This is a genomic window from Streptomyces sp. S465, from assembly GCF_026898115.1.
Taxonomy (GTDB): Bacteria; Actinomycetota; Actinomycetes; order Streptomycetales; family Streptomycetaceae; genus Streptomyces; species Streptomyces luomodiensis.
Genome location: NZ_CP114036.1, coordinates 3,833,317 through 3,890,987 on the forward strand (window position 1 = coordinate 3,833,317; position 57,671 = coordinate 3,890,987).

The 57,671-nt window shown below is 71.5% G+C and carries 37 protein-coding genes (1 of these 37 running past the window's edge); 18 read left to right on the forward strand and 19 right to left on the reverse strand.

What is annotated here, in order from left to right; genetic code table 11:
- Positions 1-141 precede the first annotated feature (141 nt).
- The 4 genes from N6H00_RS40525 to N6H00_RS16235 all read left to right on the forward strand — a co-directional run bounded on the left by N6H00_RS40525 (position 142) and on the right by N6H00_RS16235 (position 9,130).
- Positions 142-5,328 (forward strand): FHA domain-containing protein, encoded by a 5,187-nt coding sequence (locus tag N6H00_RS40525; protein ID WP_268972418.1) that lies wholly within the window; start codon positions 142-144, stop codon positions 5,326-5,328.
- Positions 5,329-5,495: 167 nt separating this feature from the next.
- Complete coding sequence (locus N6H00_RS16225; RefSeq protein ID WP_268972419.1) at positions 5,496-6,854, forward strand: ABC transporter substrate-binding protein; 1,359 nt, start codon at positions 5,496-5,498, stop codon at positions 6,852-6,854.
- A 24-nt stretch (positions 6,855-6,878) separates the two neighbouring features.
- Positions 6,879-8,252, forward strand: a complete 1,374-nt coding sequence (locus tag N6H00_RS16230; protein WP_268972421.1) for a carbohydrate ABC transporter permease — start codon at positions 6,879-6,881, stop codon at positions 8,250-8,252.
- The gene (locus N6H00_RS16235; protein WP_268972422.1) at positions 8,249-9,130 is read left to right on the forward strand and encodes a carbohydrate ABC transporter permease; all 882 of its coding nucleotides are present in this window, start codon (positions 8,249-8,251) and stop codon (positions 9,128-9,130) included. The genes N6H00_RS16230 and N6H00_RS16235 overlap by 4 nt, the downstream gene beginning before the upstream one ends.
- Positions 9,131-9,209: 79 nt before the next feature.
- Here N6H00_RS16235 and N6H00_RS16240 read toward each other — a convergent pair whose 3' ends face one another.
- Entirely contained in the window at positions 9,210-9,668 is a 459-nt protein-coding gene (locus N6H00_RS16240; protein ID WP_268972423.1) for an ATP-binding protein, read from the reverse strand.
- A 168-nt stretch (positions 9,669-9,836) separates the two neighbouring features.
- Here N6H00_RS16240 and N6H00_RS16245 point away from each other — a divergent pair, with 168 nt between their 5' ends.
- The 8 genes from N6H00_RS16245 (at position 9,837) to N6H00_RS16280 (ending at position 18,502) form a co-directional block, all read left to right on the forward strand.
- Positions 9,837-10,751: a helix-turn-helix domain-containing protein gene (locus N6H00_RS16245; RefSeq protein ID WP_268972424.1), complete on the forward strand. Its 915-nt coding sequence runs from the start codon at positions 9,837-9,839 to the stop codon at positions 10,749-10,751.
- Positions 10,714-10,842: a DUF397 domain-containing protein gene (locus tag N6H00_RS16250; RefSeq protein ID WP_268976991.1), complete on the forward strand. Its 129-nt coding sequence runs from the start codon at positions 10,714-10,716 to the stop codon at positions 10,840-10,842. Before N6H00_RS16245 ends, N6H00_RS16250 begins: the two co-directional genes overlap by 38 nt.
- Positions 10,843-10,848: 6 nt before the next feature.
- Positions 10,849-11,115, forward strand: coding sequence for a DUF397 domain-containing protein (locus N6H00_RS16255; protein WP_268972425.1), 267 nt, complete (start codon positions 10,849-10,851; stop codon positions 11,113-11,115).
- A 215-nt stretch (positions 11,116-11,330) separates the two neighbouring features.
- On the forward strand, positions 11,331-11,870 hold the full coding sequence (locus N6H00_RS16260) for a DUF4232 domain-containing protein (protein WP_268972426.1): 540 nt from the start codon (positions 11,331-11,333) through the stop codon (positions 11,868-11,870).
- Between the two features lie 185 nt (positions 11,871-12,055).
- Positions 12,056-12,478: a hypothetical protein gene (locus tag N6H00_RS16265; RefSeq protein ID WP_268972428.1), complete on the forward strand. Its 423-nt coding sequence runs from the start codon at positions 12,056-12,058 to the stop codon at positions 12,476-12,478.
- A 20-nt stretch (positions 12,479-12,498) separates the two neighbouring features.
- Positions 12,499-15,249: a KGGVGR-motif variant AAA ATPase gene (locus N6H00_RS16270; protein ID WP_268972430.1), complete on the forward strand. Its 2,751-nt coding sequence runs from the start codon at positions 12,499-12,501 to the stop codon at positions 15,247-15,249.
- A 355-nt stretch (positions 15,250-15,604) separates the two neighbouring features.
- Positions 15,605-16,459 (forward strand): hypothetical protein, encoded by an 855-nt coding sequence (locus N6H00_RS16275; protein ID WP_268972432.1) that lies wholly within the window; start codon positions 15,605-15,607, stop codon positions 16,457-16,459.
- A gap of 132 nt (positions 16,460-16,591) precedes the next feature.
- Positions 16,592-18,502, forward strand: coding sequence for a stealth family protein (locus N6H00_RS16280; RefSeq protein WP_443072964.1), 1,911 nt, complete (start codon positions 16,592-16,594; stop codon positions 18,500-18,502).
- Positions 18,503-18,533: 31 nt separating this feature from the next.
- Here N6H00_RS16280 and N6H00_RS16285 read toward each other — a convergent pair whose 3' ends face one another.
- The gene (locus tag N6H00_RS16285; protein ID WP_268976993.1) at positions 18,534-20,375 is read right to left on the reverse strand and encodes a glycosyltransferase family 39 protein; all 1,842 of its coding nucleotides are present in this window, start codon (positions 20,373-20,375) and stop codon (positions 18,534-18,536) included.
- 189 nt (positions 20,376-20,564) lie between these two features.
- Between N6H00_RS16285 and N6H00_RS16290 the strand changes: the two genes are divergently transcribed.
- Positions 20,565-22,658, forward strand: a complete 2,094-nt coding sequence (locus N6H00_RS16290) for a hypothetical protein (protein WP_268972434.1) — start codon at positions 20,565-20,567, stop codon at positions 22,656-22,658.
- Between the two features lie 277 nt (positions 22,659-22,935).
- Positions 22,936-24,966, forward strand: a complete 2,031-nt coding sequence (locus tag N6H00_RS16295) for a glycosyltransferase (protein WP_268972435.1) — start codon at positions 22,936-22,938, stop codon at positions 24,964-24,966.
- Positions 24,967-25,015: 49 nt separating this feature from the next.
- Here N6H00_RS16295 and N6H00_RS16300 read toward each other — a convergent pair whose 3' ends face one another.
- The 3 genes from N6H00_RS16300 to N6H00_RS16310 all read right to left on the reverse strand — a co-directional run bounded on the left by N6H00_RS16300 (position 25,016) and on the right by N6H00_RS16310 (position 34,758).
- Positions 25,016-27,025, reverse strand: coding sequence for a glycosyltransferase family 2 protein (locus N6H00_RS16300; protein ID WP_268972436.1), 2,010 nt, complete (start codon positions 27,023-27,025; stop codon positions 25,016-25,018).
- 149 nt (positions 27,026-27,174) lie between these two features.
- Positions 27,175-29,502, reverse strand: a complete 2,328-nt coding sequence (locus N6H00_RS16305) for a bifunctional glycosyltransferase/CDP-glycerol:glycerophosphate glycerophosphotransferase (protein WP_268972437.1) — start codon at positions 29,500-29,502, stop codon at positions 27,175-27,177.
- A gap of 288 nt (positions 29,503-29,790) precedes the next feature.
- Positions 29,791-34,758 (reverse strand): NAD-glutamate dehydrogenase, encoded by a 4,968-nt coding sequence (locus N6H00_RS16310; protein WP_268972438.1) that lies wholly within the window; start codon positions 34,756-34,758, stop codon positions 29,791-29,793.
- Between the two features lie 436 nt (positions 34,759-35,194).
- Here N6H00_RS16310 and N6H00_RS16315 point away from each other — a divergent pair, with 436 nt between their 5' ends.
- Entirely contained in the window at positions 35,195-35,761 is a 567-nt protein-coding gene (locus N6H00_RS16315; RefSeq protein ID WP_268972439.1) for a DJ-1/PfpI family protein, read from the forward strand.
- 340 nt (positions 35,762-36,101) lie between these two features.
- On the opposite strand, the gene N6H00_RS16320 is transcribed toward N6H00_RS16315, so the two are convergent.
- Both N6H00_RS16320 and N6H00_RS16325 read right to left on the reverse strand, forming a co-directional pair.
- Positions 36,102-36,770 (reverse strand): HAD family hydrolase, encoded by a 669-nt coding sequence (locus N6H00_RS16320; protein WP_268972440.1) that lies wholly within the window; start codon positions 36,768-36,770, stop codon positions 36,102-36,104.
- A 36-nt stretch (positions 36,771-36,806) separates the two neighbouring features.
- The gene (locus N6H00_RS16325) at positions 36,807-37,313 is read right to left on the reverse strand and encodes a DUF6912 family protein (RefSeq protein WP_268976995.1); all 507 of its coding nucleotides are present in this window, start codon (positions 37,311-37,313) and stop codon (positions 36,807-36,809) included.
- Positions 37,314-38,060: 747 nt separating this feature from the next.
- On the opposite strand from N6H00_RS16325, the gene N6H00_RS16330 reads away from it, so the two are divergent.
- Positions 38,061-38,432, forward strand: coding sequence for an Rv3235 family protein (locus tag N6H00_RS16330; protein ID WP_268972441.1), 372 nt, complete (start codon positions 38,061-38,063; stop codon positions 38,430-38,432).
- Positions 38,433-38,662: 230 nt separating this feature from the next.
- Here the strand turns inward: N6H00_RS16330 and secA are convergent, their stop codons facing one another.
- Positions 38,663-41,527, reverse strand: coding sequence for a preprotein translocase subunit SecA (gene secA, locus N6H00_RS16335; RefSeq protein ID WP_268972442.1), 2,865 nt, complete (start codon positions 41,525-41,527; stop codon positions 38,663-38,665).
- Positions 41,528-41,769: 242 nt separating this feature from the next.
- Here secA and N6H00_RS16340 point away from each other — a divergent pair, with 242 nt between their 5' ends.
- Both N6H00_RS16340 and N6H00_RS16345 read left to right on the forward strand, forming a co-directional pair.
- A complete protein-coding gene (locus N6H00_RS16340) occupies positions 41,770-42,417 on the forward strand; it encodes a GNAT family N-acetyltransferase (protein WP_268972444.1) in 648 nt (215 codons plus the stop codon).
- Between the two features lie 60 nt (positions 42,418-42,477).
- Positions 42,478-43,665 (forward strand): winged helix-turn-helix domain-containing protein, encoded by a 1,188-nt coding sequence (locus tag N6H00_RS16345; RefSeq protein WP_268972445.1) that lies wholly within the window; start codon positions 42,478-42,480, stop codon positions 43,663-43,665.
- Positions 43,666-43,829: 164 nt separating this feature from the next.
- Here N6H00_RS16345 and N6H00_RS16350 read toward each other — a convergent pair whose 3' ends face one another.
- The 11 genes from N6H00_RS16350 to mtrA all read right to left on the reverse strand — a co-directional run.
- Positions 43,830-44,576 (reverse strand): response regulator, encoded by a 747-nt coding sequence (locus tag N6H00_RS16350; RefSeq protein WP_268972446.1) that lies wholly within the window; start codon positions 44,574-44,576, stop codon positions 43,830-43,832.
- A gap of 234 nt (positions 44,577-44,810) precedes the next feature.
- On the reverse strand, positions 44,811-45,500 hold the full coding sequence (gene hpf, locus N6H00_RS16355) for a ribosome hibernation-promoting factor, HPF/YfiA family (protein WP_268972447.1): 690 nt from the start codon (positions 45,498-45,500) through the stop codon (positions 44,811-44,813).
- Between the two features lie 316 nt (positions 45,501-45,816).
- Positions 45,817-46,635 (reverse strand): ComF family protein, encoded by an 819-nt coding sequence (locus N6H00_RS16360; RefSeq protein WP_268972448.1) that lies wholly within the window; start codon positions 46,633-46,635, stop codon positions 45,817-45,819.
- 97 nt (positions 46,636-46,732) lie between these two features.
- Positions 46,733-47,887 carry an ABC transporter ATP-binding protein gene (locus tag N6H00_RS16365; protein WP_268972449.1) on the reverse strand — a complete coding sequence of 385 codons (1,155 nt, stop codon included), beginning with the start codon at positions 47,885-47,887 and terminating at the stop codon, positions 46,733-46,735.
- 6 nt (positions 47,888-47,893) lie between these two features.
- Positions 47,894-49,621 carry an ABC transporter permease gene (locus tag N6H00_RS16370; RefSeq protein WP_268972450.1) on the reverse strand — a complete coding sequence of 576 codons (1,728 nt, stop codon included), beginning with the start codon at positions 49,619-49,621 and terminating at the stop codon, positions 47,894-47,896.
- 88 nt (positions 49,622-49,709) lie between these two features.
- Positions 49,710-50,798: an ABC transporter substrate-binding protein gene (locus N6H00_RS16375; RefSeq protein ID WP_268972451.1), complete on the reverse strand. Its 1,089-nt coding sequence runs from the start codon at positions 50,796-50,798 to the stop codon at positions 49,710-49,712.
- 5 nt (positions 50,799-50,803) lie between these two features.
- The gene (locus N6H00_RS16380) at positions 50,804-51,688 is read right to left on the reverse strand and encodes an amidohydrolase family protein (protein WP_268972452.1); all 885 of its coding nucleotides are present in this window, start codon (positions 51,686-51,688) and stop codon (positions 50,804-50,806) included.
- 42 nt (positions 51,689-51,730) lie between these two features.
- Positions 51,731-52,636 carry a hypothetical protein gene (locus N6H00_RS16385; RefSeq protein ID WP_268972453.1) on the reverse strand — a complete coding sequence of 302 codons (906 nt, stop codon included), beginning with the start codon at positions 52,634-52,636 and terminating at the stop codon, positions 51,731-51,733.
- Between the two features lie 441 nt (positions 52,637-53,077).
- Positions 53,078-54,955: an LpqB family beta-propeller domain-containing protein gene (locus N6H00_RS16390; protein WP_268972454.1), complete on the reverse strand. Its 1,878-nt coding sequence runs from the start codon at positions 54,953-54,955 to the stop codon at positions 53,078-53,080.
- Positions 54,945-56,999: an MtrAB system histidine kinase MtrB gene (mtrB, locus tag N6H00_RS16395; protein WP_443072966.1), complete on the reverse strand. Its 2,055-nt coding sequence runs from the start codon at positions 56,997-56,999 to the stop codon at positions 54,945-54,947. Before mtrB ends, N6H00_RS16390 begins: the two co-directional genes overlap by 11 nt.
- A gap of 1 nt (position 57,000) precedes the next feature.
- Positions 57,001-57,671 carry the 3' portion of a two-component system response regulator MtrA gene (mtrA, locus tag N6H00_RS16400; protein WP_014061181.1) on the reverse strand. Its footprint extends 7 nt past the window's final position, so the window shows 671 of its 678 coding nt (coding positions 8-678); its start codon lies off the right edge, out of view; it ends in the stop codon at positions 57,001-57,003.

Here is a 57,671-nt window from a genome sequence, read left to right on the forward strand (position 1 = left end):
CGGAAGCGCCGAGCGCCGGGGGACTCACGCTCCGTGACCCGTACGACCCCGTACGGACCTGTACGTGCCGAAGGGCCTGGGGGCGGCGGTGGGGGTCGGCACCCTGCCCGGCCCCCCGGACAGAAGGGACCGTTGACGGCGATGCAGATTCGGCTGACCGTCCTCGGGCCGCGCAGCGCCCACCCGGGCCGTTCCGGCCACCATCCTGCGCCCGCGTCCGCCCCGCGCGCCCCCTTGGGCGCGGTGGACGTCCTGGTCACCGCTCCCGTCGGCACGGCCCTCGCCTCGGTGGCCGGCGGGCTCGCCGACGCGGTCGCCGCGGCCGGGTACGAGGCGGGGGGCGGCAGCGGTGGGGGCGGCGGCGCGGTGGTGCTGTACGCGGGGGGCGAGCGGCTGGACCCACAGCGCTGTGCGCTCGGCGAGCCGCCGCTGGTGGACGGCGCGGTGCTCTCCCTGCACGGCCCGGCCGACCCCGACACCGGCCACTACCCCGGCTATCCCGGCTATCCCGGCCTTCCCGAGGCCGCCGTCGCCGACGCCACGGTCCATCTGGACGTGGTCGCGGGGCCCGACGCGGGCGGCGTCCACCTGCTGCACGGCGGCCAGGTCCGCATCGGCCGCTCCGCCGACGCGGACGTCCCCCTGGACGACCCCGACGTCTCCCGGCTGCACTGCGCGGTGACGGTCGCCGAGGACGGCCGCGCGACCATCGCCGACCTCGGCTCGACCAACGGCACCGCCGCCGACGGCGTCTCCGTGGGCGCCCAGCCGGTGCCGCTGGAGCCGGGGGCGCTGCTGCGGATCGGCGAATCCGCCCTGCGGCTGCGCGTCCCCTCGGCGGCGTCCGCGTTCCCGTCGGCCCCCACCCGCCTCCCCGTCCACGCCGATGGGGAGGGCCACCTCCGGGTCGCCCCCACGGAGGGCCCGGCCACGGCCCGCCCCGGTCACGGTCCGGCCGGGACTCGCCCCACCCACCCGGATGACCCCGCCACGGGCCGCTCCACCCACGCGGAAGGCCCCTGGACAGGCGCCCCGCCGTCCTCCGCGCCCACCCACACCGCCCAGGGCACCTGGACGCCCCCCAACCGCAACCCCGGCACCGGGTGGACCCGGGTCCCCCAGGCGGGGGACCCGCCCGGCCCCGGAACGGGCCTCGCCTCGGGGGCGTCCGGCCCCGAAGGCGCGTACGACCGGCGGGACGACGGCGGCTGGGGGCCCAGCGGCGGCTCGTCCGCCGGGCCCGCCCACCCGACCGGCCACGGCGACCGGCCCACGGGCGACGGCCCGCGCCCCGCGCCGGGCACCCCGGGCGGTCACGGGCCGGGCCGCGCCCAGGACGTACGGGACGTACGGGACGTACGGGACGTACGGGACGACTGGAGGGCCAGCGCCCCGGCGGGCCCCGGCGGCGCGGGGGCCGACGGGCGGCGGAGCCACGGCACGCCCGAGGACCCGCGCCACGGCGGCCCCGCAGCGGACACCGGCCGCCGTGGTGCCCCGCCGCGCGGCGGGGACGGTCCGCGGTACTCGGCCACCGACGACCCGCGGTACGACGACCCATCCACCGCCCGCACCCGACGCAACACCGCCCCACAGGCCGGAGCGGCTGGGCGCGCCCCCGCGGGGCAGCCCGCGCGAGGCGGGGAGGAACCGTGGGCGCGCGGCGGACAGGGCGGCCGAGCGGCCGACGCCGCCCCGGACCACCGGCACACTCCCCGTGAAGCCACCGGAGCCCCGGCCGGCCCTGGCGGCTCGCCTTACGGCGGCCCGGCCGCAGGCCACAGCGGACAGAGCGAGAGCGACGCGGACTCCGGTCGGCAGCCCCGCCCCGGGACGGGCTACGGCAACGCCGCGCGTGGCGGGCAGCCGCGTGGCCAAGGGCACGGCGAACCGGCCGAGCGCGCCTATCCCGGCGGTCAGCCGGGCGCCACACCGCACGGCGGCCCGCAGGCCGGAGGCACGGTCTACGACAACGCCTCGCGCGGCGGGGCTCCCGCCGGCCCCTCGTACGACAGCACGGCCGCAGGCCACGCCCGACAGAGCGAGGGCGGCGCGGGCCACGGCCCCGCCCAGCGTGGCGGCCAGCCGCACGGCCAGGGCCCGCACGGACCCTCGGCCATCGGCAAGCCCGCCGACCCGGGCCCCGGGCGCCCGTCGTACGACGCCCCCTCCGCTGTCCCCGGACAGCGCACCCCCTACCCCAGTCACCAGCCCGGCGCCGGACGACGCGGCGAACAGCGGACCACCGACGCGGGCCCCGGCGGCTCCTCGTACGACGACACGGCCGGCGGCGTGGGCTCCGCCCGCGCGGGGGCCGGCTACGGCGGGGCTCCCGACCCCGGACAGCGCGGCGAGTCGGCCGGGCGTGCGTACCCCGACGGCCGGTCGGTTACCAGCCCGCACGGCGGCCCGCAGACCGCAGGCGCGGGCTACGGTGGCGCTTCCGCCGCCGCCGGGCCGTCCGGCGGCTGGCCGGAGACCCGGGGCGCGGGACAGGGCGGAACCGGACAACGCGGCGGAGACACGGGACAGCGCGGCGAGTCGGCCGGGCGTGCGTACCCCGACGGCCGGTCGGATACCAGCCCGCACGGCGGCCCGCAGACCGCAGGCGCGGGCTACGGTGGCGCTTCCGCCGCCGCCGGGCCGTCCGGCGGCTGGCCGGAGACCCGGGGCGCGGGACAGGGCGGAACCGGACAACGCGGCGGGGACACCGGACAGGGCGGAAGCGGACCGCTGCGTGGGGGTGATCGCACGCATGTGGGGACCTATGCGCTGGACGCGCCGGGGGCGCAGGCGCGGCGGCGGGGGATAGGGGCCTGGGTGCGGCAGCTGGCCGGGGGGAAGGCGGCCGAACGGGGCGAGCCGAGGGAGGACGGCGGCGCGCGGGACGCGGCGGTGCGGGCGGCCGCGGAGGCGGAGGCATTGCAGCGGCGGTGGCCGGACCCGGCCACCGTGCTGATGACGGCGCTGGGGCCGGGTCCCCGGTTGTGGGAGCGCGCCCATGAGCACCCGGACGCGCTCGCCGTGCGGCTCGGCTCGGCCGACCGGCTGGCGGCCGGCGGCGGGCTGCTGCCCGCCGCGCCCGTCACCGTCGACCTGCGGCAGAGCGGATCGCTGGGGCTGGCCGGGCCACGGGCGCGGGTGGCCGGACTCGTCCGGTCCGTCGTGGCGCAGCTGGCGGCCCTGCACTCACCGGCCGCCCTGGAGATCGTGCTGATCAGCCGCGAGGAGCGGCTGGCGGAGTGGTCGTGGCTCGGCTGGCTGCCGCACCTCAAGCCGTTGCGCGGGCAGGACTGCCGGCTGCTGCTCGCGTACGACGTCGAGCAGGCCACGGCCCGTACGGCCGAGCTGACCCGGCGGCTGGAGGACGGGCCGCTGGGCCCCGGCTGGGCGAGCGCCTCCCCGGCCGCCGCGGCGGCCGCGGCCGCGCGCCACTCCGGGCCGTACACCGTGGTGGTCGTGGACGGCGCCCCTGGTCCGGCCGCGCTGGACGACACGCTCGCCCGGCTGGCGGTGAGCGGCCCGGCGGCCGGAATCCATCTGCTCTGTCTGGCCGAGGCGCCCGCCGCGTCGCCCACCTCCCCGCTGCCCAGGAGCTATGCGGCCGCGTGCGCCGCCTCCGCGCCCTTCGCGGCGTGCGGAGTGGCGGCCGTGCTGAGCGGCGATGTGGCCACGGGGCTACAGATCGTCCACGGGGACGGGCCCGCGCCCGGCGGCACCGGAGTCACCGGAGCCACCAGCGCGCCCGGCGCCACCGGGGTCATCGGTGCGACCGGCGCGACCGGCGCCACCACGACCGTGACCGTGGACGCGGTGTCGGCGGCGTGGGCCGAGCGGTTCGCGCGGGCGCTCGCGCCCCTGCGCCCGGCCACCGCCGGGCACGGCGGCGCGTCCGGCGGCTCCGGCGGCCCGCCGACCGTCCCGCTGCCGGACTCGGCGCGACTGCTGGACGAGTTGGGGCTCGCGCGGGCCACGCCCGCGTCGCTGATGGCCCGTTGGGCGGCCGCGGCGGACGAGGTCCCGGCGGGTGGCCGGGCGCTGGCGGTGCTCGGCGCCGGGCCGCGCGGCCCGCTCTCGGTGGATCTGGCCGCCGACGGGCCGCACGCGCTGATCGACGGCGCGGCGGGCACCGGTAAGACGGAGCTGCTGCGCTCGTTCGCCGCGTCGCTCGCCGCCGCTGAACGGCCGGACCGGCTCGAACTCATCCTCGTAGACGGCGCCGGGGCCGGCACCGGGACCGGCTCCGGGGCCGTAACCGGAACCGGCGCGGGCACCGGCACGGCCACCGGCACCGGCGAGGGGCTGCGGGTGTGCACGGATCTGCCGCATGTCTCGACGCATCTGACGGCCACCGACCCGGTACGGATGCGGGAGTTCGCGCAGGCGCTCAGCTCGGAGCTCAAGCGCCGCGCCGAGCTGCTCGGCCCGCTGGACTTCACCGCATGGCACGCCCGGCACCTCACCGGCGAGGGCGAGGGCCAGGGCGGTCACGGTGACCGCACCGCCGACGCGGGCGGGGTCGCGGGGGCGCCCGGTACCGGTGCGGCCCGCGTGGTCGCGCCCCGGCCGCCCGCCGACATCGACCCTCCGCCGGGCGACACCCTCCGCACGCTCAATCTGCGCGCCCAGCGCACCGCGAGCGCGTCACCCGCCGCCCGTGCCCGTCCCCTCCCCCGTCTCGTCGTCCTCGTCGACGACTTCGACGCGCTGGTGGCCCCGGCTCTCGGCAGTCCCGGCCGCCCGGCGGCCGGTTCGGTCGTCCGCGCCCTGGAGGCGATCGCCCGCGACGGCGCCCGCCTCGGGGTGCACCTGGTCGTGACGTCCGGCCGTCCGGACCGTACGGCGGACACGGCGGCCGTCGAGCGGGCCGGTGTACGGATCGCCCTGGACCCACGCCCCCTGGCCCCAGCACACCCCGCGAGCCCCACACACCCCGCGCACACCCCAGACACCGCACACCCCGCCCACCCCCGTGACCCCGAAAGGCCCCATACCGCCCCCGCCTCATCGACACGCTCGGTCACAACCGCCCCCGCCGCCGCAGCCGCCTCCGGTGGCGACCCGGCTCCGGGCCGTGGGCGGCTGTTCCGCCCGGGTGACGCCGCGGCGACCCCGTTTCAGGCGGGCCGGGTGACCGGACGGATACCGCGCACCGCGACACAGCGGCCCACCGTCGTACCGCTGGAATGGCGGCGGATGGGCGATCCGCCGACCCGCCGGCCGCTGCGTGAGCTGGGCAACGGTCCGACCGACCTGGCGCTTCTGGCCAGTGCGCTCCAGCGCGCCGCGCAGTCGGCGGACGCGCCCACCGCGCCCGCGCTGATCTGACCGCTCCTGACCGGTTCTCGACCGGCGTTCATCACGTTCATCACGGCACGGTCACGATCCGTGAGTGAACGCAGGAGACAGTATTGCCACGTTCGGTGACCGGGCGTAGGACTACTCGCACGGGACACGACCGCACGGGGGCGGTCGGCATCGGAGGGAACACGGGGATGCACGTATCGCTTCCTACGAAGCGTTCGACACGAGCCGCGGTGGCCCTGCTGGCGGCGGGAGCGCTCATGCTCACCGCCGCGGGCTGTGGCGGCGACGACGGAGACACGGTGAGCGGGGGCCCGCCGCCGAACACGGTGGAACTGCCGAACCTGAAGGGGCAGAAACTCCAGGTCACCGCCGTATGGACGGGCACCGAGCAGGAGAACTTCACCAAGGTGCTGGCGGAGTTCGAAAAGCGCACCGGGGCGAAGGTCTCCTTCGTGCCGAGCGGTGACGACATGGCGGGCTTCGTCGGCTCGAAGATCGCGGGCGGCGCGCCGCCGGATGTCGCGATGGTCGGGCAGGTCGGTGTCATGCGCGAGTTCGCCGAGAAGGGCTGGGCCAAGCCGCTCGGCGCCGCCGCGCGGGCCCAGCTGGCCAAGAACTACGCCAAGGGCTGGCAGGACCTCGGCTCGTACGAGGGCAAGCCGTACGGGGTGTACTTCAAGGCCAGCAACAAATCCCTGCTCTGGTACAACACCTCCGCGTTCGACTACGCGGGCGCCAAGGTGCCCAAGACCTGGCGGGAGTTCCTGGCACAGGCCCAGCTGATCTCCGATTCCGGCACCGACGCGGTGGCGATCGGCGGCCAGGACGGCTGGACGCTCACCGACTGGTTCGAGAACGTCTATCTCTCCCAGGCGGGCCCGGAAAAGTACGACCAGCTCGCCCAGCACAAGATCAAGTGGACCGATCCGTCAGTGAAGAAGGCGCTGGAGACGCTCGCCGAGCTGTGGGGCGCCAAGGGCCTGGTCGCCGGCGGCCGCGGCGGTGCGCTTCAGACCGCGTTCCCGGACTCGGTCACCAAGGCGTTCGGCAACAAGGCGGAGCCGGACGCGGGCATGGTCTTCGAGGCCGACTTCGTCGCCGCCAACGTCGCGGACGCGGGCGCGGAGCTGGACCAGGACGCGAAGGTGTTCCCGTTCCCGGCGGTGGGTGACAAGGCGCCGGTGGTGACCGGCGGCGATGTCGGCGTGGCGCTGAAGGACAGCAAGGCGGCGCAGGCGCTGCTCACCTTCCTCGCCTCGCCCGACGCCGCGACCATCTGGGCCCAGTCCGGCGGGTTCATCTCGGCGAACAAAAACGTCAAGTTCAGCGCCTATCCCAATGCTTCGATGCGCAAGATCGCACAGGCGCTGATCGCGGCGGGCAATGACTTCCGGTTCGACATGTCCGACCAGGCTCCCGCGTCCTTCGGCGGCAAGCCGGCCCAGGGCGAATGGAAAGCGCTCCAGGACTTCCTCAAGAACCCGAGGAATGTCGAAGGCATCCAGCGCCAGCTGGAAGCGGATGCCGCCAAGGCGTACCAGAACTGACGACTCGACCGGGAGAACCACATCATGTCGACCGCGACAGCGGACGGCGCGGCCACACCTGGCCGGGCGTCGTCCGCCCCACCGGCAAAGCGACCGACCGCGAAGAGCAAGAAGGGCGTCCTGGGCACCCGGCCCTGGCTGGCGGCGGTGTTCCTGCTGCCCGCCCTGGTGCTGCTCGGGGCGCTCGTCGTCTATCCGATCGGCTACTCCGTCTACCGGAGCTTCTTCGACGCCTCCGGCAACGGCTTCGTCGGCCTGGACAACTACCAGGAGATGTTCTCCGACGACGCCACCAAGACGGCGATCAAGAACAACATCATCTGGCTGATCCTGGCCCCGACGGTCTCCACCGCCCTGGGCCTGATCTTCGCCGTGCTCACCGAACGGGTGCGCTGGGCCACCGCCTTCAAGCTGGTCGTCTTCATGCCGATGGCGATCTCGATGCTGGCGGCGGGCATCATCTTCCGGCTGGTCTACGAACAGGACCCGGACAAGGGCGTGGCCAACGCCATGTGGGTGAGCGTGCACGACTCCTTCAGCGAGTCGCCGCCGTTCCCCGGCGCCCATCCGCGTCCCACCGCCGGACTGACCGAGTCGTCCAACGGCTCGTTCACCACCCGGGACACCGTCCGCGCCGGCAGCCCGGCCGCACTGCCGCTGGTCGCGGCCAAGCGCGATGACATCAGCGGGGCGCAGGACGCCAAGGCCGCCAAGGCCGAGCCGGGGAAGGTGACCGGCACCGTCTGGTTCGACTTCACCCGGGGCGGCGGTGGCGAACAGGGCGTCATCGACAAGGGCGAGAAGGCGATGGCCGACCTCAAGATCGAGGCGGTCAAGGACGGCAAGGTCGTCGCGAAGACGACGACGTCGGCGGACGGTACGTACACCCTTCCCGCCGCGGCCGAGGGCGCCCGGCTGCGGCTGCCCGCCTGGAACTTCTCCGAGCCGTACAACGGGGTGGACTGGCTCGGCCCGTCCATCGTCACCCCGGCCATCATCGGGGCGTACGTCTGGATCTGGGCCGGTTTCGCGATGGTGCTGATCGCGGCGGGGCTCGCCGGGGTGCCGCGTGAGCTGATGGAGGCCGCGCGGATGGACGGCGCCAATGAGTGGCAGGTCTTCCGGCGGATCACCGTGCCGCTGCTGGCGCCGGTGCTCTCGGTCGTCGTCGTCACGCTGATGATCAACGTGATGAAGATCTTCGACCTGGTCTACATCATCGCGCCGGGCCCGTCGCAGGACGACGCCAACGTACTGGCCCTCCAGCTCTTCCAGTCGTCCTTCGGCACCGACGTCAACCAGGGCCTCGGCAGCGCGATCGCCGTGCTGCTGCTGGTGCTCGTCCTGCCCATCATGTTCATCAACATCCGCCGCATCCGAAGGGAGAGCCGCCGATGACCAGCGCGGACACGGTCGTACAGGCGAAGCAGTCCCTGATCGCGCGGATCGCCGCCCGCGCCGGCGGCGGGGCGCTGCGGGTCGTCCTCATCCTGATCGGCCTGCTGTGGCTGATGCCGACCGCCGGACTGCTGCTGTCCTCCCTGCGCGACCCGGCGCAGGTGGACCTCTCGGGGTGGTGGAAGGTCTTCACCGACCCCGGCCAGCTCACCTTCAGCGGCTACGACAACCTGCTGGGCAACCAGCAGATCACCGATTCGCTGTGGACCACGCTCGCGATCACCGTCCCGGCCACGCTGCTGGTCGTGGTGATCGGCGCCCTGGCCGGCTACGCCTTCGCCTGGATGGACTTCCCCGGCCGCGACTGGTGGTTCCTCATCGTGGTCGGCCTGCTGGTGGTCCCCGTCCAGGTCGCGCTGATCCCGGTCGCCAAGCTCTTCGGCGAGATCGGCATCTTCCAGACCACCACCGGCGTGGTGCTCTTCCACACCGCCTTCGGCCTGCCCTTCGCCATCTTCCTGCTGCGGAACTTCTTCGCGGAGATCCCCCGGGAGCTGCTGGAGGCGGCCCGCCTGGACGGCGCGGGCGAACTGCGGCTCTTCGTCCGCGTGGTCCTGCCGCTGGGCGGCCCGGCCATCGCCTCGCTGGGCATCTTCCAGTTCCTGTGGGTCTGGAACGACATGCTGGTCGCCCTGATCTTCGCGGACAGCGGCAACCCGCCGATCACGGTCGCGCTGCAACAGCAGGTCCGGCAGTTCGGCAACAACATCGACATCCTCGGCCCCGGCGCCTTCGTCTCGATGCTCATCCCGCTGGCCGTCTTCTTCGCCTTCCAGCGGCAGTTCGTGCAGGGCGTGATGGCGGGCGCGGTGAAGTAACCGACAGCGTCCGCCCCCTCCCCGGCTACCGGCCCGGCGCCCCTTCGCAAGGAGCGCCGGGCCGTTTCCTTCCCCCGGGTCATGGCGCACCGCACTCCGCCCACACCGTCTTGCCCACAGGGATACGAGGGGCCGTGCCCCAGCGGGTGGCCAACAGGTCCACCAGGAGCAGGCCACGGCCCGATTCGTCGTCGGTCGTCAGGGGCGTCGGCGGAATGGCCGGGAGCCGGTCCTCGCGGGCGTCCGAGACCTCGATACGGATCGTCCGCGTCGCGCTCGCGCAGGCGAGGCGGAGACGGAAGTCCCGTCCGGGTACGCGGCCGTGCCGTACGGCGTTGGAGGCCAGCTCCGCCACCAGCAGGGCCACCGTGCAGGAGACGTCCGACGCGGGCGGATAGCCCCACTCCGCCATGCGCCGCACGGCGAGCCGCCGGGCGAGGCGCGCGCCGCGCGGCGTGGCGGGCAACCGCTGGGTGAGTGCCCGGAGTTCGGGTTCCGGGTCCGGCGCCGTGGTCGTCTTCAGCACGGTGTTGTCCATTTCCGTCCGATCGATTGTCCGTACGATCCGCAGCGTGTGCGCATCGTGACGTTCCGTACCCAAGGATCGTGTCGCGGGTCTACGCTCGAAAGGCCATGACGCCTTACCTTTCAGGCCGTAAGGAACGGAAGTGATGTTTTGGCCAAAGAACTTGATCCTCGCTCATCGATGGCTGCCCTTTTCGGGTCGCGGGTCCGCAGACTCCGCACGGCGGCCGGTCTGACGCAGGCCGAGCTGGGCGAGAGGACGCATGTGGTCAGCACCCGGATCACCCAGATCGAGCGCGCGTCCGGAGCGAAACCGACGTTCGAGCTGGCGCGGACGCTCGACACCGTCCTCGGGGCGGACAGCCTGCTCATCGACATGTGGCCGTACGTCTACCGGGAGGCGTTCCCGGACTGGTCGCGGGCGTTCATGGCGTACTCGGAGCGGGCGGTGTCCATTCGGCAGTACGCCGCGCACCTGGTGCCCGGTCTCTTACAGACCAGGGACTACGCTCGGGCCGTTCTGAGCGTTGGCCTGTCTCTCACCAGCGAGGAGCAGTTGGACGACCGGGTCGCCGCCAGGCTCAGACGACAGGAACGGCTCACTTCGCCCGATCGTCCCGAGCTGTGGGTGGTCTTGGACGAGGCGGTGTTGAGGCGTCCGATCGGCGGCAGGGCCGTCATGCGGGAGCAGTTGGCCAGGCTGCTGGAAGCAGCCTCGGAACCCCACATCACCGTGCAGGTACTGCCTTTCGACCAAGGCGAGCACGACGTGATGGGTGGGTCCCTGACCGTGCTGACGTCCCCTGACGAAACGGAAGTGGCGTATACCGAAGGCGCCCACTACGGCCAACTCATCGAAGAACCAAGGGACGTCAAGCGCTTCGCGCTGTTCTACGATCGGCTGCGGGCAGCATCCCTGCCCCCGCTCATGTCACTCGGCATGATCCGATCCGTGATGGAGGGCAACCACCGTGGAGCGAGTGTCCCGTCCCGATCTGAACGGCGTCGCCTGGCGCAAGAGCAGCTACAGCAATCAGGAGGGTGGCGACTGCGTGGAGGTGGCCGACGGCATACCCGGCGTCGTCCCCGTCCGTGACAGCAAGCGGCCCGACGGTCCCGCGCTGGTCTTCCCGGCGGCCTCCTGGACCGCCTTCGTTGATGCACTGACGACCGACCGCAGCCTCTGACCCGGCGTGAACGGCGCGTACTGGTACAGGAGCAGCTACAGCAACCAGGAAGGCGGTAACTGTGTCGAGGTAGCGGGCCTCGACCTGAACAGCGTCGCCTGGCGCACGAGCAGCTACAGCAATCAAGCAGGTGGCAACTGCGTCGAGGTAGGCGACATGACCAGGGTCGTTCCCGTCCGTGACAGCAAGCACCCCGACGGACCGGTGCTGGTCTTCCCGGCGGCCTCCTGGACCGCCTTCGTTGATGCACTGACGACCGACCGCAGCCTCTGATCCCCGCTTTGCCTGGTCGCCGTTGCGGTGTCAGCCCCACGACGCCGCAACGGCCCGCACCGCACACGTTTTCGTGCACGGAGGGCAGTTGGGGCATGTTTGGCGGAAATAGGCTCTCCGGCATACGGAACGTCCCCCGGGCACCGCACATCTTCCGGTGCGCAGGCGCGCACGACATCGCGCGCCGATTCACAAACGAGGGGACTCGAATCATCATGCACAGCAAACTGGCCGCTGTGGCCATCGCGGCCGTCGTCGTCGCGGGCACTGCCGCTACCGCCATCCCGGCCTCGGCCGCCACCGCCAAGGCCGCGCCGACCCGCTGCCACACCGCCGACCTGAAGGCCGGCTTCGCCACGGGGGGTGACGCGACGCCGGAGATGGATCAGACCGAGCAGACCCAGGCGTCCATCTGGTTCACCAACCAGAGCGACCGCACCTGCACCCTGTCCGGCTTCGCCGGTGTCGACATGGTTGGCGCTCAGACGACCGACGGCACCTGGTCGCTGGCGCGCTCGTCCAAGACGCCCGAGAAGATGGTCCTGGAGCCGGGAGACACGACGGACTTCACCATCAACCTGCTCCCGGTGGCCGATTCCACACCGCAGGAGGAGAAGTTCGTTCCGGCGACGTTCCTGGTCACCCCGCCGGACGAGACGGAGCACTTCACCCTGAAGTGGCCGTTCGGCGGCCAGATCCTCAAGCAGGACGGCGCCACCAACCCGGGCACCTACATCGACCCGGTCGGGCTGTAACCACCGGACAGTTCCGAGCCCGCCGGGTCCTCGTACGCGGGGTCCGGCGGGCCGCGAACTCCCCCAAAGAACCGGGGTGAAGAACTACCACGTTCACCGCAACACAACCGCAAACAGACGACGGCCCCCGCCGGGAGGACACGAACTCGTCCCGGGAGGCCGACCGGCGGTGACAAAATGGCACCATGGTGCTTCACGTAGGCGTAAAAGCTCTTCGACGGAGACGAGATGAGCTTCGAGGCTCGGCGGAATCGATAGAAGCGCATGGGGAACTCGGCGATTTAGCCACGGTGGGTCTCCTGCTGTTCTACTCAGCCGAGTGCGGGCTGAAGGAACGGCTCCTTTGCCGCCAGAAGCTGCGCGGCACCGAAGCTTTGGAACCCACCCACGACCTTCGCAAGCTGGCCAAGGACCTCAACCTGCCTCGAACGTTAGGCGCACGTCTCGACAGGCTCCAGAGCTGTCGACTGCATGCGTCGGGAAGCAAGGCCATTCCTTTGGCCGATTTACATCAGGCATGGCGCTACGGTGCGAAGCTTGACGCGGCCGACGAGAAGGAAGCTCAGGAAGCCCTCCGTGCTCTGATCAAATGGTGCGAGCGGGACTAAGGCTAGGAGACGACGAAACCGTGGCCGGTTTGAATGGACTGGACGGGCTGACACCCCCAGAGCACCTGTTCACCTGGGTAGACGTCGATGAACACCTGACGGCTCTGGCCTCTGCGGGGCAGTGGCCCGCATGGCTGCGCGCGGCGGATGGCTGGTGGGATGGCTTAGAGCTCGTGGTGTCCAGCGGCACAGAAGCCGAAGAGGCGAAACGGTGGCTGGACGAGGCATTCGGAGCGGGTTCGACCGAATGGCGCGACAGCATCCTGATGCTGCGGCTCGACGACCCGCGAACGGCCGATTTCACGGGCATGCCCGTCATTCTCAGCCCGGAGCCCGAGAACGCGGACCAACCGCGTCGTATCCCGCTGCTGCGCGAGAAGCACATCACCCCACAGCTGGCACATCCGCTGGAGCGCCCCTCCGATGAACGCTTTCCCGCCGATGTGCAACTGGTGGCGTTCCACTCCTTCAAAGGGGGAGTCGGGCGCACGGTGCACGCCGTCGCAATGGCCGACGCCATTGCCCGTCGAGGCGGAAGCGTCCTGCTGATCGACGCGGACCTTGAAGCGCCGGGCATCACGTGGATGCACAAGGCTCAGGGAGGCCAGCTCGACTTCTGTTACGAGGATCTGCTCGCCCTGCTTCAGGGGTCGGAGGATGGAAGCTGGTCCACTGCCGTGGACATCGCCGCCGAGTACCTGCCGAACCAACAAGTCGGACGGTTCGCAAGCGGCGGCCGTGTGACCGTGCTCCCCACAAGCAGAAGGCCACAGCTGGGGCCGCCGCGCATCGAACCGGCGGACTTACTGGCGCCTGGACGCCCGGCGTATTTCCTGACCGAGGCGCTGGCGGCGCTCGCCGCACGTGCGGGTGCGGACACCGTCGTGATAGATCTGCGTGCTGGAGCATCCGAACTGTCGGCACCCATCCTGCTCGACCCACGCGTCCAACGGGTCTTCGTCACCACTCTGAGCCACCAGTCCCTCGCGGGCACCGAGACGTTACTGAAGCAACTAGGACGACGAGCGCCAGCGCTCCAGGGTACCGACCCAGCAAGCTCCGTGATCATTACCCAGTTCCGGCAGGATGTGCACGAAAGCCAAGCACAAGAGGCACGGAACCAGTTGAGAACTGCGGTGCTCTCATCGCTGAGGCAGCCGGATGGCACAGCGGACGCGGATGCCGGCTCCGATGAAACCGGTGAAGTTGACTCGGGTGTTCTGTCACAACCTCTGCTCAGTCCATTCCGAGAAGAGCTACTCGCCCTCCCGTCCAGCTGGGACGCCGTACTGCGCGTACTGGAAAGCTGCAATGTGACAGACGCTTTGGAATCGATCGTGCCCACTCCGGTCACCCGGACGGAGCCCAAGGCGGACGGGCCACAGGCTGATGTCGATTACACGATGCTTCGCCAGCGCCTCGCGGACACCGCGCAGCCACTCATCTATGCCGAGCGAGCGGGCATGTCCTCGGCCAGCGGCTTCCTTGTGACCGATCCACTCCGCAGACTGCTGGGGGACCATCGCACGGAGCCCCCACTGGCCCTTGTCGTAGGTGCTAAAGGGGCCGGCAAGACCTTCATGTACGCGAAGGCGTGCGCAGCTCGGACATGGAGCGAGTTCGCCGAGCAGTCAGACATCAAGGGTGTCCGGCTGTCCCTGCCGGTCGTCCCCGTGCTGGAGTCCGACAACCTCGACTATGACGACCTGACGACTCAGGATCTCAGGGAATCCTTCGCCACCATCCACAGCGAAGCAGCGGACACAGCCGGAACGTCTCAAGAGATCAAGGACCGTCTGAGGAAGGGTTTTGCCACACTTGATGCCCACGACGAGTTGAGTTGGCGGACATTGTGGCTCGAGTGTCTGGCGATCGCGGCAGGCGTTCCGATGTCGGCCCGGGACGACGCGGAAGCGGCGCTCACAGACCTCGGTAAGCGGGCGCGAGCGGTGTTCGTCATCGACGGGCTCGAGGACCTGTTGCAGACCCTGGACAGCGAGGTCAAGCACACAGCCCTGCGCGTCCTTCTGATCGACGTGCTTGCCTGGTTGCGTTCGCTGCGGGGGCGCCCTCTCGGCCTGGTCGTCTTCGTACGCCGAGATCTGGTGAAGCGGGCGGTCCGGCAGAACAGCGAGCAACTCCTCGCCCGATACGAACCGTATGCGCTGCGCTGGGACAAAGAGGAAGCGCTACGCCTCGCGCTGTGGGTCACCGCGCATGCCGACGCCCTGCCCGAGTCGATGCCAGAGTCTGAGATCGCGGAGCTGCCCTACGACGCTCTGGTGGAAGCCCTCATCCCGGTGTGGGGGTGGAAAATGGGTACGGAGAAATCCAAGGAAGCACGCTCCCACCTATGGGTGCCCGCCGCTCTCGGGGACTTCAGGGACCAGGTGCAGGCCAGGGACGTCGTGGTATTCCTGGCCGAAGCAGCTCGTCAGTCGATTCCCCAGGCACAGTGGGAGGACCGCGTGCTCGTGCCAAGCGCCATGCGCAAGGCACTGCTCGCATGCAGCAGAATCAAAATCAGCGCGATTCAAGACGAAAGCCAGGAGATCGGTAATCTGTTGAGCCGACTCCAGCAGGTCCGCGAGCCCGTCACGGTGCCTTTCTGGCTGGAGGAGGTAGGGCTGGAGGTACAGGAAGCGGACTTTCTCGTGGACTCCGGGGTCTTCGCACGAGGCAACGATGGCCGCTATTGGGTAGCCGAGATCTACCGGCACGGGCTGGGATACGGCAGTGAGCGAAGGGCCAAGGTGCTGTGGCGGAAGTAAGCGCCCGAGCATCACGCTGGCCTTCGCGACGGTCTCCTGGGACGCATTCATACGCGAGCCGAAGACCTGTCACCGTCCCTGAGCCGGCCAGGCACCGGTCGGCGTCGGACTTCCCATCCCGCCGGGCCCTCGTACGCGGGGGTCCGGCGGGACGCGGACTCCCTCAAAGAACCGGGATAGAGAACTCCCGCCCACCCACCCTTCCCGCTGGTCACCCGTACGAGTGACCAGCTTGCGGGCGAAGCACGCCGGTCGTTACGTTCACCGCAACACAACCGCAAACAGACGACGGCCCCCGCCGGGACGGCAATCCCGAACGAGGGCCTGACCGATCCAGGAAGAAGAGACCTTCCCGATGGCTGAGCCGCAGTCTAACGCGCCCACGCGCGCCGACGCCGGAGCTCCGACCTCCGGCGTGATCCACGTCCGTACCCGCCTCACCGCCGACTTCACCGTGATCGCCAACGCCCTCGCGCAGCGGCGCGGAAGCGCGGTCACGATCGGTGTGGCGGCCTACATCTCCTCGCTCCCCGACGGCACCCCCGTGAGCATCGCCGCGCTGTGCGAGCACTTCACCGAAGGGGAGATCCTGATCTCGCGGGCGTTACGGGAGCTGGAGGCCGCCGGCTACCTGGAGCGGCGGCGGGAACGCGGGCCCGGGGGCGTCATCCGTACCCGGACCTACTTCTACGACGTCCCAGACGGTTGCCCTCCGCCCACCCCACCGCGTCCCCGAAAGTCCCGGCCAAGCCCGGCGCAGGACGCCCCCGCCCCGCGTACGGCACCGCAGGCGCCCGAGCCGTCTGCGCCCTCACTCTCCGAGGCCGACGAGCAGGCCGTCACCATCCTGGCCTCGCTGCGCGTCCTCGACCCCCGGCTGATCCTCTCCCGTCGGGACGTCGCCGAACTCGCGCCCGCCGTCGCCCAATGGCTCTCCGCCGGGGTCGGGCCCGCGCAGATCACCCGGGCGCTCACCGCACGGCTTCCCGATCGCCTGCTGACCCGCCCCGCCCGCATCCTCGCCTTCCGTCTCAGCGAGCCGCCGCTGCCCGTGCCCGCCCCGGCCCCGGCCGCCTCACCCAGCCCGCCGCCCGTCCTCCCCTGGCGGACCTGCCACGGCTGCGACCGCGCCTTCCGTTCCGCGACCGGCGGCCACTGCCGCGACTGCCGAGCCGCCGCCTCCGGCGAGGACCTGCGGGCGGCCTGCTGAGCGACCCCGGTGGGGAGCTGGGCCGAACGGGGGCTTTTGTGGGGCGTTCCGGCACGCTGCCGCGCCATCCGGCGGGCATTCGGATGATCGTGTGAGAAACCATCCGTGCCGCGTCGACCGATGGGATGCGCCGTGCCCCGGTTCACGATGCCCCTCACCGCACCGCCCGCCGCTCCCCGTCCCTGGCTCGCCGAGCCGCCGCCGTTGGTGCGCGGGTACCGGCGTACGGTGCCGCTGCCGTTGCGTCGCGCGGTTGTCGCCGTGACCGGTCCCGGGCTGCGCCGGGCGGCCATGCGGGGCCTCGGTGAGCTGTCGGCCGTCTCCGGTGCGCTGTGGCTGCGCCGGGCGCGGTGGCGGATGCGCCGGGCGGGGCTGCTGGCGGGGGCCGGACGGATGGTGGTCGCCGACCGGTCGGTGACGGCCGGCCGGCGGGGTGTCGCCCATGTGGCGACCCTGGTCCCCTCCCCCACCCCGCTGTTCGGGCGCGCCGAGAATCTGCGGCTGGTGTGCGCGGCCCTGGACCGGGCGTGCCTGGATCACTTCGTGGTCCGCTGCTACGACGATGCCGGCTCGGCCGTGGGCGTCCGGGCGGATCAACGGGCGGAGGTGGTCGAGGCGCTGACCGCGCTGTGTGCCGAGGAGGCCGGCTATGTCTCACTGCCCCCGCGGCCCGGCCTGGCGGCGGCCCCGCCCCGGTTCGGCGGTACGCGACGGGCCTGGCGGCGGCTGGCCGCCGCCCCCGTGGTCCGTTTCACCCGCTTCCACACCGACCCCGGCGGACGGCTGGTCCTCGGCCCGGCGCACGGCTGCGACATCGAGTTCTGGGAACCCGGCGGGCAGGGCGAGGAGCGGGTGCTGACCGCGCCGCGCTGCAACCGCGCCACCGCGTCGGTGCCGCTGGTGGGCGAACCGGTCCGCGCCTGCGGCCAGCCGTTCACCCGGCTCGCCCCGGCCATCGGCTGGCAGCCGGGGCCGCTGGTGCGCACCCGCCCGGAGTTCCTCGCCCGGCTGCCGGACGAGGTCCGCTTCCCCATCGACGTCGTCTACACCTGGGTCGACGGCTCGGACCCGCAGTGGCAGCGGCGGCGGGCCGCCCTCGCGGACGGGGGCTATCACGCGGAGGCCGCCAACACCGCCCGCTACGCCAACCGCGACGAGCTGCGCTACTCGCTGCGCTCGCTGTACCTGTACGCCCCCTGGGTGCGCCACATCTATCTGGTGACCGACCGCCAGGTGCCCGACTGGCTCGCCACCTCGCACCCGGGGGTCACCGTCGTCGACCACCACGACATCTTCGACGACCCCAGTGTGCTGCCCACCTTCAACTCCCATGCCATCGAGACCCGGCTGCACCACATCGACGGACTCGCCGAACACTTCCTCTACTTCAACGACGACGTCTTCCTCGGCTCACCGGTCATTCCGCAGGACTTCTTCCTCGCCAACGGCGTCTCGAAGTTCTTCCCCTCCCGCGCGCTGATCCCGCTGACCCCCGTGGGCCCCGGCGACGTCCCCGTATCGGCGGCGGGGAAGAACAACCGGACCCTGCTGGAGGGGCGGTTCGGCACGGCCGTCACCCAGAAGATGAAGCACACCCCGCACGCCCTGCGCACCAGCGTCCTCGCCGAGATCGAGCGGGAGTTCCCGGAGGCGGTCCGCGCCACCACGGCCAGCCGGGTGCGGTCGGCCTCGGACATCTCCGTACCGTCCTCGCTCCACCACTACTACGCCTTCCTGACCGGACGCGCGGTCCCCGCCCAGCTGCGCCACGACTACGTCGACCTGGCCCAGCCCACCGTCCGCGCCCGGCTGGCCGGACTGCTGCGGACCCGCCACTGCCAGGCGTTCTGCCTCAACGACACGGTCTCCTCCGCACACGACCTCGAGGACCAGTCGGCCCTGGTCCGCGCCTTCCTCGACGCCTACTTCCCCCTCCCCAGCCCGTTGGAGCGGGCCGTCACCCGGCAGGAGACCCGGTACGGCCTCCGGGCGGGCGGACGGGGCGTATCGGCGGGCGTGAGCGCGGGCGCCGCCCGTACGTAGGGGGCTACACGGACCCCTCCCGTACATAGGGCTACGCGGGCCCCGCCCGTACGTAGCGCTCCAGCCGGACGCCGGGCAGGCACAGCGCATAGGCCAGCCGGAAGGGGCCGGTCAGCGTGGCCGCCTTCGCCGGGTGTGCCTCGGGCTCATCGGCCGCGATCAGCCATGCCGACTGGGCCCCGTCCAGCCGCCGCAGCAGTTCGGCGGGGCCGACGTCGATCCCGTAGAGCGTTCCGGAGGCGGGGCCGGGGGTCTTGAGCGCGATGTCCCGCAGACCGGCGAGGGGGCGTGGATAGGCGATCGCGATCCGCCGTTCCTTGGGCGGGTCGTACAGCACGGGGTCGCCCGGCCGGGTGAGCCGGCCCAGCGTGGCGGCCAGCGCCGCCAGGTCGTCCTGGCGGCTCATCGGCTGCCGTTCCCACTGGTGCAGCGGGAGCTGCCAGACGAAGGCGCCGCCGACCGCGAGGACCCCGGCCGCGGCGACCCCGGTGGCCGCCCGGGAAACGCGCGGCCGGTCCGCCACCGCCACCGCCAGCCGGTCCGCCCCCGCCGCGGTCAGCAGGGGGACGCCCGCAAGAGCGAAGAGCAGATAGCGCTCGTGGAAGCAGGGGCGGTAGAGGGCGAGCGCGAAGAGCAGGACGGGCGGAACGCAGACGAGGGGAAGGGCCACGGCGGTCAGCGACCTCCGCCGGGGGCGGACCAGGGCGACGGCGATCAGCAGGAGGTTGCCGGCCAGGACGAGTGCGCTGGGTCCCGCGAACTCCTCGACCATCGCCCACAGGCGGCCCAGCGTCGGAGGGCGCATCCAGGCGAGTTGCGCGCTCTGCCGCCGGGCCAGCGCCGCCAGCGGCACCACCGCCCCCACCGCACCGGCCGCCGCGGTGCCCCAGCCCCACCACACGCGGCGCGGGGCGCGCGAGAGAAGCAGCGTCAGGGCGTGCGCGGTGAGCAGGAGCACCGCGAAGACGTGCAGCAGCGCGGTCACGGCCACCACACCCCCGTACGCCGCCCACCGCCACCCCGCCGCGCGGGCCCTCGTAGCGGGCCCACCCGGTCCGGCGACCGGATCCGATCCGGAGGCCGGCCCCGATCCGGAGGCCGGACCCGGCGCCGGCGTGGCCCGCGCCAGGCGAGGCACGTCGCCGCGAACCGGTGACACGCCGGAGGGGACAGGCGGCACGTCACCGCAGACCGGTGGCACGTCACCGCAAGCCGGTGCTGCCGAACGGCTCGGTGTGCCCGGTGGCGTCCCGCCCGCGGCCCCGGCCGGGCCGGACGCCGCCCCGGAACCATGCGTCGACGCCACCCCGGGACCAGGCGTGGACGCCATCCCGGAACCAGGCGCGGACGCCGCAGGCGGTGCCGTACCGCCCACGGGCCCGACCGGGCCGGACGCCGCCCCAGGCCCTGGTGTGGGCGCCGGACCCGGCGCTGCCCGGCCCGGCGGCGCGGCCCCCGGAGCGAGCCCGGCCGCGCCCGTCAGCAGATACGTGGCCCAGGCCGCGCCCGCCGCGACCAGCGCGTAGGAGCGGCCCTCCTGGGCGTAGTGGGTGACCACGGGCGTGGCCGCGTAGAGCAGTCCGGCCCACAGGCCCACCCGGGGCCGGGCGAGGCGGCAGCCCAGGGCGGCGACGAGGCCGGTGGCGGCCACGGCGGCCAGCACCGACGGCAGACGCATGGTCACCTCGGTGGGCCGAGCCGCCAGCACCGGGTGCATCAGCAGGTAGTAGAGCCCGTGGACGGCGTCCACGGTGCCGAGCGTGTCGCGGATCTGAGGGAGGGTCCGCCGCGCCATCTGGTACGTCGCGGACTCGTCGCGCCACATCGTGCCCCGGTCCAGGCCCCACAGCCCCAGCCAGAGCATGACGGCCATCGGTACCACGACCGCCGTCGGCACGGAGACCGCCGTCGGCACGGGAATCGCACGCTTGCGCCCGTTCACGCTCACCTCACCGGTCCCGGCCAAGAGCAGCCGGGAGCAGAGACAACAAAAGGCATAAATACGACTATTCGCCTACAGTGTGCAGTCAGGACGACTCATCCGCCGCGAAGGGCACGCGCCATGAACCGCCTCGGTATCGAAAGTCCCCGCGGTCTCGTGGCCTTCGCCGCGCTGACCGGGTGTCTGGTGACCACGGCGGTGGCGGCGCTCACCGACGCCGGAGGGCTCTTCGTCGCCGCCGGGCTGGCCGGCTGCGGCTGTGAGCTGCTGCTGCACCGCACCGAGCCGGGGCTGATGAGCCGTCTGGGGCGGCTGCACATGGGCGCCACCTCACGCTTCGAGTTCCGCTGCGTCCTGCTGCTCCTGCTGCTCGGCCGACTCCATGTCACCGGCCCCGTCGGACTGGCCGCGGCCATGACGCTGGTGCTGTGCCTGCAGGCCGGCCAGGCCCTGCACGCCGCGCTCACCACGCTGATCCGGCGGCGCCGCCGCCTCGCGGTCGCGGCCCGCAACATCGACCTGCGCCGACTGGACATCAGCGACCGGCCGCCCCGCAGACTCACCGAATGGCCCGGTCAGCGGATGCTGGTCTACGAGCTGTCCGCCCTGCTCGGGCTGGCCGCGTCGCTGGCCACCGGCGACGCCCGCTGGGTGGTGGCGGCGCTCGCCCTCGCCGCAGGCGCCTGCCTGATCACGGTGGTGGCGCTGGTTCCGTACCTCGTCCGGACCGTCCGCCGGCTGCCCGGCACCGCACAGGTGCTGGCCGAGGTCAACGCCTGGCTGGTCCGTCGCCGCCCCCGCACGGTGCTGTACTTCTCCGGCCCGCGCGACCGCGCCCACCAGGTCACCCAGTGGCTGGGGGCGGTGGCCGCGCTGCCCACCCCGTCCCTGGTCATCCTGCGCGAACGGGAGCTGCTGGCGGCGCTGGAGCCCACCCCGCTGCCGGTGCTGTGCGTGCCGAGCGCCGCGCATCTGGCGCAGCTGGACCTGAGCGGAGTGCGGGTCGCGCTCTACCCCGCCAACACCGGCTGGAACATCCACCTGCTGCGGGTTCCCACCATGCAGCACGTCTTCCTGGCCCCCGGCGACGACGACCGGGCCGCGGCCGTCGATCCGTACAGCAAGGTCTACGACCAGGTGTGGGTCGCGGGCGAGGCGGGGCGCCGGCGCCATGTCCAGGCGGCGGTCGGCGTCGAGGACGCCGACATCGTGGAGATCGGCCGCCCCCAGCTGGACGGTCTGCGCGTCGCCGGGACCGGCGGCCACGCCCCCGTGCCGGAGATCCCCACCGTGCTGTACGCGCCCGCCGGGGACGAGCCCGGCGCGCCGGGTGAGCCGATCGTACGGGCGCTGCTGGACAGCGAACGCCCGGTCCGGGTGGTCTACCGGCCGCATCCCCCCACCGGCCGCCGCTCCCCCGAGGCCCGCGCCGCCCACCGCCGTATCGTCGCCCTGATCCACGCCGCGAACGAGCGGCGCGCCGCGGACCTGATCGGCGACGTCGGCGACGTCGGTGAGGCCGGCAACGTCGGTGAGGCCGACGACATCGGCGAGGACTCCGAGAACGCCGAGGCGCTGCGCACCGAGGCCGCCCGCCGCCGCGCCGAACTGGCCAAACGCATCGCCGCGCTGGACGCCCGGCTACGCCGGGCGGACGCCGACGAGGCCATGCTCACCCGGGACCACGCCGCACCCGACGCGGCCCTGCTGACCGAGGCCGAGGCGCTGCGCCGGCAGTGGCACCAGGCCCACTGGGCGGCCTCACCGCCCTGGCTGCACCAGGTGATCGAGGGGGACGCCCCCACCCTCCACTCCTGCTTCGACCAGGCCGATCTGCTGATCGGCGACCTCTGCGGCGTGGTCGGCGACTTCCTCGCCACCCTCAAGCCGTACGCGCTCACCACCCCGGCGGGGCTCACCGAGGAGGAGTTCCGGCGGCAGAACCCGCTGGCGAGGGCGGCCTATCTGCTCGGTCCCGGGGCATCCGGTATGGACGACGTCCTGCGCCCGCTCTTCGACCCCTCCCTCGACGAGCTGCGCACCGCCCGCCACGAGGTGAAGGAGTTTCTGCTCGGCCCCGCCACCCCACCGTCCACCCAGCGCTTCACCGACGCGGTCGACGCGCTCGCCGAGAAGGGCGAGACGATCGTCCGGCTGCGCGACCTCCACCCGGCACCGCCGCCCGGCGCCGGACACTGGTCCGTCACCCGGTAGCAGCGCATCCCCGCATCCGTCACCCGGTAGCAGCGCATTCCCACCCCCGTCAGCACCCGGTAGCCGCACATCCCGCACCCGTCACCCAGCAGCAAGCAGCACATCCCCGCACCGCTCACCCAGCAGCAGCACATCCCCACATCCGTCACCCGGTAGCAGCGCATCCCACACCCGGACCTCACCCCAGGCCCGCACCATGAGCCCCCACCCCGGCCCCGCCCCCCAGGAGCCCCCTCCCGACGCCTCCTGAGCCCCCCGCATCCCCTCCGGAGCCAGCATGCCGCGCAACTCCCGCCCCGGCCCGCCTCCCCGTGTCAGCGTGATCGTCCCCGCCCGTGACGCCATGCCCGGGATCACCCGGGCCGTCACCTCCGTCATGGAGCAGACCATCGGGCTCAGCCGCCTCGACATCGTCGCCGTCGACGGCGGATCGGCCGACGGCACCGCGGCGGAGCTGGACCGGCTCGCCGCCGGCTGCCCCTCGCTCCGCGTCGTCCACCAGGAGAACCCCCGCGTCCCCGGCGGCCCCCGCGTCCCCGGCGGTCTCGGCGGCCTCCGCAACACCGGGCTGGACCTCGCCCGCGGCGACTTCGTCTTCTTCCTCGACGCCGACGCCCATCTGGCGCCCGACGCGCTGCGCCGCATGGTCGCGATGGCCGACCAGAACGGTACCGACGTGGTCCTGGGGAAGATGGTCTCGCCGGACGGGCGCGGCGTACCCAAGGCGGTGTTCCGCCACAACCAGCTGCGCACCGATGTCCACAGCTCCCACGCCTACGCCACGCTGGAGCCCTGCAAGCTCTTCCGCCGCGCCCTGGTCGAACGGCTCCGGCTGCGCTTCCCCGCCCACCTCCGCCACGGCGAGGGCAAGCCCTTCACCGCGGCCGCCTACCTCAACGCCTCGGGGATCTCCGTCGTCGCCGACTACGACTGCTACCACCTGGGCCGGTCCCCCGGTCCCAGCCGCGCCGCCCTCGGTGTGGCCGACCGTGTCGACGCCATGCGGCCGCTGTTCGAGACCGCCGCCCGCCACACCCGGCCCGGCCCCCGCCGGGACGCGGTGATGCGCCACCACATCCGGCGGGAGCTGTGCCCGGCCCTGCGCGCGCTGCCGCGCGAGGACGAGACCGAGGCCCGTAAGCGGTTCTTCCCCGAACTGCGCCGGTGGGCGCGGGCCCACTGCTCCGACGCGCTCTTCGCCACCCTCCCCGCATCCGAGCGGCTGATGGTCCATCTGCTGCGCACCGGCCGCTTCGACGATCTGCTGTCCGTCGTGCGCGACGCCGAGCGGGACGCCCGCCGCGGCCATCTCGTCGAGAAGGGCAGCGTCTACTGGCTGCACCCCTTCTTCCGCGACCCCGACGCCGACGTGCCCGACGCCTGCTTCGACGTGACCGACCGGCTGCCGGTCCGCCACCACCTCGCGGGCGCCGGCTGGCACGGCGGCAGCACCCTGCGGGTACGCGGCCGGGCGGCCATCGAGGGACTGCCCGCCGACCCCGAGGAGGACCGCGCCGAGCTGGTGCTGCGCCGCCGCGAGGCACGGGACGAGTTGCGCATCCCGGTGGTGGCCACGGCGGAGCACGACCCGTCCGAGTTCGAGGCGGACATCGACATCGCCACCGCCGACGGCGGCGCACCGCTGCGCCCCGGCGTCTGGGACGTCTTCCTCGACGTCCGCGCCCAGGGCATCAGCCGCACCGTACGGTTCGGCAACCGCCATGACGACGGCCTCGACATCGGCACCGCGCGCCGGGTGGTGGCCGCCGGGCCCGGTCTGCGCGCCCGGGTCACGCCCTACTTCACCAGCCCGTACCGCAATCTCTCCCTCGACATCGGCCCGGCCCCGCGCGGCGCCCCCTGCGAGGTGACCGAGGCCGTGTGGCATCCGTCGGACAAGGGCACCCTGGTCGTCGCCGGACGGCTGCTGCCGCCCGGCACCCCGGCGCGCGGCCGGCTGCTGCGGCTGCGCGCCGAGCACACCGACGGCCGGGTCCACGACCAGCCGGTGCGGTTCGCCGCGGGGCACCCGGCGGGCGCCTTCACCGCCCGGCTGCCGGTGCGGGACCTCAGCCGCGGCCGGTGGACGGTGACGCTGGCCGTCATCGCGCCCGACGACCCCGGCCCGGGGCGCGCCGCGCCCGCCGCGCCCGTACCGCCGCCCGCCCGGCTGCCCGGCGCCCGCTGGGTGCGCCGGGGCCGCCCGTACTACGCCAAACCCCTCACGGGGCGCGGCGAGGTGACCCTGGAGCTGCGGGTGGCCCCGGTCCGGCTGCTCGCCGCCGTACGCAACCGGCTGCGCCGGTGAGCCCGTACGCGCTGGCGAGCCCATACGCGCTGGTCCACCAAGCCCCGGCTCACCGCCGCAGCCGCCGCCGCACTCCCGTGACGACCTTGATCGGGGCCACTTCCAGGGCCAGGGCCCGAGCCGGGCCCAGGGCCACCGGTTTGGCGTAGTAGGGACGGCAGCCGAAGCGGAGCCAGCGGGTCGCGGCCAGTCGGTCGAAGTGCGGCACGACCGCGGTGCGGCACGGCCCCTCCTCCCCGGGGCCGTCCATGATCAGCGTCAGCGTCCAGCAGCCGGTGCCCAGCCTGCCGACCGGCAGCCGGGCGGTGAAGACGGCGGCGGAGCCGCCCGGTTCACAGTGCGCCGGCACCTCGTGCACCGTGCCCGTCCCGCCCTCGGCGCGCAGCCGCAGCGTGCCGCCCTCCCGCGCGGCCTCCTCCGTCAGCCGTCCGCCGACCAGCAGGGTGCTCCTGGTGCGCCACAGGGCCCGGAGCACCTGGCAGGGCGGGTCCAGCGGGTGGGCGACCTCGCCGACGTCGAGCGAGAGATTGCCGTACGGGGTGAAGTACGGCACCACCGCCACGGGCCCCTGGGGCATGCTGACGCGCCGCCGGGACGGATGGGTGGCCTCGCCGCCCTCGCGGCGGTTGCCGAACCGCACGGTACGGCTGACGCCCTGGGCGCGGACGTCCAGGTAGATGTTCCACAGCCCCCGTTCGAGCGGGGCCCCGCCGTCGGCGGTGGCCGGGTCGATCTCGGCGGTGAAGCCCGCCATCTCGTAGCGCCGCCCCTCCCCGGGCAGCGGATGGGCCGAGAGGCACGGTGTGGTGGGCAGCCGGACCTCGGGACGGTCGGCCCGGTACTTGCGCAGCACGATCTCGGTGGCCGGGTCGAGGGCGTCGACGTCCTCGATATAGGCGTGGCCGGCCAGCCGCAGCACCCCGCCGTGCCATCCGGCCGCCTCCAGATGGTGGTGGACCGGCAGCCGGTCGGTCACGTCGAAGCACATGTCCGGGACGGCGGCGGCGTGGTCCCGGAAGAACGGGTGCAGCCAGTAGACGCGGCCCTTGTCGACGAGATGGCCGCGCCGCTCGTCGCGTCTGGCGTTCCGGGCCACGGTCAGCACCTCGTCGAAGCGGTCGGCGCGCAGCAGATGGATCAGCAGCCGGTCGGGGGCGTCGAGCCGCTGGAAGAGGGCGTCGGTCACCCAGGTCCTCGCCCAGTGCCGGAACTCCGGGAAGAACCGCTCCCGCGCGTCCTGTTCGCTCTCGCGGGGCAGCAGGGCGCGCAGCGGTCCGCACAGCTCCCACTCCACATGGCGGCGCATGATCTGGTCCCGGCGCGGGCCCGGCTCCAGATAACGGGCCACGGTCTCGAAGCACAGCCGGGTGCCGTCCATGCGGTGGGCGAGGTCGGCGGCGGTGAGGGTGAGGTTGGAGCGGTTCTCGCGGTAGCGGACGTAGTAGCAGTCGTAGTCAGCGACCACGGATATCCCGGAGGCGTTGAGGTAGGCGGCCGCGGTGAACGGCTTGTCCTCGCAGTTGCGGTAGGGCGGGAAGCGCAGGTGCAGCCGCTCGATGAGGGAGCGCCGGAACAGCTTCCACGGGCCCAGGGTGAGGTAGGCGTGGGAGGAGAAGACGTCGGTGCGCGGCTGGTTGTGCTGGAAGACGGCACGGGGCACGGCACGTCCCCCCACGGAGGCTATTCGTCCGAGGACGACGTCGGTGCCGTTGGCGTCGGCCATGGCCACCATGCGGCGCAGCGCGTCCGGCCCCAGATAGTCGTCGGAGTCGAGGAAGAAGACGAAGTCGCCCCGTGCGTGGTCCAGCCCGGTGTTGCGGGGGACGCCCGCGCAGCCGGAGTTCTCCTGGCGGAAGACGCGGAGCGCGGGGCAGGTGCGGGCGAGCCGCTCCAGCTGCTCGCCGGTGCCGTCGGTCGAGCCGTCGTCCACGGCGATGATCTCGATCCGGTCCTGGCCGAGGGTCTGGTCCATCGCGGAGGTGACGGCACGGGTCAGCTCCGGCAGGGCGTTGTAGGCGGGGATGATCACGCTGACACGAGGTCGGGACACAGCGGGCATGGGACAGCCTCCTGACTCCGGGCTCGGACGCGGACGTGACGGACCGGGATCGACGGATCGGCTCGGCGGACCGGGACCCGACGGACCGCGATCGACGGACCGCGATCGACGGACCGGGGCCCGACGGACCGGGGCCCGACGGACCGCGATCACTCGGCGGTGAGGACGCCGCCGCGCGGTTCCGCCGTATCGCTGTCTCCGCCAACCGGCCCCGCCGTAGCGCTGTCTCCGCCGCCCGGCCCCGCCGATGCGCTGTCGCCGCCGACCGGCAGCAGCCGCGCCCGGGGCGCGGACGTGGACGGGACCGGGAGCTCCGTGTCGTCCTGGCCCAGCATCAGGGTCCGCACCACCCGCTCGGCCGCGTGGCCGTCGTCGAACCGGCAGAAGCGGGCCCGGAAGGCGGTGCGCAGCGCGGTCGCGTCCGCGTCGCACCAGCGGCCCTCGCGGAAGACCTCGACCAGCTCCCGCTCGGTGCGGGCGACGGCTCCCGGGGTCTCGCCGGGGGAGCCGGAGAGCAGGTCGAAGTAGACGCCGCGGGAGGACCGGTAGATGTCCCAGTCGTCGGCGTAGATCACGATGGGGCGGTCCAGGAGGGCGTAGTCGAACATCATCGACGAGTAGTCGGTGATCAGGGCGTCGGCCGCCAGGCACAGCTCCTCCACCGACCGGTGGCGCGAGACGTCGATCACCAGCCCGGCCTCCTGGAGCCGGGCCAGCTGGTCCTGCGGCCGGTAGGAGTAGTGGGCGCGCACCAGCAGCGTCGTCCGCGGGCCGAGCTCGCGGCTGAGCCGCTCCAGGTCCAGCCGGGGGGTGAACCCCTTCTGGTAGTCGCGGAGGGTGGGCGCGTAGAGGAGGGCGGTGTGTCCGGCCGGGATGCCCAGCTGTTCGCGGATGCGCCGGATGTCGTCATCGGACGCGGTGAAGAAGACGTCATTGCGCGGATATCCGTATTCCAGCAGCCGGTACGAGGCGGGGTAGACGCGTTCCCAGATCTGGCTGGAGTGCGGATTGGAGGAGAGGGCGAAGTCCCAGCGGTCGATGCGCTTGAGCAGATTGCCGAAGCTCATCCCGCCCGCGGCGGCCGGATAGCGCTGCTGGTCCAGCCCCATGCATTTGAGCGGGGTGCCGTGGAAGGTCTGCACATGGACCGTGCCCGGCCGTTTCACCACCTCATTGGCGAAGTTGACGTTGTTGATGAGGTATTTCGCGCGGGCCACGGCGCGGTAGTAGTCGCGGGTGCCCGGGATGACGTAGTCGACACCGTCCGGGAGGGACGCGATCTCCGACTTCCTGACCACCCACACCCCGTGGATCTCCGGCGCCAGCTCCCGTGCCTTGTGGTAGATGGCCGCCGGGTTGCACAGCACCCCGCGGCCCCAGTACGCGGAGTACACGGCCAGCCGGTCGTCCACCGGCCGCCGCCGGTGCAGCCCGTACAGGGTCCGCTTGGCCTGTGCGGCCAGGGGCGGCCGGACGGTCCGGCGCAGCTTGCGGGCCGCGGCGGCCGCCCGTACCGACAGTTCGTGCTCCCGGTAGCGGACGAAGGAGCCGGCCGCCAGCGCCTCGAAACGCCACCGGCCCTCCACCGGCGGGGTGAATCCCGCGGGGACGTGGTCGCGGTACCACTCGGCGGCCCGGCGGAAGAAGCGCGGCCGGTCCGCCGTCGCCACCCGGGAGGTGCGGTCCAGGCAGAACAGGAAATGGGAGACGGCCCGTTCGAAGAGCAGCGGGCGCAGGGGCTCCAGCTGCGGCCGGTCGTCGAGGAAGTCGAAAAGCCGGGCGTATTGCTGAAAGATGACGAAATGCTTCTCCCCGGGGCTTCCCGTACTGGCCCCGACCCGCCGCTGCCGGTATTCCAGGCCCACCAGATCCACACAGGCTATGCGCCGCGCGGTGAGCATCGTCTTGTACGAGAGCAGGGCGTCCTCATAGATGCCCTCGCTGAACGCGAAGCCATGGCGGGTGTAGAAACCGCGGTGGTAGACGCGGTTGGACGACATCGCGAAGAGCCGCAGGAATTCCGGGCGTTCGACGACGGAGAAGACATCGGTGCCCGCCGAGGCCAGCAGGTCCCCGAAGATGCTCGGGGCCCGGCGCTCCGACCAGTAGGTGCGCACGTGGTTGAAGTAGAGGATGTCCGGGTCGCCGGTCAGGGCGAGCCGGTCGGCGAGGCCCTGGAGGGTGCCGGGGGCGAGGGTGTCATCGCCGTCCAGGAAGAGCAGATAGTCCCCGCCGGCCCGCTCGACCCCGGCGTTACGGGCCTGGCCCGGCCCCGAGTTGACCCGCTGGTGCACGGGCACGACCCGGCTGTCGCGCGCCGCGTACGCGTCGATGATCGCGCCGCAGTGGTCCGGTGAGCAGTCGTCGACGGCGACCACCTCGAGGTCGTCGAACGACTGCGTCAGTACGGAGTCCAGGCAGGCGCCCAGATAACCCTGGACGCGATAGGCGGCGATGACGATGGTGAAGCGGGGCATAAGGCTCCTCGGGACACGGCGGCGGTTCGAGGCGCGAAGCACTCACTGTCCCCCACGCTAGGTGGGTTCATCCCGATATGCCCGTTAAGTCGCCGAAAGAAGCGGCCACGCGGGTGACGATGTTCCCCTGATGCCGCCGGCGCCCGGTCGCGGGTCGGCCCGGTGCCGGTTCCACTCGCCGGCGGCCGGCAGAAAGGCAAGGCCCCGCGAGAACAGGGCCGTGATACGACGGACCGCGCCGCCCGGAGCACGGGGCCCCGGGCGGCGCGGTCGGTTGCGATCGGGCGCTCAGCTGTGGGTGCGCAGCAGCGTCCGCATGGTCCGCATCGCGACCGACAGATTGGCCAGGTCGAAGGTCTCCGACGACTGGATCTCATCGAGCGTGGTGCGCGCCCGCTGGAGGATCGCGGAGTTCTTCCCCTCCCACGCCTTGAAGCGCTGCTCGGGCGTCGAGCCGCCGTTGCCCACCGACAGCACATCGGCGGTCAGGGCGGCCTGCGCCGCGTACAGGTCCTCGCGGATGGAGACCCGGGCCATGGACTGCCACCGGTCGGCGCGCGGCAGCTCGATGATCCGGTCCATCAGCTGGCTGATCCGCAGCCGGTCGGACAGGTCGTAGTAGACCTCGGCGACCGCCAGCGGCTCCTTGCCGGTGCGGTCCGCGATGGCGACGATGTCCAGCGTCGGGAAGGCCGAGGAGAAGCCCGCCACCCGGGTGGCCAGCTCCTCGGGGACGCCCGCCCCGGTCAGCTCGTCGCAGATCCGCTGGTACCACTCGATGTCGGAGCCGCGCAGCAGCTTGGGCAGCTGGGCCCGGACCGCGCCGACCCGCTCCGCGAAGAAGTCGATGGTCTCGGCGAGCTGGAGCGGCTGCGGCCGGTTGTTGAGCAGCCAGCGGGTGCCGCGCTCGACCAGCCGGCGCGAGTGCAGCCGCATCCTGGTCTGGATGTCGGCGGTGACGGCCGTGTCCAGCGCCTCGACCTCGTCCCACACCCGGTTCAGCTCGAAGATCGCGCGGGCCGCGGTCTGGGCGCGCACGATCTCCTCGGTGGAGGCCCCGGTCTCCTCCCGCATCCGGTGCAGGAAGGTGGTACCTGCGGTGTTGACGGTGTCGTTGACCAGCACCGTGGTGATGATCTCGCGCCGCAGCGCATGGCCGTCGATGTGCTCGGGGAACCGCTGGCGCAGGGCCTGCGGGAAGTAGGCGTGCAGCAGCCGCTGGAGGTACGGATCGTCGGGCAGCCCGGTGGCGATCAGCTCCTCGGCCACCGTGATCTTGACGTAGGCGAGCAGCACGGCCAGTTCGGGCTGGGTCAGACCGCGCCCGGCGGACAGCCGCTCGCGGATCTGGCGGTCGGTGGGCAGGAACTCCAGCGCCCGGTCCAGCCGCCCCTCCCGCCCCAGGCGGCGCATCAGCCGCTGATGGGCGTGGAGCAGGCTGGGCGCCTGGGCGACGGAGTTGGCCAGGGCCACGTTCTGCGCGTAGTTGTTGCGCAGCACCAGCGCGCCGACCTCGTCGGTCATCTCGGCGAGCACCTTGTTGCGCTGCTTGAGGGTGAGGTCTCCCTCGGTGACCAGGGCGTTGAGCAGGATCTTGATGTTCACCTCATGGTCGGAGGTGTCCACACCGGCGCTGTTGTCGATCGCGTCGGTGTTGATCCGGCCGCCGTTGGCGGCGAACTCGATACGGCCCAGCTGGGTCAGGCCCAGGTTGCCGCCCTCGCCGACCACCTTGACCCGCAGGTCCTGGCCGTCCACCCGGATGGCGTCATTGGCCTTGTCGCCGACATCGCCGTGCGATTCGGAGGACGCCTTGACGTAGGTGCCGATACCGCCGTTCCACAGCAGGTCGACCGGCGCCTTGAGGATCGTCTTCATCAGATCGGCCGGGGTCATCTTGGCGACCCGCTTCTCGATGCCCAGCGCGGCCCGCACCTGCGGGGTGAGCGGGATGGCCTTGGCCGAACGGGGGTGGATGCCGCCGCCCGCCGACAGCAGCTCGGCGTTGTAGTCCGCCCACGAGGAGCGCGGCAGCTCGAACAGGCGGCGGCGCTCGGCGTAGGAGGTGGCCGCGTCCGGGTTGGGGTCCAGGAAGATGTGCCGGTGGTCGAAGGCGGCGACCAGCCGGATGTGCTCGCTCAGCAGCATGCCGTTGCCGAACACGTCACCGGACATGTCGCCGACGCCCACGACCGTGAAGTCCTCGGTCTGGGTGTCATGGCCCAGCTCACGGAAGTGGCGCTTGACCGACTCCCAGGCGCCGCGGGCGGTGATGCCCATGCCCTTGTGGTCGTAACCGGCGGAGCCGCCGGAGGCGAAGGCGTCGCCGAGCCAGAAGCCGTACGCCTGGGCGACGTCGTTGGCGATGTCGGAGAAGGTCGCGGTGCCCTTGTCGGCGGCGACGACCAGATAGGTGTCGTCCCCGTCGTGGCGGACCACGTCCTTGGGCGGCTCGACCTGCCCGGCGACCATGTTGTCGGTGATGTCGAGCAGCCCGGAGATGAAGGTCTTGTAGCAGGCGATGCCCTCGGCCAGCCAGGCGTCGCGGTCCACGGACGGATCCGGCAGCCGCTTGCCGACGAAGCCGCCCTTCGCGCCCACCGGCACGATGACCGTGTTCTTCACCATCTGCGCCTTGACCAGGCCCAGGATCTCGGTACGGAAGTCCTCACGCCGGTCGGACCAGCGCAAGCCCCCGCGCGCCACCTTGCCGAACCGCAGGTGCACACCCTCGACCCGCGGGGAGTAGACCCAGATCTCGTACGCCGGGCGGGGCGCCGGCAGGTCCGGCACGGCCTGCGGGTCCAGCTTCACCGACAGATAGTCGTGCGGCTTGCCGTCCCCGTTCTTCTGGAAGTGATTCGTCCGCAGGGTGGCCTTGATCAGGGTGAGGAAGGAGCGCAGGATGCGGTCCTCGTCCAGCGAGGCCACCTGGTCCAGCGCCGCGTCCAGCTCCTCCAGCAGCGCGTCGGTCAGCTCCAGCCCCGCCCGCTGCCGCTCGGGCGACATCCGGGCCTCGAAGAGGGACACCAGCAGCCGGGTGGTGTGCACATTGTTCCGGAGGGTGTCCTCCATGTACGACTGGCTGAAGGTGGACCCAGCCTGCCGCAGATACTTGGCGTAGGCCCGCAGCACCATCGCCTGCCGCCAGTCCAGCCCGGCGCCCAGCACCAGCTGGTTGAAGTTGTCGCTCTCCGCCTGGCCGGTCCACACCGCGGCGAACGCGTTCTGGAAGCGCTCACGGGCGTCGTCGGCGAGCGTCTCGCCCTCGCGCAGCGGCAGGCGCAGCCCGAAGTCGTAGATCCAGGCCGTGGTCTTGTCCGAGCAGCGCAGCTCGTACGGGCGCTCGTCCACCACCTCGACGCCGAGGGTGTTGAGCACCGGCAGCACCGCGGACAGCGAGACCTGGGCCCCGGCCCGGTAGATCTTGAAGCGGCGCTCGGCGTGGGCCGCGCCCACCGGTTCGTAGAGGCTGAGCGCGAAGTCCTGCCCACCGCTCTTCAGCCGCTCCATGTGCTGGAGGTCGGCGACGGCGCCGCGCGGGGTGTGGTCCGCCTTGTACCCCTCGGGGAAGGCGTGCTGATAGCGGCGGAGCAGCTCGGCCCCGCGCTCCTCGCCGACCTCGGAGACCAGGGCCTCGGCGAAACCGTCGGCCCAGGACCGGGCGGCCTCGATCAGCCGGCTCTCGATCCGCTCCACATCGGCGTCGGTGAGGTCGGGCAGCTCGGTGCCGGGCTGCACCCGGATCACGAAGTGCAGCCGGGACAGCACCGATTCGGTGTGCAGGGCGGTGAAGTCGACCGGCGGGCGGCCGCTCAGCTCCTCCAGCAGGATGTCGGTCAGCCGCAGCCGCACATCGGTGGTGAAGCGGTCGCGCGGCAGGTAGACCAGCGCGGAGTAGTAGCGCCCGTACTCGTCCTGGCGCAGGTACAGCCGCAGCCGGCGGCGCTCCTGGAGGTAGAGCACGCTGGTCACGATCGAACGGAGCTGCTCGACCGGGGTCTGGAACAGCTCGTCGCGCGGGTAGGTCTCCAGGATCTGGAGCAGGTCCCGGCCGTCGTGGCTGTTGACCCCGAAGCCCGCGCCCGCGAGCACCTCGTCCACCTTGCGGCGGATGACCGGGACCCGGCGCACCGACTCGGTGTACGCGGCCGAGGAGAACAGCCCCAGGAAGCGGCGCTCGCCGATCACATTGCCCTCGGCGTCGAACTTCTTCACCCCGATGTAGTCGAGGTACGAGGGGCGGTGCACGGTGGCGCGGCTGTTGGCCTTGGTGAGCACCAGCAGCTTGCGCTCGCGCGCCTTGGCGCGGGCGTCGGCCGGAAGCCGGTTGAAGGACGGCGACACCGGGGCCGCGGGGCCCGCGTGGGCGCTCTGGTCGGCGTCCTTGTGCTGCGGGTCGGAGCGGAGGATGCCCAGCCCCGTGCCGGGCACCGCGGTCAGCACGTCCTCCTCGCCACCGGCCTCGGTGGGGACCTGCGTCAGCTCGTACTCGCGGAAGCCGATGAAGGTGAAGTGGTCGTCCGCGAGCCAGCGCAGCAGCTCCCGGGCCTCCTCGACCTCCTCCTGGCGGACCTCGGCGGCCTTGGGCTCGTCCGTCAGGCCCTCGGCGATGCGCAGCGCGGACTGGCGCATCTTGTCCCAGTCCTCGACGGCCTCCCGGACATCGGACAGCACACGCAGCAGATCGGCGGTGATCTGCTTCAGATCGCCTCGGTCGGTCTCGCGATCGGTTTCGACATGGATCCAGGACTCGATGACCGCGTCATGCGGAAGCTTCTTACGGGTCGGGCCCTCCGAGGAGATATCGAGCAGCTCGATCAGCTTGCCGGTGATGTCACGGCGCACGACCACCTGCGGATGGATCACCACATGGATGCCGCGCCCCTGCCGGCTGAGCTCGTTGGTGACCGAGTCCACCAGGAACGGCATGTCGTCGGTGACCACCTCGACCACGGAGTGGCTGCACGTCCAGCCGTGCTCCTCGACCGTCGGGGTGTGCACCCGGACGTTCGCCGTGCCCTGCGGACGCACCTCGGCGAGCCGGTAGTGGGAGAGCGCCGCCCCGAAGACGTCGACCGGGTCACGATCGGCCAAGTCCTCGGGAGGCGTGTGCAGGTAGTAGTGCTGGAGGTATGCGGTCAGGGTCTCCGGTCCTGGGCCCTGCACCGGTTGCCCCCCGGCAGGGCTGTTCTCAGCGACCCGGGCGGCCCGTTCGAGCAACTCGGCCTTGGCTTCGTCCAGCTTGGTCTGCATGTCCTCTGGCTCCTGTCGCGCGCCGTTGCGTGACATAGATGGCGGTGGTGGCATGACGCCGCGACGCGGAAATCCCGGTCGTGGACGACGGTATGCCGAAACGGGGAATGGCCGGGGCGTACTCGGCCGTAAGTGACCAAGACCCCACGCGCCACAGGTCAGCGGCGGCTCGGGCCCGGGGCCGGTGGGGCTCCGGGCGCGGAGCGAGGGCCTCGTTGCCCTCACGGACTATCGCGCTGATCACGAAGCAAGGCTATCGCTCCACCCCAGGGGGTCGTCATGGGCCGTTCGTGTACAAAACCGGGCCCAGATGTTTGACGAAATGGACAGCGACCGGGGAGGCGCCCGGAGTCATGGGGATGCCCTCTTGGCAAAGCGCCGGCGCGGATGCACCGTGATCTGGACGGTGGTAAGCGTGGACGTGGAGGTGGACGGCATGGCTGCGAAGATCCTGCTGGTGACCGGCGACGCGGCCGAATCGCTGGAGGTGCTCTACCCGTACCAGCGACTGCGCGAAGAAGGATACGACGTCCATATCGCGGCCCCGAGCCGCAAGACACTGCGCTTCGTAGTCCACGACTTCGAAGAGGGCTTCGACACCTACACCGAGAAACCGGGCTACACCTTCCCCGCCGACCTCGCCTTCTCCGAGGTCGACCCGGGACAGTACGCCGCCCTGGTGATCCCGGGCGGTCGCGCCCCGGAATACCTGCGCAACGACCCCGAGCTGCGCAAGATCTGCAAGGCGTTCTTCGACGCGGACAAGCCGGTGGCGCAGCTCTGCCACGGCCCGCTGCTCACGGCGGCCGTGGGCGGCCTGAGCGGACGCCGGGTCACCGCCTATCCGGCCCTGGAGCCGGATATGCAGGCAGCGGGGGCGGAGTACCAGGACGCGGAGGTCGTGGTCGACGGCACGCTGGTCTCCTCACGGGCCTGGCCGGACCATCCGGCGTGGATGCGGGAGTTCCTGACAGTGCTGCGGGCGAAGGCACCAGTGGTGTGAGGAGAGAGCCACCGGTTAGGTGAGGAGGGGCGGGCACCCGCGGAGGGGAACGGCCACCGTCTGGGGAGAACGTGCACCCGGTGGGGGAACGGCCACCCGCCGAGGAGACCGAGCACCCGCTGGGGCCCGGCCACTCGCCGAGGGGAACGGCCACCCGCCAAGGAGAACGAGCACCCGCTGAGGGGAACGGCCCCGGCCAAGGGGAACGGCCACCGGCCAAGGGGAACGGCCACCGGCGGAGGAGAACGAGCACCCGCCGAGGGGAACGGGCACCCGCCGAGGAGCCCGGCCACCCGCCGAGGAGAACGAGCAGCACCCGCCCAGGAGAACTCGCACCCGCTCACTCATCGGCCATGCGTTCGGCCTCTCGTACGGCCTCCTCCAACGAGTCCACGACCGGCACCCCGGCCGCCTCCAGACTGGCCCGGCTGTGCGAACCGCCCGTGTACAGCACGGCCCTCGCCCCCACATGCCGCGCCGCCACCGCGTCGTCCACGGCGTCCCCGATCACCACCATCCGCTGCGGCGGCACCCCTTCGAGCGCGGCGATATGGCGCATCATCTGCTCGGCCTTGCCGGTGTTGCTCTGCCCGACGCGGCCGTCCACCCGGACGAAGAAGCGCTCGATGCCATGCGTCCGCACCAGGGGCAGCAGATACTCATGCGGGGCCAGTGAGCACAGCGACTGGGTGAGACCCGCCTCCTGCCACTCCACGAGCAGCTGCCGGGCGCCGATCGCCAGCCCGGCGGACTCGGCCAGCGCCCAGTAGTGCCGGTGGAACGTCTCGTCCATGACCACCCACTCATCGTCGGTGGGCAGCCGCCCCAGCAGCCGCTCATAGAACCGCGGCACCGGGACGCAGTACAGGTCGCGGTAGCGCTCGAGGGTGATCGGCGGCAGGCCGATCTCCTGGAACGAGGCGTTCGTCGCCGAGATCACGGCGTCGATGTCGTGGAGCAGCGTGCCGTTCCAGTCCCAGACGAGGTGCGTCACGTGGTTCTTCCCCATCCCACGACGGTACCGGGCGGGTCCGACACCGGTACATCAGTCGATGAGGTTGGGGATCTCCTGGGTGGCGTACCAGAGCAGCTCGTGGTCCTCGGCGCCGTCCACGGTGAACTGCGCGTCGTCGTCACCGAGGTCCGCCGCGCCCAGCGCGTCGGCGGCCGCCGCGATGTCCCGCTCGGCGTCATCGGCGTCCAGATGCACGGCGGCGACCTTCGCCAGCGGTACGGCGGCGTTGATCCGCACCTCGCCCAGCGCGGACTGGTCCAGCCCCCGGTCCGGATCGGCGACGGCCTGCCCATCGGGCACGTCCACGGCCACCACGACCCGCCTGCGCACCGCCCGCGGGTCGACGGCGAGCAGCCGCAGCGAAGCCTGCGCGGCCCGGCTCAGCGCCGCGTACTCCAGCTCCTCGATGTCATCGGACACATACCACTCGCGAAGTGCCGGGGTGACCGCATAGGCGGTCACCGGCGCCGGCCCCAGTTGGCCCTCCTTGTATGCCTCGGCGAGACCGGAGAGGGTCAGGGGGACGTAGACGCGCATGACTGCCGCTTTCATCAGAGACCAATAGGCCCCCAGCATACGATCGTCCGTCCCCTCTCCCGAGTCTTCTTGACAGGGCCGGTGGTCCCCTTTCGGGGGACAGCGGACGCCAAGGCCCCGCGAAGCCCGAAGTGCGCCCCGCACAAGCCCGTGGCCAGGGAAGATGAGCCGCCGTATGCCACGGATAGGTGAACCGCGACGGCGCCGGGAGGGCGGTGCGACGCTCATTGCGGGGCCCGAAAAGGCGCCGGTAGAAGACTCTCCGACAAAAGCTACCGCCCGGTATCGGGCCGGGCCGGAGAGAACGGGGCGAGCGGCATGCGCGAGGGCGTCCGAACGACGGATCGGGCCACGGACAGGACCACACATCGGACCACGGCCCGACCCCCGGCAGCCGGGGAGGCCGTACGACGGCGGGGCGCCGGCGGACCCCGCCGAAGCGGCCCCCCAGCCCGCCGAGACCCCCGCCGCCCCCGCACCACCAACACGAACACCCCCACCCCCGACACCACCACAACACCGCCCACCCCGGCAGCCACGACACCGCCCACCCCCGCCCCCACGACCACACCAAACCCCACAGCCACCCCGACCCCCACCCCACCCACCACAACCGCGCCACCGAGCGGCACAGCCCCCACCACCGCCACCCCCGTACCGCATGGCACAGCAGCCCCGTCGCCCGTCACCGCACCGCGCGCGACAGCCGCGTACCGCACCGCCGCGACCGCCTCACGCGCCGCCGCCGTGTCCCGGAGCGCGGCCGCCGCCGCGGCGTTTCGGCAGCGGGACCGGCTGCCGCGCTACTGGTTCGCCAACCGGCTGCTGCTCACTCTCAGCGGCCAGCGCCCCGTCCACACCCTCCTCGGGCACGCCCTCCCGGCCGCCTACGACCGGCTGATCGAGCTCGCTCCGCGGGCCCCGCTGCGCCCCGCCGGAGGGCGCGCCTCGGCGCCCGTCGTACGGCGCTGCGGTGAGTACCAGCCCCGGCACGGGGTCATCGAGGCGTTCGCCCGGATCGCCTCCGGAGACCGGCTCAGCGCGCTCGCCTTCCGGCTGGAGCTGGGCGCCGACGCCCGCTGGCGCTGCGCCGCCATCGACCTCGGCCCACTCGCCTGACCCGTCCGGCGGCGGACGTCACGGGCCCGAAAGCCGGGCGGGCCCCAGTCTCGCGGAGAGAACGGGCCCGCACCGAACGAACGTGAACCGCGCCCGCCCCATACGACCGACACCACCCACCGACACCACAAGCACCACCGCACCCGCACAACGCGACGGGCCGGGGTGCCGCGCCCCGCGCGGCATCCCGGCCCGTACCACCTGCACGCGCACACCCGGTGCGCGCCGCATTACTTCTTGCGGCGGCGCCCCTTCTGCGCCTTGCGCCGCTCCGCCCGGGTCAGCCCGTCGGCCTCCGACCGGGGCGCCGGCGGCGTCTCACCGTTGGTGAAGTCGCCCTCGACGACACCGCCCTCACCGTCCACCGTCGGGGCGGAGAAGTGCAGCCGGTCCGGACGCTGCGGGGCCTCCAGGCCCTTGGCGCGGATCTCGGGACGACCCGGCGCACCCGATCCCGACGTGCCCGGCCCGCCCGACGGCGCGCCCGCCGGCACCGCGTCCTGCACATCCTCGGCGAGGGCCGCCTGCTCCTCCGACTCCTCGACCGGGACCTCCTCGACCTGCTGCTCGACCTGGACTTCCAGGTTGAACAGATAGCCGACGGACTCCTCCTTGATCCCGTCCATCATGGCCTGGAACATGTCGAAGCCCTCGCGCTGGTACTCCACCAGCGGGTCCTTCTGGGCCATGGCGCGCAGCCCGATGCCCTCCTGGAGGTAGTCCATCTCGTAGAGGTGCTCGCGCCACTTGCGGTCCAGGACGGAGAGCACGACCCGCCGCTCCAGCTCACGCATGATCTCGGAGCCCAGCTGCTCCTCACGCGCGTCGTACTGCTGGTGGATGTCTTCCTTGATGGCCTCTTCGATGAACTCGGCGGTGATGGCGGCGCGGTCGCCGGCCTCCTCCTCCAGCTCCTCGATCGTCACCTTGACCGGGTAGAGCTGCTTGAAGGCGTTCCACAGCCGGTCCAGGTCCCACTCCTCCGCGAAGCCCTCGACCGTCTCCGCCTGGACGTAGTCCTTGATGGTGTCGTCCATGAAGTGGCCGATCTGGTCCTGTAGGTCCTCGCCCTCCAGGACGCGGCGGCGCTCGGCGTAGATGACCTCGCGCTGCCGGTTCAGGACCTCGTCGTACTTCAGGACGTTCTTACGGGTCTCGAAGTTCTGCTGCTCGACCTGGGACTGGGCGGAGGCGATGGCCCGGGTGACCATCTTGTTCTCGATCGGGACGTCGTCCGGGACGTTGGCCATCGCCATGACGCGCTCGACCATCTGCGCCTTGAACAGCCGCATCAGATCGTCGCCGAGCGAGAGGTAGAAGCGGGACTCGCCGGGGTCGCCCTGACGGCCGGAGCGGCCGCGCAGCTGGTTGTCGATCCGGCGCGACTCATGGCGCTCGGTGCCCAGCACATAGAGCCCGCCGAGCTCCTTGACCTCCTCGAACTCGGCCTTGACCGCGGCCTCGGCCTTCTCCAGGGCGGTGGGCAGCGCGGCGGCCCACTCCTCAGCGTGCTCCACCGGGTCCAGACCGCGCTGGCGCAGCTCGGCCTCGGCGAGGTCGTCGGGGTTGCCGCCGAGCTTGATGTCGGTACCGCGGCCCGCCATGTTGGTCGCGACGGTGACGGCGCCCTTACGGCCGGCCTGGGCGACGATCGTCGCCTCCCGGTCGTGCTGCTTGGCGTTGAGCACCTCGTGCGGCACCCCGCGCTTGGCGAGCTGCTGGGAGAGGTACTCGGACTTCTCCACGGAGGTGGTGCCGACCAGGATCGGCTGGCCCTTCTCGTGCTTCTCGACGATGTCCTCGACCACCGCGTCGAACTTCGCGACCTCGGTGCGGTAGATCAGGTCGGACTGGTCGATCCGGGCGACGGGGCGGTGGGTCGGGATCGGGACCACACCGAGCTTGTAGATCTGGTGGAACTCGGCGGCCTCGGTCATCGCCGTACCGGTCATGCCGGAGAGCTTGGTGTAGAGGCGGAAGAAGTTCTGCAGGGTGATCGTGGCGAGGGTCTGGTTCTCGTCCTTGATCTCCACCCCTTCCTTCGCCTCGATCGCCTGGTGCATGCCCTCGTTGTAGCGGCGGCCCGCGAGGATACGGCCGGTGTGCTCGTCGACGATCATGACTTCGCCGTCCATGACGACGTAGTCCTTGTCCTTCTTGAAGAGCTCCTTGGCCTTGATCGCGTTGTTGAGGTAGCCGACCAGCGGGGTGTTGACCGACTCGTAGAGGTTGTCGATCCCCAGCCAGTCCTCGACCTTGGTGACACCGGACTCATGGATGCCGACGGTGCGCTTCTTCTCGTCGACCTCGTAGTCCCCGGTCTCCTCCTGGCCCTTCTGGGGATCGGCGGCCTGGCCCTTGCTGAGCCGGGTGACCAGCTTGGCGAAGTCGCCGTACCACTTGGTGGCCTGGTCGGCCGGGCCGGAGATGATCAGCGGCGTACGGGCCTCGTCCACCAGGATCGAGTCGACCTCGTCGACGATCGCGAAGTTGTGGCCGCGCTGCACCAGCTCGTCCTTCGACCACGCCATGTTGTCGCGCAGATAGTCGAAGCCGAATTCGTTGTTGGTGCCGTAGGTGATGTCGCACGCGTACTGCTCGCGGCGCTGCGCCGGGGTCATGTTGGCGAGGATGCAGCCGACCTCCAGGCCGAGGAACCGGTGCACCCGGCCCATCCACTCGGAGTCGCGCTCGGCCAGGTAGTCGTTGACCGTGATGAGGTGGACGCCCTTGCCCGACAGCGCGTTCAGATACGCCGGGAGGGTGCCGACCAGGGTCTTGCCCTCGCCGGTCTTCATCTCGGCGACATAGCCCAGGTGCAGCGCCGCGCCGCCCATCAGCTGGACGTCGTAGTGACGCTGCCCGAGCACCCGCTTGGCCGCCTCGCGCACCGTGGCGAACGCTTCGGGCATCAGGTCGTCGAGGCTCTCACCGTCGGCGTACCGCTGCTTGTACTCGTCGGTGAGGGCGCGCAGCTCGGCGTCGGAGAGGGACAGGAAGTCCTCTTCGATGGAATTGACCTGGTCCGCGATGCGGTGCAGCTTGCGCAGGATCTTTCCTTCGCCTGCACGCATGAGCTTGTTGAAGACGGACACGTAGGCTGGCTCCTTGCCGGTCGGGCCTGGCACGGTCGGGGTGCGCTGGCGCGGCATTGTCAAGGGGCGCAGGCCCCGCCGCAACGGCCATCGTAAGACAGACCCCGGCACGCCGGGAGGTCCGTCACCACGAGGACCGGGTGTCACCTCACCGTGTCAACGGATGAGAAGCCCCCCAGGTGCCCTCCAATTCGCCGAAACCGGTCGCGGTGAGTGACGACGGCGGCGCAGACTCGGGACGCATGGAGCCTGTCACCCTCACCACTGATCGCCTGGTCCTGCGGCCCTTCCGGCCCTCCGACACGGACGCGGTCTTCGCAGCTTGTCAGGACCCGGACATCCAGCGCTGGACCACCGTGCCCGCCCCGTACGAACGTGCCCACGCGGAGGACTTCACCGGCCGGATCTGCCCGGAGAACTGGCGTGACGACGTGGCCTACGACTTCGCGGTGGTCACCCATGGTGACGGCGTGCTCGTCGGCGCCATGGGCCTGGTGCGTCTCGCCCAGCTGCGCACCCCGGAGCGCCAGGCCGAGCTGGGCTACTGGACGGCGCGGGAGCACCGGCGGCGCGGCTATACGGGCGAGGCGGCGCGGGCCGTGATCGAGTGGGCGTTCACCCGGCTCGGGGTGGAGCGGCTGGAGTGGTGCTGCGAGGCCGGGAACGAGGGCTCGCGGGCGGTCGCCCTCGGGGTGGGCTTCCGGATGGAGGGAACGGATCGCGCCCGGATCGTCCACCACGGGACCCGCCGGGACGCCTGGCGGGGCGCGCTGCTGCCGTCCGACTGGGGTCTGCCGTCGACGACGCCGTATCTGCCGTCCGAGGCGTCCGGGGCATCCGACGCGTCCGGGACGTCCGGCCGGGCCCCCACCACGCCGTCGGCGGTCTGAGGTCCGGCCTGGGTGGTGCTGTCAGCGGCACTGTCAGTGGTCACCACTACGGTGACGCGCATGACGAATGCCGCTGCCGGGTCCGCCGTGGACCGCCGCACCCCCGAGGTCACCCTCTCCGCCGACGAGGCCCGCCGGATCGCGCTGCGCGCCCAAGGGCTGCTGGGCGCCCCCGACCGGCGTGGCGGGGTGCGGGGCGTGCTGCGCCATCTGGGCGCGGTGCAGCTGGACACGATCTCGGTGCTGGCCCGCTCACATGAGCTGATCCCGTACGCGCGGCTGGGCGCCGTCGGCCGTAAGGCGGTCGAGTCGGCGTACTGGAACGGCACCCATGCCTTCGAGTACTGGTCGCATGCCGCCTGTGTGCTGCCGATCGAGGAGTGGCCGCACTTCGCCTTCCGGCGCCGCGCCTACCGCACCCGTCCGCACTGGCACCACGAGCTGCCGGACGGGATGTACGAGACGGTGGTGAAGCAGCTGCGCGCCGAGGGCCCGCTGACCGCCACGGAGCTGGGCGGGGCCAAGAACGGCGGGCCGTGGTGGGACTGGTCGGCGGCGAAGATCGCGGTCGAGCGGGCGCTGATGTTCGGCGAGGTGGTGTGCGTCGAGCGGCGCGGCTGGAAGCGGGTGTACGACCTGGCGGAGCGCGCCGTGCCGGACGCCCTGCTCCATGACGACCTGGACGACCTGGAGTGCCTGCGCCGGCTGGTGCGGCTGGCCGGGCAGTCCCTGGGCGTGGGCACGCGGGCGGACATCGCCGACTACCACCGGCTCAAGGGCGAGCAGGTGGACGCGGTGATCGCGGACTCGGGGCTGGTGCCGGTGGCGGTCGAGGGCTGGGACAAACCGGCCTGGGCGCACCCCGAGGCCCTGGCCGACCCGCCGCGCGGTCGGCACCGCACGACCCTGCTGTCGCCCTTCGACTCGCTGATATGGGACCGGGCGCGCACCGAGCGGATCTTCGGCTTCACCCATCGCCTGGAGGCGTATGTGCCCAAGCCCAAGCGGATCCACGGCTACTTCGCCATGCCGCTGCTGTCGGGCGGGCGGCTGCTGGGCCGGGTCGATCCGGCCCGGGAGGGAAAGACCCTGGTCGCACGGCAGGTGTCCCTGGAGTCGCCGAAGGCCGTGGCCCCCATGGCGCAGGCGCTGCGGGAGGCGGCCGAATGGGTGGGCTGTGACTCCGTACGGATCGAGCGCGTCGACCGCCCGGAGCTCGCCGCCCCCCTCACGGCGGCGGTCGCCTGACCGCAACGGTCACGATCTCCTGACCGACAGCGGTCGCCTGACCGACAGCGGTCGCCTGACCGACAGCGGTCGCTTGATCGGCCCCGGCTGAGGATCTGCCGGGGCCCGGCTCCTCCGGGGCTCCGGCTCCCGGCGCCGGGCTGCCGGGCTGCCGGGCTTCACCCTCACCTGATCTCGAGGATCTTCTCCCGCATCGCGTAGACCACGGCCTCCATCCTGGAGTGCAGCTGCAATTTCTCCAGGATGTTGCGCACGTGGTTCTTCACGGTGTTCTCGCTGATGAACAGCTCCTTGGCGATGTCCCGGTTGTTCATCCCGGTCGCCACGAGCTTGAGCACCTCCAGCTCACGGTCGGTGAGCCGGGGCGCGGGCACCAGCCGCCGCTCATCGGTGCGCTGGATCATCGACTTGAACTCGGTCAGGAGCTTGGCCGCCATCGACGGGCTGATCTGGGACTGGCCGTCCGCCACCGCCCGGATGGCGGTCGAGACCTCGTCGGTCGAGATCTCCTTCAGCAGATAACCCGTGGCCCCCGCCTTGATCGCGTCGTAGAGATCGGCTTCCTCATCGCTGATCGTCAGCATGATGATCTTGGCGCTGGGTGCCACCTCCTTGATGGCGGTGCACGCCTCGATCCCCCCGCGCTTGGGCATGCGCACATCCATCAGGACGATGTCCGGAAGAAGATCCGCCGCCTTGTCCACGGCCTCGGCCCCGTCCCCCGCCTCGCCGACGACCTGGATGTCCTCCTCCTGGGCCAGGACGATCTCCAATCCGCGCCGGAAGAGCGCGTGGTCGTCCACCACGAGGACCCGAATCGGCTCCTTGCGCGTATCGCCGCGCGGCTCGCCCCTGTCCGGACCGACGCCGTGGTCACCGGCGTCGGACACGGGCCCGAAGCTGTCCGCCATCGTTCCTCCCCCTGAAGGCCATGGCCCTTGCGGTCCGCACCCTCTGGTGCACTCGGTCTGGCATCAACCGGTGCTTTCGGTACGCCGGTTGGCCGTTTGGGCCATGATTCCATGCCCGGACGGCGTCATGGTCCCGCCGTGGTCGCACGGAGATGCCCCGGGGGGCGCACAGACGCTCCGGGGCACCTCTCACTTGTCAGGACTCGTCAGGCTGGATTCGGCTGAATTCCTCAGTCAGCCGCCGAGTGCGCCGCCGGCGCCACCGGGCGCCTCTCCGACGAACGCCTCCGGCTGAAGATGAATCACCCCGTAGTCATAGCCATGCCGCCGGTAGACGACGCTGGGCTGGTTGGTGTCGGAGTCGACGAACAGATAGAAGTCGTGCCCGACCAGCTCCATCTCGTAGAGAGCCTGGTCGAGCGTCATCGGGGCCGCGGCGTGGGTCTTCTCCCGGACCACCAGGGGGCCCTCACCCTGCACCTCCAGCGAGCCCATCCGGGTGGTGGGGACGGTCTCCGTCGCGCGCTGGGGCGCGATCTCGCCATGCCCGTTGATACGCGCCGCGTTGGGCACGGTGACAGCCACGTCGCTGGCCGGAATGCGACCGTTACCACGGCGCGCGTGGCGCTTGTCATTCTGCTTCCGCATCCGTGCCTCCAGCTTGCTGGCCGCCATGTCCAGCGCTGCGTACGGATCGGCCGCGGCGGCCTCCGCCCGGATCACCGGGCCGCGTGAGCGGAGCGTGATCTCCACTCGGTCCGCGCGGTCGGACTGCCGCGGATTGTGCTCCTTGGACACCTCGACGTCGAGGCTGATGACCTTGCCGTCGAGCTTCTGGATCTTGTCCAGCTTCAGCTTCTCGGCCACGTGCTTCCGGAACCGCTCGGGCACCTCAGTTTTACGGCCCTTGACGACGATGTCCACGCAGAACTCCGTTCCCGGGTAGCTCCAGTCAGTATCGGAGCGTCATCCCTTGTGCACTTGGCTCCGGCGTCTTCCGGAGCCACCGGCTTGGCGCTTTCAGCTCCTCCTTCCCACGGGGAGGATCTCAACCCCATGTCTTCCAAGCTTCACCAGAAAGCAGGCAAAAACACGCCAAGCGGATGAGTGAGTCATAGCACCCGCCACTCCTCACAACCGAACATAGCTCGACCGGTCGGAAGTCGGCACCCCCTACCGGCACGTACCTCCGATCAGGTGCTTTGCCGCTCTTGCCACCTGCAACGATGGGGCTTCGTATTCAGTTCCGGTTGATGCGCGTCAGGGGTGCGGCCACCACGGCCGCGCCGATGACCAGGCCACCGGCCACCGTCACCGCCCGCGCCGCCTCCGCGAGCGAGGCACCCGTGGTCATCAGATCGTCCACCAGCACCACCGGGCCCTGCACGAGCAGCCGGCCGCTGCCGGGGACCGCCCCCAGCGCCCCCGTGACATTCGCCCGCCGCTGCCGCGCGTCCAGCCCCGACTGGTCGGTCACCCGGCGCCGCTGGCGCAGCACCGCCGGGACCCTCGCCGGACGCCCGCCGTCACGCAGCACACCCGCCGCGGCGAGCGCGATCCGCCGGGCCGGGTCATGCCCCCGGGCCCCCACCGCACGCCGGGCCGACGGCACCGGCACCAGCAGCAGCGGGCCCGTGCCGGGTCTCGCCCCCGCCCCGGCACCCCGTCTCCTACCCGGTCTCGCCCCGCGTATCGCGTCCGGCCCCGCGCCGCACGCCCGGGTGCCCGCCCCGGGGCCGTAGCCCGCACGGGGCTCTGCGCCGACCCCGGCGCAGACCGCCCGCACCGCCCCCGCCAGCGCCTCGCCCAGCGGCCGCGCCAGCCTGAGGGCTCCCCGCTCCTTGTGCGCGAGCAGCACCGCCCGCGCCTCGTCCACGTAATCCACCGCCGCATGGACCACCGGCAGCCCCGGCGGCACCGGGCTCGGCTCCACCCGGCGCGCCCCGGATCCGCGCAGTGCCCCACGACAGCGGCCACACAGCGTGCCGCCCGGCCGACCGCATCCGGCGCAGTCGGCCGGCAGCACCAGATCGGCGATCTCCTGCCACCAGGCCCGCATGGACACCACTGTCCCGGCGTCCGGGCCCTCGCGCCACCCCCTGTGGACAACCGCGCACATGTGGACAACCGACCACCCCCGACCGGCTAGCCCTGGCCTAGGACCACAGCGCGACCGTCCACGCCGGGTCCAGGACCACGGTCACCTCGTCCCCCGGGCGAGCACCGAGGTGCGCGTCGGCGTGCGCGCGGAGCACGACGTCACCCACGGTGACGACGACCTCCTGCCGGTCGCCGAGGTACTCGGTGGTCGTGATGCGCGCCGTGAACCGGTTCGGGCCCGTGGTCCGTGGTGTCCCGGTGGCGACGTGGATGTGCTCGGGCCGGATGCACACGGAAAGCTCCTGGCCGGCGGTGGGCGGTGCGGGCGGGGTGGCGAACCGCTCGCACCGCACGACGCCGATGGCCGTCTTGGCGTCGACCACACGGTCACTGGAGCGCGCCGCCCCCTCGACCAATCCGGGGATGAGGTTGGCGCTGCCGACGAAGTCGGCCACGAACCGTGACGCCGGCGAGTCATATATCTCGCTGGGCGATCCGATCTGCTCGATCCGGCCACGGTTCATGACCATGATCGTGTCGGACATGGCGAGGGCCTCGCCCTGGTCGTGCGTCACGTAGATGGTGGTGACGCCGAACTTCTGCTGGAACGACCGCAGCTCGGCGCGCAGCTGTGAGCGCAGCTTGGCGTCCAGGTTGGACAGTGGCTCGTCCAGCAGCAGGACCTCCGGCTCGCACAGCAGGGCGCGGGCCAGCGCCAGCCGCTGCTGCTGGCCGCCGCTGAGCTGGGTCGACCACCGGTCGGCGTACTCCGACAGGCCCACCTGATCGAGCATCGCCAGGACGCGCCGCTTGATCTCGGCCCGGGGATAGGTCGTGCGGCCGTACCGGAGCGGGAACGCGGCGTTGTCGAACACCTTCATATGCGGCCAGATCCCGTAGGACTGCGGCACCATCGCGATCGGCCGGTCCTCGGGAGAGACGTCGCGGCGCGCCGCGGCGGAGAAGACCGACTGGCCGTTCATCGAGATCTCGCCGCGGTCGGCCGTCTCGAGTCCGGCGAGGCAGCGCAGTGTGGTCGTCTTGCCGCACCCGCTGGGCCCCAACAGGGTGAAGAAGCTGTTGCGCGGCACGGTGAAGCTGACGTCCGCGACAGCGAGGCTCATCTCGCCGTTCTGCTGGCGGTGGAATCGTTTCTCCAGGCCGGAGATCTCCACGGAGTGGTCGGAAGCAACGAGGTTCTGCACGGTCACGACACCTCACATGTGTTGTTGGAAGCCACGACGGTTGACCCACCAGACGGAGACGGCCGAGAGGGAGAGCAGGAGGACCGCGAGGGCGCTGGCCTCGGGATAATTCGCACTTTCGCCGATCATGTCCCACAGCAGCACCACGACGGTCCGGTTGTCGGAGCTGGACAGCAGCAGCGCGATGGGCAGTTCACCCAGCGCGTTGGCGAACACCCACAGCCAGGTCCGCGACACCGCGGGAGCGGCGAGGGGGAAGATCACCCGGCGCAGCACGGTGCTGTTCGACGCCCCGGAGACGCGGGCCACCTCCTCCAGTCCGTTGTCGAGCTGCAACAGTGCCGTCTGGATCATGCGCGAGCCGCGCGGGATGTAGCGGGTGGTGAGCGCGATGATGATGATCCAGACCGTCCCGTAGACCGGGATGGGCAGGTACAGGTAGAGGAACAGCACCGCCACCCCCAGCACGATGCTGGGGATGGCGAAGACCAGGAAGGACAGGTCGAACAGGGCCCGGCCGATACGGCCGCCGCGCGTCGAGGCCAGCGCCAGCCAGAGGGCGAAGCCGGCGGTCAGCGTCGCGGTGACGAAGCTGATCACCAGGGTGTTGAAGAGCGCGTGGCTCAGGTTCGGGTCGCTGAAGATCGCGGTGTAGTTGTCGAGGCTGAGCGCGCCCAGGTTGTCGAAGCTGATCGGCTGGAGGTACGGGGTCAGGCTCGTCCAGACCAGGGTCAGGATGGGCACGAGGATCGCGACGAGCACGTAGAGCGTCACGATGGCGACGATCGGGATGCGCCACCGCCCCAGCCGCACCGGCATGGCCCGGTAACCCTTGCCCGCCACCACCCGGAACCGGTGCGACTCGCGCGTCTGGCGCCGGTAGACGGCGATCATCACCAGGGACAGCAGGACCAGCAGAATGCCGTGGGCGCTGGCCTGGCCGTAGTTGGGTATGCCCGACGGCGGCTGGAGCGCGGCCTGGACGTAGCTGCTGAACACGAAGATCTGGTCCGGCATCCCGAGCATGGCCGGGATCGCGAACTCCTCGATGGCGATGACGACCAGCAGCATGCTGGCCGCGGAGATCCCCGGCATGGTGAGGGGCAGTACCACCTTGCGGGTTCGCGTCAGCCACCCGGCGCCCGAGGTGGCCGCGGCCTCCTCGAACTCGAGGTTGAGCCGGGCGAACGTCGGCGCGAGCATGATGTACATACCCGGTACGCCGAAGATGCCGGCCACCATGATCATGCCCGGTAGCGAGTAGATGTCGATCGAGTACCCGGAGATCCGCTCGACGGCGAGGGCGATCGGGCCGTTGGCGGGGTTGGCCGCCAGCACCCAGGCCACCGCCATGACCGCGGCCGGCACCGCCATGGGGGCCAGCGTGCTCGGCGCGAGGAAACGGCGTCCGGGGATGTCGGTCCGTTCGAACAGGTAAGCCAGACTGACGCTGATGACCAAGGCCACGGCCACGGTGCCGACCACGAAGATCAGCGAATTGAGAGCGACCTCCGCCAAGCGTTCCGAAGAGAAGATCCTGGTGAAGTTGGCGGACGTGAATCCGGGGATCTGGAAGGGCAGTTTGAACTCGCTGTCCTTGAGGCTGCTGTAGACCAGCATTCCCAGGGGAAAGAGCACGAGGTAGGCGAGGACGGCGCCGATGGCGATGTTGACGCCGGCCAGGACGCGGTCCCGGCGGTGAGGGCGCCCGCCGGCGGGTAGTTGGGTGCCAGACTGCATCGCTGAAGTCTCCAAGGGTGGGCGGAAGAGCCCACTGCCCGCGGCTGCCGGCCGGAGGCCGCGGGCAGTGGTGCGTCAGTGACGGCCGTCAGTTGACATCGGTGCCCAAGGCGTCTTCGACCTTGGGAAAGAAAGCCGAGAACTGCTCGTACTGCTTGATGTCGGTTTCGCTGAACCACTCGACACCGGCGTCACACAGGGCGTCGATGACACGGTTCTTGGCGGCGTCCGTGCAGTCCGTGTTGGTCGGGATGATCGAGTTGTAGGTGTCGACCAGGGCGGATTGGCCTTCCTTGGAGGCGAGGAAGGCGGTGAGCAGGCGACCCGCCGCCGGATGCGGGGCGCCGTCGGCCACGAACAGGTAGGACTTGTTGGCGTTCGTGGGGCCTACCGGTGCGACGGCGATCGGCGCGCCCTTGGCCTTGTCCTCCAGCACGAGGTTGATCAGGTCGGTGCCGACCGGTGTCTGGCCGGAGACGATGTTCGTGTGGGCCTGCGTGGTGTTCTCGGTGTAGTGGGGCCGCAGCCGGGCCAGCCGGGAGGCGTACGTGAGACCGGCGTCGGTGCCGAGCGAAGCGTCCCGGGCCCATACGGTCATGAAGGAACCGCGCGACTCGACGGTGAGCTTGCCCCCTTTCCACCGCGGATCGAGCAGGTCGTCCCAGCTCGCGGGCGCGTCGCCGGCGGCGACGGCGTCGGTGTTGTACGCCCAGACCTTCGGTACGGCCCAGACGTAGACGAAGTTGTCGGCGAAGATCTGCCCGGCGGGCACCTCGTAGTCGGCCCAGTTCACCTTCGCCGCCATGTCCTGCGACGGCAGCACCGTGAGCCCGCCCGCGTTGGACACGTCGAAGCTCACGCGGTCCGCGGCCTGCTCCACATTGAGCTGTGTGACGAGGTCCGGAGCCTTCTTGTTGGTGTACTTGACCTTGATCCCGGGGTACTTCTTCCGGAAGGCGTCAATGGCCGGCCGCATCTGCGCCTCCGGTTTCGGCGCGAACCAGACGACCTCCCCCTCGGCCTTGGCCTCCTGGTACAGCGCGTCCAGGTCCTTGGCCTTCGGAGCGGGCGGAGGACCGCCCCCGCACGCGGCCGTGACGAGGGCGAGCACCGTGCCCAAGGCGGCCGCGACGGCGGCGCGGCTCCGGCGACCGGCGCGTTGCCGCACTCCGTTCATGGCACTCACCGATCCTCGGCGCCGGGACCCGCACCGCGGCCGAGCCCGTACAGCCGGCCGGCGGTGCCGCCCGCGATCAGTTCCAGGTCGGTGGCGTCGAGCGTCGGCAGCTGCGCCCTGATGAGGTCGGCCAGCTCGGCCAATGACCCGGCCGAGGCGGGAAAGTTCGAACCCCACATCACGTGCGCCGCGCCGAACTCCTCGATCAGCGCACGGACCACCGGCGCCGCCGATCCGGCCTCGCGCTGGGCGCGCAGCACGGCCGGCGGCGTGAGCTTGATGAAGACCCGGCCCGTCTCGCTGAGCCGGGGTGCCCCGGCGGCACTCGGGTACAGCGCCGTGTCGTCGCCCACCTGCGGCCGCCCCGCGTGGTCGAGGATCACGGTGAGGCCCGGGTACTGCTGGAGGAGCCCCGCGAGGATGGGGGCGTGCTGGGCGTGCATCTGGATGCAGACCGGCACCCGGCGGTCGGACAGGAACTGCCAGACCGGCGCCATGCGCTCGTCGTCGAGGCCGCGGCCGGGCGTCGGGACGGCCGTCGTCCCGTCGGCGGCGCGGATGCGGACTCCCGAGAAGCCCCGCTCGTCGATCCAGTGCCGGAGGTCGTCGACCGCCTTCGGAGAGAGGAAGTCCACCGAGCAGACCCCGCTGATGCGGTCGGCGTGCCGGGCGAGCTGATCGGCCACGTAACTGTTGTCGAACCCGTAGACCGTGGAGGCCTGGACGACGACGAGGTGGTCGATGTCTGCGGCGTCGGCCTGGCGCAGGAGGCCGTCGATGTCGGTGGGCCGTTCCTGGGACCAGGTGGAGCGGTGGCCACCGAGCGGAGCCGCGGGGTAGGAACCGGTGTCGGGCGAGATGATGTGGGTGTGCGTGTCGACGTTGAGCATGTGCACCTCAGAACTGGTGGATGGCGCGGCGAGCGGGTGTGATCAGGCAGGCTCACCGAGGTGCCGGGTGAAGTCGTCGAGGAGCTCGGCCGCGGTGACCGGCGTACGGATGACGTTCTGCTGGAGGGCGTAGTCGATCGCGGTCTGGAGGCCTGCGACGAGTTCCTCGGTCACCCCGAACCGCAGGGCGCGCACGCGGGGACCGGGCGCGGCCTCGGCCGCCTTACGCGCCTCGATCTGGGCACCGAAAGCCTGGTAGAGCGCCGAAACCGTCCCCGGCTCTGCCTCCAGGAAATCCCGCCGGACGGTGAGCATGTGGTTGATCGGCACCGTCCCGTGCCGGGCGCCCCAGGCCTCCTCGGCCTCACGCCAGTTCGGGATGATCGGCACCAGCGGTCCCTGCGCCCCGTCCAGCGCCGGCGGGCCCAGCACAGCGGCCACGGCGTCACCGCGCTCCAGCACGTCGAGCACCCTGCCCGTCGTCCGTTCGACGTTCGGCGGCTCGACGTAGCTCGCGACGTGCGGCTCCTCGGTGGTGACCCAGGTGACGTCCTTGGCGTCGACGCCGAACTCCTCGTGCAGGATGCCGCGGACCCACAGGCCGGTCGTCTGGCTGTAGGCCCGGACAGCGACCCGCTTGCCGGCCAGGTCCGACGGGCTGATCTCGGCCGAACCGGGCCAACGGGTGAGGGAGTGGTGGTGGAAGTCGCCGCTCAGTACCACCGGCAGCAGTGCGATCGGGGCACCGGCCTCGTGGGCCTGAAGGAAGGTCGCGATCGCGAGTTCGCTGACGTCGTAGCGGAGCTCACGCACCATCGGAGCGAACGCCTTGTAGATCGGATCGGCCGCCGCGAGCTCGATGCCGTACCCCCCGACGCTGAAGCCGGGATCGCCGAGGAACGCCGTGTGCGGGTAGGACTTCGCCGCGATGGACAGGGTTTTGGCCATGAAGCAACTCCTGCGTTACAGACGAATACAGAGAGTGCACTGGTGCCGTCACTCCACCGACGGTGAACACCAGTCCGTTGAACAGTCTTGGCGCACCGTACGCACGATTCACGCCTGGATCAACCCTCTGGACACCAGATCGTTTAACAATGCCGCCCACAGCTGGCCTGACGGACCACAACGGCACCCTGTCCGAACCGGGGAAGCCGCCCAGACCGGATGAGCGCGCACGCGATTTCTCGAAGCGACCACAGGGTGGCCACACCTCATGGATTGTTATACAAAGAAAGCTGTACCAAGCAGCGAACCGAGCACGGTCACATGGGCACCGGTCGCCGGATCATGGCCCGCTTCGCGCCCCCGCGCGCCCACGCCTGCCTCGACCCGGTCCGCGTGGCCCCCGTCGCCGCCCCGCCCCTCGCGTCGGGAAGCGACCCCCGCCTAACCCGGGTAGACCGGAGCCGTACCGTCCTGGTCCACGGTCTTCCAGTCGGTGTTCGGCAGCAGCCGCACGATGCCGTTCTCCCTGGTCTCGGCGATCAGCGGCCGGGTCTGGTCCTCCGAGGCGCCGATCGACTGCACACCGTTCGGCCCCGGCACCTCCGGGACGTTCGCCGGGGAACCGTCCGTCTCCACGTACTGGAGCTGCTGCACCCCGTCCGACTCCCGGCCCGCGACCACCAGCCTGCTGTCGCCCGCCCAGGAGAAGGTGTCGACGTCCTCCAGCTTCGGCGCGATCGCCTGCAACGCCCGCACCGACAGCTTCGGGTCGGCCGCCGTGCCCCGCCGCTCGATCCGGCCGAGCCGCAGCGTGCTGTGGCCGGACCGCTCGACCAGCATCGCGATCCTGGAACCGTCCGCGGACACCCGCAGCGCCGTGATCCGGCCACCGCCGAGCTTCGGCAGCTCCACCTCGTCCACCGGCCCGGTACCGTCCCGCAGCCGCAGCAGCCGCGGCCGCTGCGGATCCCGGTCGGCCACCCACAACCCGCCCAGACCGTCCCAGCTCGGCGCCGTCAGGCCGTGCGCCACGCTGCCGCCCTGGCTGCGCAGCCGCACCTTGCCGCGCTCGGCGTCGGACGCCAGCTCGGTGACGTACAGCGACTGGCCGTCGGCCGTGACCCCGGCCGCGTGCCGCTCGTCACGGGAGACCGCCACCAGGCCCAGACCCGCGTCATCGGCACCGAACGGCCCCGGAACGGGCTGTGGCCGGTCCTCGTCGTCGGTCAGCCGGACCATCCGGTGCTGGGAGTCCACGAAATACTGGTGCAGCGGATGGCCCTCGACTCCCTCCGGGGCATACGCACGCGCCGCGTCCCTGGAGAGGGCGCACAGCTCCGAGCCGTTCTGCCGCTCCAGACGCACCCCGCTGACCTGGGACGACCCCTCACCCAGATCCTGGACCGTGAACAGCGTCTGCGCCGCCATCCGGGCACAGCGCGCCCCGCTGACGCCCGCCGCCCGGTCGCTCAGCCGGACCTTCAGCGCCTTCGAGTCGTCCAGCGACAGCCGCTCGCCCCGGCTCCCGAGCGCCGTACCGCTCGGGAAGGAGCTGCTGACCACCGGCTCCAGCCACCCCGTCGGACCGTCCAGCAGCGCCTTGACGGTCGCGGTGACCGGGTCGATCCGGCGCCGCACATAGACCGGATCGGCCACCAGAACGTGGTTCGCGACCTTCGACTCCTCGGCATCCGGGCCCGGATCGGCGAAGTAGTACTTGTTGACCGAGCGATAGATGCGCTGGAAGTCGGACTCGCCGAGGATCAGCCCCCGGGGCGGCCCGTCGATCCGCCACTCCGAACCGCTCAGGGTGAGGTGGATGCGCTCCTCGTACGGCTGCTCATCGGGCTTGTAGGCGTGCGTGTCGTCCACGACCGCGATCCGCTTGCCCGACAGCACGACCGTCTTACCGTTGCCATCCCGGTCGCCCGGGTCCGTCTCGACCCGGACGTCCGGCGCCTGCTCCAGCACGGTGGTGGCCGCGAACGGCTGCCACCGCTTGGCCGCGCTCTTGGTCAGGTACTCCTTCGCCGTGCCGAAGTTCTCCTCGTCGCTCGTGGTGGCCTCCAGGAAGCCGGAGACCAGCTCAGCGGGCTGCTCACCCTTACCCGGACTCACCCCGTACACCCGGACCTGCGCATCGGCGTCGGAGCGCGGTGAGGAGTCCACCCGCCGCACATCGCCGCTGTCGGGCATCGAGGCGCAGCCCGACAGCAGCAGGGCGCCACAGGCCAGCAGCGTGGGCGTGCTCAGGGCCCGGCGGCCCGGCCGGCGCACCCGGCGGCGGAAACGGTGACGGTCGCCACGATCAGTGCCCACGAGGTCGGCCCTCCCCTTCGGTCGGTGTCGTCTGCCGGGCGGACGGCGCCCGGCCGCCCGACGGCCCGTCGGACGGCGTCTCCGGGGCGCCGCGCACCACCCGCGACCCATTGCCCGGCAGCGCCGTCGGACCGGCCGACGACGGCGCCTGCGCCGCGGCGTCGGCGGACGGCAGCGCGGACCGCGGCTGCGCGGGAACCGCTGCCGCCGACCGCTCCGCCAGGGGCCGCGGGGCCTCGACGTCAGCCGGCCGGCGGTTGCGCCGGGAGTCCTCGGGCTCCAGCGGGATCGGCGAACCGCGCAGCACATCGCCCGCCGTACGCGGCAGCGTCAGGCGGAACTGCGAACCGCCACCGGGCTCGCCCCACGCCTGTAGCCAGCCGCCGTGCAGCCGCGCGTCCTCCACCGCGATCGACAGCCCCAGACCGGTGCCGCCAGTGGTGCGCGCACGGGCCGGATCGGCCCGCCAGAAGCGGTTGAACACCCGGGTCGCCTCACCGGGCTTGAGCCCCACGCCGTAGTCCCGCACCGCCACGGCCACCGCACCGCCCGCCGCCGCGAGCCGCACGACCACATCGCGGCCCTCACCGTGCTCCACGGCGTTGACCACCAGATTGCGCAACACCCGCTCGACGCGACGGGGGTCCGCCTCCGCGACCACCGGCGCCTCGGCGCCCCGCACCAGAATCCGGGTGCCCTTGGCCTCGGCGAGCGGCTCGGCACCGTCCACCACCCGGTGCACCACATCCCGCAGATCGATCGGCTCAGCCTCCAGCGCGGCCGCACCCGCGTCGAACCGGCTGATCTCCAGCAGATCGCTGAGCAGCGACTCGAAGCGGTCGACCTGGCCCCACAGCAGCTCGGCGGAGCGCGCGGTGATCGGATCGAAGTCCTCACGCGCCTCATGGATGACGTCCGCCGCCATCCTTACGGTCGTCAGCGGGGTGCGCAGCTCATGGGAGACATCGGAGACGAAGCGGCGCTGCATCCGGGAGAGCTCCTCCAGCTGCTGGATCTTGAGCTGGAGGTTCTGCGCCATCTTGTTGAACGACTCGCCGAGACGGGCGATGTCGTCCTCCCCGGTGACCTTCATCCGCTCCTGGAGCAGACCGGCCGCCAGCCGCTCCGAGATCCCCGCCGCCATCCTTACGGGCGTCACGACCTGCCGGACCACCACCCAGGCGATGGCGCCGAGCAGCACCACCACGAACACCCCGGCCGTGGCCAAAGTGCCCTTCACCAGGCTCAGCGACTTCTCCTCCTGGGTGAACGGAAAGAGGTAGTAGAGCTGGTAGGCGTCGCCGTTGTTGTCGTCCAGACGCTTGCCGATGATCAACGCGGACTCGGAATCGCCGGAGCCCGCGTGCACGATCCGCCCGTACCGCTCGTACGGCGCGGTCCGCCCCTCGTCCACCCGCCGGCGCAGATCCGCGGGCACACTGTCCGGCTGCACATCGCCGGAGGCCCGCGGCCCCCGGCTGGCCACATACGGCGTCTCACCCGAGTCGGAGCTGAGCGCCACCACCGAGTACGCGCCCTTGCCGCCGCTGGCGAGCTGCTCCACCAGCGCGTTCAGCCAGGAACCGGAATCCTGGGCGCCGGCCCCCGCACCGTCCTGACCACCGGCATCGCTCTTGCGGTCGGCCATCTGCTCGGCCACCTCGAACCCACCGACGGCCTGCCCCTGCGCCGCATGGCGCTTGGCGTCCAGCAGACCGTTGCGCACCTGCCCGATGACCACCAGCCCCAGCAGCAGCACCACGCCGAGCGACATCAGCAGCGTGGTGGCGACCACCCGCAGCTGGATGTTCCGCCGCCACAGCCGGGCAGCGGGCACCAGCGGACGGCGCACCCACCGGCCGAACAACCGGACCAACGGATGGGCCGGCCCTCCGGACGCCCCGTCGGGCAGCAGATGCCCACCGCTCCACAACCTGCGCAGCAGCGGTATCTCACCCGCCGGGTCGGGCCGCCCCATCCGGGCACCCTCCGGAGCCCCGCCTCCCGGCCCACCGGGCTGCGGCGCCGTACCGCCACCCGTCATCTCAGCTGGGCCCGGCCTTGTAGCCGACACCGCGCACGGTCACCACGATCTCCGGCCGCTCCGGGTCCTTCTCGACCTTCGACCGCAGTCGCTGCACATGCACATTCACCAGCCGGGTGTCGGCAGCGTGCCGATAGCCCCACACCTGCTCCAGCAGCACCTCCCGGGTGAACACCTGCCACGGCTTACGGGCCAGCGCCACCAGAAGGTCGAACTCCAGCGGCGTCAGCGCTATCGACTGCCCGTCCCGCTTCACCGAGTGCCCCGCCACGTCGATCACCAGATCGCCGATCGCGAGCTGCTCCGGCGCCGGCTCCTCGGAACGCCTCAGCCGCGCCCTGATCCGGGCCACCAGCTCCTTGGGCTTGAACGGCTTGACGATGTAGTCATCCGCCCCGGACTCGAGCCCGACCACCACGTCGACCGTGTCACTCTTGGCCGTGAGCATGACGATGGGCACCCCTGACTCGGCCCGGATCAGCCGGCAGACCTCGATGCCGTCCCGTCCGGGCAGCATCAAATCGAGCAGCACCAGATCGGGCTTGGTCTCACGGAAGGCGGCAAGAGCCTTGTCGCCGTCCGACACGAACGACGGTTCAAAGCCTTCGCCGCGCAGCACAATGCCGAGCATCTCTGCCAGTGCGGTGTCGTCGTCGACGACAAGGACGCGTC

What these genes read in the sequence shown, in the direction of transcription:
- N6H00_RS16320 (WP_268972440.1), bottom strand. Translation starts at nt 36,770, where the DNA reads ATGGGGAAGAACCACGTGACGCACCTCGTCTGGGACTGGAACGGCACG.
- N6H00_RS16375 (WP_268972451.1), bottom strand. Translation starts at nt 50,798, where the DNA reads ATGAACGGAGTGCGGCAACGCGCCGGTCGCCGGAGCCGCGCCGCCGTC.
- N6H00_RS16325 (WP_268976995.1), bottom strand. Translation starts at nt 37,313, where the DNA reads ATGCGCGTCTACGTCCCCCTGACCCTCTCCGGTCTCGCCGAGGCATAC.
- N6H00_RS16275 (WP_268972432.1), top strand. Translation starts at nt 15,605, where the DNA reads ATGGCTGAGCCGCAGTCTAACGCGCCCACGCGCGCCGACGCCGGAGCT.
- N6H00_RS16340 (WP_268972444.1), top strand. Translation starts at nt 41,770, where the DNA reads ATGGAGCCTGTCACCCTCACCACTGATCGCCTGGTCCTGCGGCCCTTC.
- N6H00_RS16285 (WP_268976993.1), bottom strand. Translation starts at nt 20,375, where the DNA reads ATGGCCGTCATGCTCTGGCTGGGGCTGTGGGGCCTGGACCGGGGCACG.
- N6H00_RS16305 (WP_268972437.1), bottom strand. Translation starts at nt 29,502, where the DNA reads ATGCCCCGCTTCACCATCGTCATCGCCGCCTATCGCGTCCAGGGTTAT.
- N6H00_RS16265 (WP_268972428.1), top strand. Translation starts at nt 12,056, where the DNA reads ATGGTGCTTCACGTAGGCGTAAAAGCTCTTCGACGGAGACGAGATGAG.
- N6H00_RS16380 (WP_268972452.1), bottom strand. Translation starts at nt 51,688, where the DNA reads ATGCTCAACGTCGACACGCACACCCACATCATCTCGCCCGACACCGGT.
- N6H00_RS16235 (WP_268972422.1), top strand. Translation starts at nt 8,249, where the DNA reads ATGACCAGCGCGGACACGGTCGTACAGGCGAAGCAGTCCCTGATCGCG.
- N6H00_RS16370 (WP_268972450.1), bottom strand. Translation starts at nt 49,621, where the DNA reads ATGCAGTCTGGCACCCAACTACCCGCCGGCGGGCGCCCTCACCGCCGG.
- N6H00_RS16385 (WP_268972453.1), bottom strand. Translation starts at nt 52,636, where the DNA reads ATGGCCAAAACCCTGTCCATCGCGGCGAAGTCCTACCCGCACACGGCG.
- N6H00_RS16260 (WP_268972426.1), top strand. Translation starts at nt 11,331, where the DNA reads ATGCACAGCAAACTGGCCGCTGTGGCCATCGCGGCCGTCGTCGTCGCG.
- N6H00_RS16315 (WP_268972439.1), top strand. Translation starts at nt 35,195, where the DNA reads ATGGCTGCGAAGATCCTGCTGGTGACCGGCGACGCGGCCGAATCGCTG.
- N6H00_RS16225 (WP_268972419.1), top strand. Translation starts at nt 5,496, where the DNA reads ATGCACGTATCGCTTCCTACGAAGCGTTCGACACGAGCCGCGGTGGCC.
- N6H00_RS16310 (WP_268972438.1), bottom strand. Translation starts at nt 34,758, where the DNA reads ATGCAGACCAAGCTGGACGAAGCCAAGGCCGAGTTGCTCGAACGGGCC.
- N6H00_RS16300 (WP_268972436.1), bottom strand. Translation starts at nt 27,025, where the DNA reads ATGCCCGCTGTGTCCCGACCTCGTGTCAGCGTGATCATCCCCGCCTAC.
- mtrB (WP_443072966.1), bottom strand. Translation starts at nt 56,999, where the DNA reads ATGACGGGTGGCGGTACGGCGCCGCAGCCCGGTGGGCCGGGAGGCGGG.
- N6H00_RS40525 (WP_268972418.1), top strand. Translation starts at nt 142, where the DNA reads ATGCAGATTCGGCTGACCGTCCTCGGGCCGCGCAGCGCCCACCCGGGC.
- N6H00_RS16295 (WP_268972435.1), top strand. Translation starts at nt 22,936, where the DNA reads ATGCCGCGCAACTCCCGCCCCGGCCCGCCTCCCCGTGTCAGCGTGATC.
- N6H00_RS16245 (WP_268972424.1), top strand. Translation starts at nt 9,837, where the DNA reads ATGGCTGCCCTTTTCGGGTCGCGGGTCCGCAGACTCCGCACGGCGGCC.
- N6H00_RS16360 (WP_268972448.1), bottom strand. Translation starts at nt 46,635, where the DNA reads ATGCGGGCCTGGTGGCAGGAGATCGCCGATCTGGTGCTGCCGGCCGAC.
- N6H00_RS16290 (WP_268972434.1), top strand. Translation starts at nt 20,565, where the DNA reads ATGAACCGCCTCGGTATCGAAAGTCCCCGCGGTCTCGTGGCCTTCGCC.
- N6H00_RS16345 (WP_268972445.1), top strand. Translation starts at nt 42,478, where the DNA reads ATGACGAATGCCGCTGCCGGGTCCGCCGTGGACCGCCGCACCCCCGAG.
- N6H00_RS16240 (WP_268972423.1), bottom strand. Translation starts at nt 9,668, where the DNA reads ATGGACAACACCGTGCTGAAGACGACCACGGCGCCGGACCCGGAACCC.
- N6H00_RS16230 (WP_268972421.1), top strand. Translation starts at nt 6,879, where the DNA reads ATGTCGACCGCGACAGCGGACGGCGCGGCCACACCTGGCCGGGCGTCG.
- N6H00_RS16350 (WP_268972446.1), bottom strand. Translation starts at nt 44,576, where the DNA reads ATGGCGGACAGCTTCGGGCCCGTGTCCGACGCCGGTGACCACGGCGTC.